A 57,671-nucleotide genomic window follows, 5' to 3' on the forward strand; every position below is an offset into this window, starting at 1 on the left:
ACTTTCCTTCTTCCAGCATTTTTTTGACCTGATTTATTGATTCTTTGTTAGAAGATGATGCGACAAGAGCGTCTACACGATTGTTCCACATATAGCTATTTTTATTATTCTGATAATAGTCATTAAGACCTACAGAATCCGTTTTAGCTGCATTCCATATTTCAGTTTCCATTAAATCGAACAACAACAAGCCATCTCGATATTCAGCTAAAATATGCGCAAAATCTTCATTTTCATTTTCTAAATTTTCTTCCTGATATTGAAGCAAATTGGCATCTAGAAATTCTTGGTATTTTTCTTCAACCAACTTATCCATAGCCTTCTTGGCAGTAGCTCTTCTCTGACTTTTTAGCAAATACATCCCAAAATCATTATAAGAGAGCTTTTTAGTGTCGATTACAACCAAATCTTTATCACCTTCAAAATCTTCTGGCAAAACCCATCTACCCGAAAAATACTCATCATTCAAAATTGACTGGAAGTATAGCAATGCTGGTTGTTGATAAGTCACTCGGTATTTTTTCATGAGATTGTTCACCAACGAAGTATTAATCAATTGTGAACGGGTATCTTTTTTAACTTTGGCTTCTAATTCAGGTTTCATCTCCTCAAAAGACTCGACGCTTTTTTTGTCAAACAACTTAATGATGTGCCAACCAAATTCAGTTTTAAAAGGTTTGGAAACATCACCAACATTCTCAAGATCAAAAGCCTGCTCTTCAAATGCTGTTGAACTTAATTGCCCGCCACTAAAAGGTGCTAGCTTACCGCCATTTTTTGCCGAACTTTTATCGTCTGAAAACTGTTTTGCTAAAGACTCAAATGATTCACCTTGTTGTAACTTATTATATATATCGTTAATTCGGGTTTCAGCTACATTAGGATCCTCCTGATTATCACTAACCATAATATGGGCAACCGTGCGCTCACCTCTGGACTGACGAACGTCATTGACGATGACGATATGGTATCCAAATCGGGTTTTAAACGGCATAGAAATTTCTCCAACTGGCGTATTATAAGCTGCTGTTTCAAATGGATAAACCATTTTAAAACCAGTAAAATATCCCAAATTTTCAGCATAAATTGTTTTACCGTTATGAATGTCTTTCTGAACATTTCCAAAACCTTCTTTGGCAACGCGATCTCGGAATTTCAAAAGCTGATTGTAGGCGGCTAAAGTGTCTTCAGGTGAAGCATTTTCGTCTAGTCTTATTAATATGTGATCTGCATTAACCTCTTTTGATATGCGTTCATAAGCTTCAGCGACAAGCTCATCAGTTACCTCAGAATCGGTAAGATAATTCTTGGCCAATTGTTTTTTATAATTACTTAATTCCCTAATATAGGAAGGCTTTTCATCAAGGCCTTGCTCTTTAGCTTCCTTTAGCTTCAACTTATAATTAACAAAGAGCTTTAAATATTCATCTACGTTTTTTTGAGATTCATCTTGGACTAAATCCAAATTCTTATTAAAGATCCTAACAAATTCGGAGGCATAAACGGGCTCATCTACTACTGTAAACAATACATCTGATTCGGTTGTCTGCGCTTTTGCAACAAACAAACCAAATACCATTAGGATAGTATAAATATATTTAGTCATAAGTGTATATTGATTTTTTCAATTCATGCAAAAATAGGAATAATAGCCTATAATACAAGATGTAAAAACAAACGGTTTATAAAGTTTTTTAGTATTGGATTATCACTGTAAAATAAAATTCAAAAATAACGTATCTTTAGATTTCCTTAATAGTATCTATTATGATTTACACGACAGAAATAATAGTGAATGTTCCTCTAAAGGAATTCATAGAAAAATTAGACAATCCAGAAAATATGAAGCATTGGCAACGCGGTTTAATTGACTATGATCACATTTCCGGTGTTCCAGGTGAAATTGGCTCCAAAATGAAACTTGTTTATAAAATGGGTAAACGGGAAATGGAATTAATTGAAACAATCACCTTTCAAGATTTGCCACACGCTTTTCACGTTACATACGACACTAAAGGCATGCACAACCTTCAGGAAAATTTCTTTGAAGAACTGGATGAGAATAGAACAAAATGGACATCAAAAAGTGAATTTTTACCCACAAGCTTTATGCTTCGAATGATGACACTTTTAATGCCAGGAGCTTTTAAAAAACAATCGAAAAAATATTTAGAAGATTTCAAAAATTTTGCTGAAAAAGGCATCTCGGTTGCTCCAAAAAAATAAACCACAAAAAATCGAAAATTTATAGTTTTAACTTTCCAAAAAGCGTTGTTAGTTCATTATGTTTTAGTAATTTTAGTATATGACAGAAATAGATATTGAAAAGGAAAATGCTGCAATTGCCCAAGCTTATAAAGAATTGCTTCGCGTCAGTTACAGAACGCTTTCGGCTCAAGACAAGAAGCAAATCCGTAAGGCATTTGACGTCGCTGTCGATGCCCATAAAGATCAGCGCAGAAAATCTGGTGAAGCCTATATATTTCACCCTATTGCGGTTGCCAAAATAGTGGCACAGGAAATCGGTTTGGATGCCACTTCCATTACTGCAGCCTTACTTCATGATGTTGTAGAGGACAATGACAATTATACTCTCAAAGACATCGAGAGAATGTTTGGTGAGACTGTTGCTCGAATTGTCGATGGATTAACTAAAATTTCATCCCTTAAAAAAGACATGGACGTATCCATGCAGGCAGAGAATTTTAGAAAAATGCTTCTAACGCTTAATGATGATGTCCGGGTTATCATCATCAAGATAGCCGACAGATTGCATAACATGCAAACTATGGATTCCATGCGTGCAGACAAACAAGTCAAAATTGCATCCGAAACTCTTTATATTTATGCACCTTTAGCTCATAGAATTGGACTCTATAATATTAAAACCGAACTTGAAGATTTAGGCTTGAAATATACAGAGCCTGATGTTTACTATGACATACTAAACAAAATTAAGGAGAGTAAGGAAGAACAAGATAATTACATTAAGGAGTTTAGCAAAGTTATTTCCACATCACTGGACAAAGAACATTTGGATTATGAAATCAAAGGCCGTCCAAAATCCATTTTCTCCATTCGACGAAAAATGCTCAATCAAGGTGTTTCGTTTGATGAAGTCTATGACAAATTTGCCGTGCGAATCATTTACAAGAGTGACCCTGAAAACGAAAAGTTTCTAGCCTGGAAAATTTATTCCATCGTAACTGACCATTTTAGACCCAACCCTACGCGATTACGAGACTGGATTTCATCGCCCAAGTCAACGGGTTATGAAGCCTTGCATATAACCGTAGTTGGCCCTAAAGGGCGTTGGGTTGAAGTGCAAATTCGAAGTGAACGGATGAATGAAATTGCCGAAAAAGGTTACGCCGCTCATTATAAATACAAAGAAGGTGGCGAGGATGACGATAGCATAGACACGTGGGTTGCCAAACTTCAGGAGACATTGGAAAACCCAGAAATTGATGCTGTAGACTTTGTAGAGCAATTCAAGTTGAATCTCTATTCCAAAGAAATTTTTGTATTTACACCTAAAGGTGATTTGAAGTCCTTGCCTAAAGGTGCTACACCATTGGATTTCGCCTTTAGCATTCACACGGAAGTAGGCATGAGAACTCGTGGTGCTAAAGTAAATGGCAAATTGGTGCCCTTAAGTCATGTTCTAAAAAGTGGCGATCGTGTTGATATTTTAACTGCTGAAAACGCCAAGCCCAATTCAAACTGGTTAGATTATGCAACAACCGCTAGAGCCAGAAGTAAGATTAAATCAGCCTTAAAAGAAGATAAAAAAGAAATTGCCGAAGAAGGCAAGGAAGTCTTACGCAGAAAATTAAAACAGCTTAAAATTAATTTAGACGAAAAATCGGTTAATGAAATGGTCAATCATTTCAAATTAAAAACCAGTCTCGATTTGTTTTATCGTGTTGGCGTTGGCTCTATTGACAACACGATGCTCAAGGAATATGCTTCATCTAGAAGCAACGCTTTGATGAGCTACATCAAGAATAAAATCTCAAGAAAACCTTCTATTCCAAAAGAAGAAATAGATAAAGATGAAATCACCTCCAAATATGACATGCTCGTATTTGGTAAGGAAGAAGAGAAACTAGACTACAAATTTGCCAATTGCTGCAACCCAATTCCTGGCGATCCTGTTTTTGGTTTTTTAACCATTAATGATGGCATCAAAGTTCATAAGAAAAATTGTCCGAATGCAGTCAGCTTGCAATCTAATTATGCCTATCGTATCATGCAAGCCAAGTGGATAGATTCCTCACAACAGGAATTTGCGGCTCAAATAAAACTTTCAGGAATCGACAACCTAGGATTGGTAAACAACATCACCAAGGTCATTTCATCCAATATGCATGTTAACATGAAAAGCATCAGTTTTGAAAGTGATGACGGTATTTTCTCTGGAAAAATTAATGTGGTTGTTAAAAACAACAACATGCTTAAAAAGCTTATGGACAACTTAAAAAAAATTAATGGTATCGATAAAGTGTCCAGAGTTTAAAAATAAGTGTAAATTTGCAGCGAAATTATGAGTGTTAAAACCGATACAAAAAACCAGGAGATAGTAAAGAACGTGTTCACGGCCTTTTTAACCGAAAAAGGGCATCGTAAAACACCCGAACGCTATGCCATTCTTCAAGAAATTTACAACAGTAGTGAGCATTTCGATATTGAATCTCTATACCTCAACATGAAGAACAAAAAATATCGGGTAAGTCGTGCTACGTTGTATAACACTATTGAATTACTTTTGGAATGTGGTTTGGTACGCAAGCATCAGTTTGGACAAAATCAGGCGCATTATGAAAAGTCGTATTTTGATAAACAGCATGACCATGTTATTTTGACAGACACTGGTGAAGTTATTGAATTTTGCGACCCACGTATTCAATCTATCAAAAAAACCATAGAAGAGGTCTTTGATATCGAAATTAAAAATCACTCACTCTACTTTTACGGCAACCGAAAATCAACTAAATAACCAATTTCACAGATGGCAGTAGACTTACTACTAGGATTACAATGGGGCGATGAAGGCAAAGGAAAAATTGTCGATGTACTCACCTCCAAATACAACATTATTGCACGTTTTCAAGGCGGACCCAATGCGGGACACACACTTGTTTTTAATGGCATGAAACACGTGCTCCACACTATTCCTTCAGGTATTTTTCATGAGGATGCTATCAATTTAGTGGGTAATGGTGTCGTAATAGACCCTGTGATTTTTAAAAAGGAATTGGATAAGTTGACTGAACAACAGGTTGATTATAAAAAATCACTTTACATTTCCAGAAAGGCTCATATTATTTTACCAACCCACCGTTTGTTGGATGCTGCCAGCGAAACTGCTAAAGGCAAAGCCAAAATAGGCTCTACGCTTAAAGGTATTGGCCCGACGTATATGGATAAAACCGGTAGAAATGGCCTTCGTGTTGGCGATTTGGAATTAGCTGACTGGAAAGATAAATATCGTGCTCTAGCGAATAAGCACGAGGCTATGATCAACTTCTACAATGTTGAAATTCAATATGACTTGAAGGAATTGGAAAACGAATTCTTTGAAGCTGTAAAAGTTTTAAAATCCTTAAAATTAATAGATTCTGAAGAATATATTTTCCAAGCACAAAAAGATGGAAAAACCATTTTAGCCGAAGGTGCCCAAGGGTCTTTGTTAGATATCGATTTTGGAACCTATCCATTTGTCACTTCAAGTAACACAACAGCTGCTGGTGCTTGCACGGGATTAGGGGTTGCGCCAAACAAAATTGGTGATGTTTTTGGGATTTTTAAGGCCTACACCACACGCGTAGGTTCTGGCCCGTTTCCAACAGAATTGTTTGACGATAATGGCAAAACCATGGCCAAAGTAGGTCATGAATTTGGTGCCACAACCGGAAGACCACGTCGTTGTGGCTGGCTGGATTTGGTTGCTTTAAAATATGCTTGTCAAGTCAATGGTGTCACCCAACTCATGATGATGAAAGCCGATGTGTTATCTGGATTTAAAACCCTAAAAGTATGCACGGCTTACAAATACAAAGGTGAGACCATCACGCATTTACCATATAATATAGAACCCGAAAACGTAGAGCCAATCTACACGGAATTTAAAGGCTGGGCAGCCGATTTAACTGAAATGTCTGAAGCATCGCAATTACCAGATGCGTTAAACGCTTACATTGCCTTTTTGGAAAAAGAATTGGAAACACCTATTACAATAGTATCCGTGGGACCAGATAGAAAACAGACAATTTTTAGGTAATTGTTTTGAAACAACTATTCAACCGTTTAATTGCATTTAATATAGATGGTATATTTATAGTTATTTTGACCTATTTACTTTATTGCGCATTTTATAATTTAAACAATAAAATTATCTTAAAAGAAGGAGTCAATTTAATAGTGTTGGGCTATTGTCAACTTTCAAGTTATTTTCTTTATTTTTTTCTTTTAGAATCTATGTTTAAAACTACAATAGGAAAAAAAATGTTTAAGATTAAGGTAATTTACTCAAATAGCCCTCAAGGTTTATGGTGGAGAACTTTAATCAGAACAATTATAAGAATAACACCATTAACTTTCATTCCATTTTTCCTTAATTCTGATAGATTATTTTGGCATGAATTGTTATCCAATACAAGAACTTCATTAGAGTGAATTAACTAGATCATTAATTCAAATATCAAAGTTATTGAAACAAAACATATCTAGGTGGTTTCAAACCATTTAGTCGCATATAAACCAACATTTGTGCTCTATGATGGGTAATATGGTCTGTAAGCAATAATAAAATCTGTCTTTTGGTTCTGCTCTGTCCAAAATAGTCTAACCGCTCGCCTAGCCTATCAACATCAAAATTTTTGATAAAATCGATGGTCTTATTGAACGTTTCGTCAATCTTGTCAATCATTTCTTTTTTTGTCTTGTCAGCAACTTGTAACTCGGTATCGGTATTCCAGTCTCTAGCTTTACGCCCACCCATTAGGGATTGACTGTGCCAATCCATAGCCCAAGAAATATGCATCAAATGCTCTGCAAAATTCATGGATTTTGGTGTCGCTTTAAATGTGTATTGGTCTTCCGGCATGGTTTCAGCCACGAGAATCAAATAACTTTTAGAACTTTCTAGACGCTCCAAAAACTCTTTAATAAAGATATCTTCTTGTGCGAAAATTGGTGTTGGAAATATTGAAACTATAAATATGCTTACTAGAAGAAGTTTAAGTTGAATTGTTTTCATTTTAAGTTTATTAATCTGCCTCAGGAATTTCGTAATTGTTATTATGCCACGAGATTAGTCCAAACAAAGTCTGGTCATCTGTTCCGTGCAATCTAAACATTCCATTATTTTGTTCAATAAATTCGGCAATTATTCTATCGTTAATTTTCTTTTTATAAAAAAGGTTAATTGTGTCTTTTATCAAAGTATAAGGTGTTAAAAAAAATCCGCGTCTTGACCACCAACCAGCTAATACATTAATTAGAAACGATTTGATTTTTTTATTTCTACCACACTTCGAGCATAGGATTCTGTTTTCGGTTGTGTCAATGCAAAAAAGGATTACCGAAACAATTGTATTAAATTCTTGTCCGATTAATTTATTTTCTTTTAATCCGCAATATGGACATTTTAAATTTTCTATCTTTCGAATTAGAGTTTGCTTTTCAAAATCAGTTAAAGCATTGGTCTCTGCATTTACCCAAGTAATTAGTCTTTTGTCTAAATTCCGCTTTTCAATTTCCTCTTTTAATATTCTGAGTACTTCTTTCCGTAATCCTTTTGATTCATTCCTAGCAATAGTCTCAATTTTTGAATCTGAAAACCATTTATAGTTTTCTCTAATTTCTTCGATACTATACATTCAGATAACGTTCGGTTTATATTACAGCCAAGAATTGGCTAAACATAAATATGTTTATTTCTCTAAAATAAGTTAAAAATAACAATTTAAAAACACCTGATTAAACACAGCAATTGATCATTTCTATTAAAAAATTCCTAATGCCACACGCCACACCAATATTATCATTATTTTTGAGCCAAAATCTATTGTTTGAAAGCAAACCAAAACATATATACCATTATCTTGGCAATCCTATTACTGCCTTTGGGCTTGCAAGCTCAAGACCAAAAGCGTATTGAAATTGTCTATGGTGGTTTCTTGGAGTTTAAAGAAGGTGAAGCACCAGGCCTTAAGGTTATGACACGTGATGATTCAGGTCAAGTACATGTGATTCATGAGGGCGTCGATATGTGGTGCGACCAAGCCAACTTGTATAGCAACGAAAACTTTGTGGAAGCTTACGGAAACGTCCGTATGAAACAAGGTGACACCATCAACATGAACGCGAAATACGTGGAGTACAGTGGCAAGACCAAACTGGCCTTTGCCAGTGGTGATGTGGTATTGACCGAGCCTAACTCCACCCTAACCACAGATACCTTGTTTTTTGATCGAGTTAAACAGCAGTCTTTTTACAAAAGTGGCGGTCGTGTGGTTCGGGATTCATCTGGGACCATTACAAGCAACATTGGTCGTTACTACATGAACAGCAAAAAATACCAGTTTGTCAATAAGGTGGTATTGGTTAATCCTGATTATACCATCAATACCGACCAGTTGGATTTCTACTCGGAAACGGGACATGCCTATCTTTTTGGACCATCGACCATTGTGACTTCCGAAAGTAAAACCTATTGCGAGCGTGGTTTTTATGACACCGAACAGAAAACAGGTTATGGCATGAAAAACACCAAAATAGAATATGATTTCAGGGTATTTGAAGGTGATAGCATGTATTTTGACAATAACCGAAACTTTGCTTCGGCTACCAATAATATTAAAGTAACCGATACCACCAATAAAAGTGTTATTAAAGGACATTATGCCGAAATATATAAGGCGAAAGATTCCGTATTCATAACTAAGCGCGCTTTGGCTATAACGGTCCAAGAAAACGATTCCATCTACATGCATGCAGACACACTCATGGTAACAGGTAAACCTGAAAAGCGCATTACTAGGGCTTTTAGGAATGCCAAGTTCTATAAGTCTGACATGAGTGGCAAAGCCGATTCAGTACATGTGAATCATGCCACTGGGCTTACTGAACTAATTAATCTCTCGCGATTATCTTCCCAAGATGCCTTTGCCAAACGACGGGATCCCGTAATTTGGAATTTAGAGAATCAAATGACTGGTGACACCATTCACATAAAGTCTAACCCCGAAACTGAAAAACTGGATTCGCTATTGGTATTTGAAAATGCCTTTATTGTCAGTAAAGATACCTTAAGCGACAACGGGTTCAATCAAATAAAAGGTAAAACCTTGGTTGGTCTTTTTGACGACCAAAACAATCTTAAACAAGTAGATATTGACAAAAATGCGGAGTCTATATTTTATGCCAGAAATGAAAACAATGAACTCTTTGGCATAGACAAAGCCCGTTCAGGCAGTATTTCGGTGTTTTTTGAAGAAGGAGCCATTTCACAGTTCATTCGCTACAAACAACCCGATGCCGTTACTACACCAGAATCCCAGTTTCCGGAAAATGCCAGATTACTACGTGGTTTTGTATGGCGTGATGATGAACGGCCCAAAAGTGTGGAAGACCTATTTAACGACGACCCTCCTTTAGAACTTCCTGTTATAAAAGGTTTGGAAGAATATGTTCCACAAGAAGAGTTCTTTGATGACGCCTTAATGAAACGTATTGAAAAAGCCGAAGAAGAGAAAGAGAAAGACACAAAAACGAAAAAACCTACTGAACTAGACAAGAAAACCCAAGCCATGCGTGATAGGGAACGCAACAAGGTTTCCAGAAATATTCCCAAAGAAGTCTTGGAAAAAAGAGCAGAAAAAGCAGAAGATGATAGACCAACGCTTGAAAAGGATAATGACTAGTTGTGAAAGCTGATTTTTTCAAATACCAAGCGCAAACCTCAACCCATCCATTGGCTATGGAAATCTCCCACGCCGAAGGCTCCTATATTTATGACACAAAAGGCAAGGCCTATTTGGATTTTGTGGCAGGCGTTTCGGCCTGTACATTGGGACATAAACATCCCAAAGTGGTTACAGCCATAAAAGAACAACTGGATAAATACTTGCATGTTATGGTTTATGGTGAGTATGTGCAGCAACCTGCTGTGGCACTTACCAAATTATTGGCCAAACATTTACCAGACAACCTCGAGCAAACCTATTTAACCAATTCTGGCACTGAAGCCATTGAAGGTGCTATTAAATTGGCAAAACGTGCTACGGGTCGTAGTGAAATCATTTCTGCTAAACACGCTTATCACGGGAATACCATGGGGGCCATGAGCGTTATGGGCTTTGAAGAACGCAAGCAAGCTTTTAGACCCCTGATTCCTGATGTACGGTTTATGGAGTTCAATAATATTCAAGACATAAATACCATCAGCAATAAAACGGCCTGTGTCATACTAGAAACCATTCAAGGTGGTGCTGGGTTTATTGAACCAAAAAATAACTATTTGGAATTAATCAGAAAACGCTGTGATGCCGTTGGTGCCTTATTAATTTTAGATGAAATACAACCGGGTGTTGGTCGTACGGGAACCTTATTTGCATTTGAACACTATAAGTGTGTACCCGATATTTTGGTAACAGGCAAAGGCTTGGGTGGCGGTATGCCCATTGGTGCTTTTACCGCTTCTGGTGAGTTAATGAGTTTATTGGCCGACAATCCAAAACTGGGTCACATCACAACCTTTGGTGGTCATCCTGTAATTGCTGCTGCTGCATTGGCAACACTATCCGAAGTGATTGAAAGTGATTTAATGATTCAAACTTTAGAAAAGGAAAAACTCATCAGAGAACACTTGAGACATCCTTTAATTACTGAAATTCGTGGCAAGGGTTTGATGCTGGCCGCTATGACACCTTCAGCTGATATTACAAACGAAGTTATTTTAAAAGCACAAGACGAGGGACTCATTCTGTTTTGGTTGCTGTTTGAACCCAAAGCCATCCGCATAACACCACCTTTGACAATTTCAAATGACGAATTGATTACAGGGTGTAAAATCATCACCTCCATTTTAGATAGTCTTCAAAACTAAATTCAAGCACCTGAAAATCAGCAACAAACTATTAATCCAGTGATTACTGTTGATTACTTTGTTAAAAACATTTGGATTTTTAACTGCAATTAGCCATATAGAACATTACATTTATTCAAGGAAAATCATATAAACGTGCCTATGGAGTTACGTCCCAACGACAACAACAATTTGCCACTTACCCGATTCGAATCCATGTTAAAAACAAACCACGTTTTGTTTTTTGATTCAGAAGAATTTGAAAATATCATTCACCACTACCTCAACCAAGGAAAAATAGCACTCGCTAAAAAAGCCATTAAATTAGGGCTATCACAACATCCAACATCCGTTAATTTAAAATTGTTTAAGGTAGAAATCTATGTGTTTGAAAATGATTTGGATAAGGCAGACATGCTAATCAATGAATTGCATGTTATAGACCCACATAATGAAGAGATTTACATTCAAAAAGCCAACATCCTATCCAAAAGAGATGACCACGAAAAGGCCATTGAAGTATTGAAACAATCTCTTGATCTTACCGATGATGTTGTAGACATCTACTCCTTGATTGGTATGGAATATTTGTTTTTGGATAAGTTTGAAGAAGCCAAAACCTATTTTATGAAGTGCCTTGAAGCTGATTTACATGATTATGCTGCATTGCACAATATGATTTATTGTTTTGACTTTTTGGGACAGCATGAAGATGCCATTTCGTACTTAAATACGTTTTTGGACAGTAATCCATATTGTGAAGTTGCTTGGCATCAGTTGGGCAAGCAGTATTACGAGCTTAAGGACTACAAAAAAGCGTTGGCGGCCTATGATTTTGCTATTATTTCCGAAGACACCTTTATTGGGGCCTATTTAGAAAAAGGCAAAGTGTTGGAAAAATTGAAGCGCTTTGAAGATGCCATTGAAAATTACAGTATCACACTAAAACTGGAAGACCCTACCTCATTTGCTCTACTACGAATAGGTTCTTGTCATGAAAAGCTTAAAAACATGGAATTGGCAGTCCAATATTATAAGAAAACCGTTCAGGAAGATCCACTTTTGGATAAAGGTTGGATAGCCATTACCAAGTTTTACATGAAGAAAAGGAATTACAAAAAATCCTTGTACTACATAAACAAAGCCTTGAACATTGATACCGAAAATGTTGTTTATTGGAAACTCTATGCTCAAATAAATGAGCGTCTATCCTATTGGGAAGAAGCTGAAAACGGCTATAAAAAAGCTTTGGAATTGGGCAACTATGAATTGAGCACCTGGCTAACAAGAGGTGACATTCTTTTGAAAATTGGAGAACACGAAGCAGCTGTTTATAATTTTTTACAAGCAGCTGAATTTTACCCCGAAAATGCCGAAATAGAATTTAGGTTGGCTGGTTTATATTATACCTTGCACGAAACAGAAAAGGGTTCCTACCACTTAAAAAACGGAATGCGTTTTAATGCAGAATTTGCCCTGATTATTGAGGAATTGTTTCCTCAAGTATACGAAAAGAGCCAAGTTAAAACGCTCTTAAAAGCAAAGTTGTAAGTATTCTTGTAACTTAAATTGACTACCTTTGGATTTTATTAAAAATCCAAAATGCAAAGACGTTTTTCAGATTATTTTTTGATTTCGCTGAAGGGATTGGCTATGGGTGCAGCTGATGCTGTTCCTGGTGTTTCTGGCGGAACTATTGCCTTTATTTCTGGTATTTATGAAGAGCTAATTTCTACCATAAGCGGTATAAATCTAAACTTGTTAAAAAAACTCCGAAAAGAAGGTTTTAAATCGTTCTGGCAAGCTTTAAATGGTAATTTTCTAATTGCTTTACTGCTGGGCATCATTGTAAGCTTCGTATCATTCATGAGGCTGGCAAAATACCTTATTGAATACCATCCTGTTTTAATATGGTCATTTTTCTTTGGGCTCATTATAGCCAGTATCTATTTTGTTGGAAAACAGATTACCAAATGGTCACCAGCTACTATAGCAGCCTTAATTATTGGTACCATTGTAGCTTATTATATTACTCTTATACCTTCATCAGCGAGTAACGAATCGCCATTGTTTTTGTTCATAGCTGGAGCTATTGCTATTTGCGCCATGATTCTGCCTGGTATATCCGGTTCATTTATTCTGGTCATATTAGGGGCCTACAAAACCTTGAGCGATGCCCTTCATGATTTTGATTTTAGGCGTATCGCCATTTTTGCTGCTGGTGCCCTAGTAGGTTTGTTAAGTTTTAGCCATTTATTAAAATGGTTGTTCAAACATTACCACAACCTAACCTTGGCCTTACTAACAGGCTTTATTTTTGGATCATTGAACAAAGTCTGGCCCTGGAAACTGACTGAAACCGTCATGGAAAAGTCCAGTGGTAAAATCATGCCTTTTTCTGACATATCCGAACTGGGCAATTTGACGCTATACCAACAGCAAATAGCCGATTTTGAGTCTTATAAAGTTGTTAGTGAAAAAAGCATTTTAGCAGTTCGCTATTCAGAGCTGAACAATCAAATCGATTCGCAATGGCTCATGGCAATAGCACTCATGTTAGTTGGGTTTCTAACAATTTTCATCTTGGAGCGACTTGGTAAAAAATCACAGTAAATGCAAAGTACACGCACATTCACCGATAAAGTCTTTCTAGTCCTTAAAGGATTGGGAATGGGTGCTGCCAATAAAGTACCTGGAGTATCAGGTGGTGTCGTTGCCTTTGTTGCTGGTTTTTATGAAGAATTTATTTATTCCCTTCAAAAGGTCAATCGTAAAGCATTTAAACTACTTATTAATGGTCGATTCAAGAGCTTTTTCCAATACATCAATGGCCGTTTTTTAAGCCTGCTTTTTTTGGGGATGATAATTAGCTACTTCAGTGTCTCCAAACTATTGGATTATCTTATTATTCACTATGAATTGTATGTTTGGAGTGTCTTTTTTGGAATGATCATAGGCTCCATTTATTACATCAGCAAAGATTTTAAAGACTGGAACTACAAAACATATCTATCTTTAGCAATAGGCATTATACTTGGTGTGAGTATTAGTTTTTTAGATCCAGCCAAGGAAAATGACAATCTGTGGTTTGTTTTTTTCTGTGGAATGATTAGTGTCTCTGGTATGACCTTACCAGGGTTTTCGGGATCATTTATTTTAATTTTATTGGGTAATTATGTATTGCTTTTAGTTGATTCTGTAAACGCCCTTTATGATACCTTTATTGAGATCATTAAAGGAGATTTTGGTTTTGTGGACAATTCTGAACGCCTGCGTATGCTGAAAGTTCTCGCCGTATTTACATTAGGCTCCATTGCTGGATTGGTAACGTTTTCCCATGTTTTAAACTACATTTTAAAACACTATAAAAGCATTACAATTGCGTCCATTATCGGCTTTATTGTTGGGTCTCTGGGTGTTGTATGGCCATGGAAAAAAACTATTTTTAAGCTCAACCAAAATGGCACATTTGCTCTGGACTCTTCTGGAGAAAAAATAATAGAAAACTACCAACGTTATATGCCCGAATGGAATTCTGAAACAGGATTCGCCATAGGGTTTGTTATTATGGGAATATTAATTGTTCTGGCACTTGAAATTTACGGACAAAAAACCAGGAAACGTTATGCGTAAATTCGGTTTGATTGGTAAGAATATCTCCTACTCTTTTTCTAAAAGCTTCTTTGAAAGAAAATTTGAAAAAGAGGGTGTTGTCGATGCTTCCTACACCAATTTTGATATTGAAGATTTAGACACATTCCCCAGTATTATTACAAACAATCCCGAATTGCTAGGTTTAAACGTAACCATACCCTATAAAGAACAAATCATCCCCTATTTGGATACCTTGAACAAAAAAGCCAAAAAAATTGGTGCCATCAATACCATTAAAATTACTAAAAATGGTAAGCTTAAAGGTTATAATACCGATTATTACGGTTTTAAAAAAGCTTTAAAACCTCTTTTGAAGTTTAAGCACAAGCGTGCATTAATTTTAGGCACAGGTGGTGCCAGTAAAGCCATTGCCTTTGCTTTAAAGTCAATGGATATTGACTATCAGTTTGTTTCCAGAAAACCATCAAAAAAAGGACAATTAACTTACAATGCCCTCACAGAAGATATTATTAGTACCCACCAAATAATTATAAACTGTACCCCTTTGGGTACCTATCCAAATGTTGATCAATTTCCAGACATTCCCTACAATGGTATCGGGAAAAATCATATAGCGTTCGATCTCATTTACAATCCCGAACAAACCCTTTTTTTAAAAAAAGCGCTAGCCCAAAAAGCCACAATCATTAACGGTTCCAAAATGCTAAAGCACCAGGCTAAAAAAGCTTGGAGTATTTGGAACAAATAGACAATATCATTAAAAATCGTTCAAGCCTTTGTAAATATTGCAGTTGTTGTTATCTTTAACACTTCAGTAGTATTACGAACCTAAACATTTAGTAAAATGTCAGAGCATGATAACCTGCAACAAGCAGACGGAAAAGAAGAAAAAAAAGTAATTAGCGAACCTGTAAACGACATAGAGCAAGAATCAACTGATACTCCAGAAGAAGTTCCAGAAGAACCTGTTCTTGAAAACACTCCAAGTTCCGATTCCGATAAACGTTCAGAAAAGTCGGAAGATTCAGATGTTGATGACGATGAATCTGTTCTAAGTGAAATAGACGAATCTAATGCGGAAGATGCTGAAGATGAAGGCAATAAAGACAGGCATGATATTGAGCATAAGGATTACGATAAAATGTCTCTTGATGAATTGGTCAGCGAGCTCGAAAAACTTGTTAAGAGTGAAAAAGTTCAAGCTATTAGGTCTCATGTAGAAAATTTACGATCCGAATTCAAATCAAAGTTCAATTCATTGCTCGATGAGAAAAAAGAAGAGTTCTTGAACGATGGTGGGAACGAAATAGATTTTTACTATTCCAGTCCAGTTCAAAAGAAATTCAAAGAAACTTATGCTGAATATCGTGACAAGCTAAATGCACATTATAAGAACATTGAGAAAAACCTAAAAGAAAACTTAGCCAATAGGCTGGAAATAATTGAAGAAATTAAAGGTCTTTTTAATGTTGAAGAAAATATAAACACGACCTATAAGCATTTTAAAGAGTTACAAGAACGTTGGAAAAATGCCGGACCTATTCCAAGGGATAAATACAACAATGCCTGGAATAGTTACCACCATCATGTTGAAATGTTCTACGACTTTTTACACTTGAATAGAGACCTTCGTGATTTAGATTTCAAGCATAATTTAGAACAGAAGTTAAAAATTATCGAGCGTGCCGAAGAACTGGCAGAAGATGACAATCATAATAGAGCTTTCAGAGAGTTACAAGCGCTTCACAAAATGTGGAAAGAAGAGCTTGGCCCAGTAGGAAAAGAACACCGTGAAGAAATTTGGGATCGCTTTAAAGCAGCCACCAAAAAAATTAACGATAAGCGTCAGGCTTACTTTGTTGAATTGGATAAAATTTATGAAAAAAATCTAGAGATTAAACACGAAATAATCTCAAAAATTCAAGCAATTGCTGATAAAGGGGCTAATTCGCACAACGCTTGGCAAAATGCTATCAAGGAAGTGGAAGCGCTTCGCAATGATTTTTTTGGAGCCGGAAAAGTTCCCATCAAAGTAAACGAAGCTACGTGGGCCAGTTTTAAGGATTCTGTTAGAACCTTCAACAGAAATAAGAATGCCTTTTACAAGAATCTCAAAAAATCGCAATATGATAACCTTCAAAAGAAATTGGATTTAATCAAAATTGCTGAAGACAATAAGGACAGTGAAGATTTTGAAACTACCACACCATTGATGAAAAAAATCCAAAGTGATTGGAAAAAAATTGGACACGTCCCTAGAAAAAATAGTGATAAAATATGGAAGCAATTCAAAACTGCCTGCAACCATTACTTTGACAGACTTCATGCCCTAAAAGACGCTGAAAACGCAGAAGGTAATGAAGCATATGTTCAAAAAGTTAAACTCTTGGACGAATTAAAAAATTTAGAACTTTCTGGAAAAAAAGATACTGATTTAGAGCAGGTGAAAGGATATGTTGAAAAATGGAAAGACATTGGTAATGTGCCTCCAAATAAGCGATATGTTGAAGGAAAATTAAACAAAGTTTTAGATTCAATCTTCAAAAAGTTAGATATCAACCATGAAGAGGCTGAACTCATTAAATTTGAAACCAAATTAGACTCCCTAAACAATGCCAAAGACCCAAGACATTTGGACAACGAGCGATCGTTTATCAGAAAGAAAATCAATGATGTCAAAGCAGAAATAAACCAATTGGAAAACAATTTACAGTTTTTTAGTAATGTAGATGACGACAATCCTTTGGTACAGGAAGTCCACCAAAATATTGAAAAGCAAAAGCAATCATTAGATCTTTGGAAAACCAAATTGAGAAAAATTAAGGATTTATATTAGATAATATAACGACTTTAAAAAAACCAAATCCCGCTTAAGGTTTAACTTAAGCGGGATTTTAGTTCTAACTAAACTAACTAAAGGGTTGCTTTTCCCAACTATTACAACCACCTTTACCAAAATGACATTCGAGATTGCTCTCTTGTGATTATGCTATTAACCTACTTATGAAGTTGTCATTTGGTAGTATATACGTTCAGATTTTATATTTGGATGTTTTGAACTAGAAATTATATCTTTTTTTTTGCCAATTCTCAAAAGTTAGTTTTTGAAAATCATAGATTTTCCTATTACCTATTTTGGCAATTGCTTAGCTTCTTCCCAAAACACGTCCATTTCCTGAAGCGTCATATCCTTTAAATTTTTGTTCAAGGCTTTAGCTCTTGATTCTAAATATTGAAAACGTTTTGAGAATTTTTTATTGGTTCGCTCCAATGCGTTCTCTGGGTTAATTTTTAAAAATCTGGCGTAGTTGACCATTGAAAACATGACATCTCCAAACTCATTCTCAATAGCATTACTATCTCCAATTTTAATCTCTTCCTGCAGTTCTTTTAATTCCTCTTCTACTTTTTCCCAAACTTGATTAGGTTCTTCCCAATCAAACCCCACACCAGCTACTTTATCCTGGATTCTATTAGCCTTAACTAGTGCTGGTAAACTTTTAGGAACTCCTTCAAGCACGCTGGCTTTCCCTTCCTTTAATTTTAAATTCTCCCAGTTACGCTTTACATCTTCTTCATTCTCAACAGTGACGTCACCGTAAATATGTGGATGTCTATTAATTAGTTTATCACAAATCGTATTACAGACATCGGCGATATCAAAATCATTAGTTTCACTACCTATTTTGGAATAAAAAACGATATGCAACAATACATCGCCCAGTTCTTTTTTAATCTCATCGAGATCATTATCTAAAATAGCATCCCCAAGCTCATAAGTTTCTTCAATGGTAAGATGACGCAAGGTTTCCATAGTTTGCTTTTTATCCCATGGACATTGTTCCCGAAGTTCATCCATAATAGTCAATAATCTATCAAAGGCTTTCAATTGGTCTACTCTAGAATTCATATTTGAAGTTTTGTTAAAAATACGATTAATATTTTCAGTAAGGTGTATAAAAAAATCCAGTTTAAAACTGGATTTTATGAATTATAATGGGTGTTATTCTTCTTCCTCGGCTGCTAACACATCTTCTTCTAAATGCAATAGGTCGTGTTTTTGGAGCAAATTGTACCATTGAATAATTTTTTTGATGTCACTGGCATAAACGCGATCTTCATCATAATCTGGCAAAACTTCAAAGAAATATTCTTCTAATTTATCCTTGCTGTCTTTATGGCTGATTGGCGTTTCCTGCCCATTTTCTTTATCTTTAATAAGTGCCAAAACCTCTCTTAACGGTTTCTCTTCGGTCAAGGTATAAATAGCTATTTCGCTCAATATACTCACATTGTGATGTATCCCAACAGACACTCGTTTTTTATCAATCAATGATTCTGCTATAAAACCAGTACGTGTTTGTGCAATCATTTGAAACAAACCTGGTTTTCCTGTTATTGATAAAACTTTATCTAAACTCATATTATTTTTTTAAGTGCGCAAATATCTTTTGTTTGCTATTGTAAAACAAATATTATCGTTTCTTTTTTAAGTTAGGAAAACGCATTTTGTAATCCACATTAATTTTCCCTTTGGAGATATTGGACAACTTCCCTTTGATTAACCGTTTTTTCAAACTAGATAGTTTATCGGTAAACAAAATACCTTCAATATGGTCATATTCATGTTGGATGACTCGCGCAACCAGTCCATCAAAGGTTTCTTTATGTTTTTCAAAATTTTCGTCAAAATATTCAATTGTAATGGTTGGTTTTCTAAAAACATCCTCTCTAACATCTGGAATACTCAAACACCCTTCATTAAAGGCCCATTCATCTCCAGTTTCCTCAACAATTTTAGCATTAATGAATGTACGCTTAAAATTCTTTAAAAACTCCTGTTCTTCTTTATCCAAATCAGCATCTTCAGCAAAAGCAGCTGTGTCAACTAAAAACAAGCGAATATCCAATCCTATTTGAGGCGCAGCCAAACCAACACCATACGCATTGTACATGGTTTCATACATATTGTCTAAAAGCTCATGTAGTTTTGGATAATCTTTGGTTATTTCTTTTCCCCTTTTCTTTAGAACAGGGTCGCCATAAGCGACTATTGGTAATACCATTATTATAACTTTCTTTTATTGGTCGCAAAAATACAATTCTTATAACTTAAATGCATAAAAAAACTCCTTTAAATAAAGGAGTCTCTTCTAATTATGGATATAAAAATTTGTTGAATATTAACAAACTATACGTTTATCGGCTACTAAAAACAAACCTTCTTGACCATTAAGTTTCAAGTTTATTTTTTCGTTTAAGATATCTTTCTTTTTAGCGGCCACTTTATCAACGGCCTTATTAGAAACGTTTTCTTTAGTGATACGTTCAGTCTTTTTCTCCAAAGTAACTACTTGAGAATCAGATTGTGCTTGTAGTCCTGAAAAACTTAAAGCGGCAAACATACATATAAATAAAAATTGTTTCATTGTCTTGTTCTTTATTATTTTAGACAGGACAAATATATGTTCGCCAACAAGCTAAACCCCAAAAAAATTGATGAAACAAAACGAAAACTCGATGATATGATGAAACCGTGCATTTCATCGATAAACGTACTGTTTTTAAACCTTTACAGCGTGCATTTCATCGATAGTCGAAATTTTAACACCTAAAAGTCACCTTGAATTTAGATAATTTTGAAGGATCAAAGTGGCACTAATTTCATCAATAAGCGCTTTGTTTTGGCGTTTCTTTTTTGACAATCCACTATCAATCATTGTTTGAAAAGCCATTTTAGAAGTAAAACGCTCATCAACACGCTCAATAGGAATATTAGGAATTGCCTTTTCAAGCGCTTCCAAAAATTTAATAATTAGTATTTCGCTTTCAGAAGGTTGATTGTTCATTTGTTTAGGCTCGCCAACTAAAAAAAGATCTACATTTTCTTTAGTTATGTAATCTTTCAAAAAACTGATAAGGTCTTTAGTAAGTACGGTTGTTAAACCCGAAGCAATTATTTGTAATTCATCGGTTATAGCAATGCCTGTTCTAACTTTACCATAATCTATTGCCAACAATCTTCCCATAGACTGCAAAATTACGACTAATAACATTCAAAAAAAACTCCCTTGCAAAATTGCAAAGGAGTCTACATGTGATAGTTGGATAATTTTTCATCAATTGACTTAGCCCAAATCAATGGTTTTATCCTAACTATCAACCAACCAAATCGTATGTAACTGAAATTTAATCAGTACCTACTGCTCATAGAGACACACTAATGGCAATTAAGTCACAGGTTTTTATATCTTAACTTACTAATGTCAAATAGTAGAAGTATATTTGCATTTTGATTAAAATTTCAAATTATTTTCATGAAACAACTACAGCAAATTATTGAAAAGGCTTGGGATGACCGCTCCCTACTTACCGACAAAATAACTATCGACAGTATTAGAAATGTTCTAGACTTATTGGATGCTGGAACATTGAGAGTTGCTGAACCAACGGAATCTGGCTGGCAAGTTAATGAGTGGGTAAAAAAGGCTGTTGTTTTATATTTCCCAATCCAAAAAATGGAAACATTTGAGGTTGGTATTTTTGAGTATCATGATAAAATTCCCCTTAAAACAGGCTATCAAGAAAAAGGTATACGCGTTGTACCACATGCCGTTGCTCGTCATGGCGCCTACATTTCCAGTGGTGTGATCATGATGCCTAGCTATGTCAATATAGGTGCTTACGTTGATCAAGGCACCATGGTAGATACTTGGGCCACAGTAGGAAGTTGTGCTCAAATAGGTAAAAATGTACATCTTTCAGGTGGTGTTGGTATCGGTGGTGTGTTGGAACCTTTACAAGCTGCTCCAGTTGTTATTGAGGATAATGCTTTTATTGGCTCTAGATGTATTGTGGTAGAAGGTGTTCGCGTTGAAAAGGAAGCCGTTTTAGGTGCCAACGTTGTTTTAACAGCCTCAACAAAAATAATTGATGTTACCGGAGATGAACCAAAAGAAATGAAAGGAGTTGTTCCTGCCAGATCAGTTGTTATTCCTGGCAGCTACACCAAAACTTTTGCTGCTGGTAATTACAATGTCCCATGTGCCTTAATTATTGGCAAACGAAAAGAAAGTACCAACAAAAAAACATCACTTAATGACGCTTTACGTGAATACGATGTAGCTGTTTAAATGAAAATTCTTGTCATACAACAAAAAATGATTGGCGATGTGCTAACAAGTAGTATTCTATTTGAAGCATTAAGACAAAAGTATCCAAACGCTCATTTGGATTATTTAATCAATACCCATACTCATCCTGTTGTAGAGAACAATCCGTTTATTGACAATTTTATTTTCTTTACCCAAATTGAAGAAAACAGCAAACGCAAGCTCTTTCAATTTGCGAAATACATTGGAACCAAAAACTATGATATGGTCATAGATGTCTATTCCAAAATATCCAGTAACATTATCACGTTATATTCAAAAGCTAAAACCAAAATATCCTATTACAAGCCTTATTCAGCTTTTATTTACAATCATAATATAAAAAGATTATCATCTACTGAATTGGATTGCGGCCTAGCCATTGTTAACAGAATGCAGCTGCTGGAACCACTCAATATTGAATTCAAGGCTATTAAACCACAAATTTATTTAACCGATAAAGAACTGGCTAATAGCAAATTGTTTTTAGAAAGTCATAATATATCACTTAAAAAACCTTTATATATGATAAGCGTTTTAGGAAGTGGTGCAACAAAAACATATCCTTTTGAATATATGGCTCAAGTAATAGACCAAGTTGCTGAAACAACCAAAGGACAAATCTTATTCAATTATATTCCCAATCAAGAAAAAGATGCCAAAGCCATATATGATTTATGCAAACCTAAAACCCAAAACTTAATCCACTTTCAGGTATTTGGAAAATCATTACGAGAATTTTTGGCCATTACGTCCCATTGTAATGCTATCATTGGAAATGAAGGTGGTGCTATTAATATGGCTAAAGCACTAAATGTAAAAACCTTTGCAATTTTTTCTCCATGGATTGATAAAGCCACATGGAATATTTTTGAAGAACTAGGCAAGAATGAATCGGTTCATTTAAAAGATTTCAAAGCCGAACTTTATTCAAAGAAATCCGAAAAAGAGCTCAAACCAAAAGCCAATGAACTTTACATAGCTTTTAAACCACATTTCTTCAGAGAAAAGCTAAATTTATTTTTAGAACAAACCTTATAGTATTATGCCTAAACTATCAGCAGTGGTTATTACTTACAATGAGGCACCAAATATAGATGCTCTTATTGAAAATTTAGCCTTTGCCGATGAAATTGTTGTCATAGATAGTTTCAGTTCTGATGACACTTTGCAGAAGCTTCAGAATTTTAAGCATATTAAAACGTATCAGAATACTTTTAAAAATTTCCCAAATCAAAAAAACTTTGCATTAAGTAAAGCCACATATGATTGGGTGCTCTTTCTTGATGCTGATGAGCGATTAACTAATGAGTTAAGGGATGAAATTTTAAAAGAAATATCAAAACCTAATAATCCAATAGTAGCATACTATGGTTTATTTCAATATTTCTTTGGTAAAAAACCTATAAAATTTAGTGGTTTTCAAAGTGCCAAATCATTTAGGTTATTCAAAAAATCTGTTTGTAAATATGATGAATCCAGACCTGTACATGAACACTTGATTGTTAAAGGGAAAACGGAAGTTCTTTCAAATAAAATCTTGCATTACAGCTTTAGGAGTTACGACCATTATAAAGAAAAAATGACTCAATATGCCATCCTAAAGGCAAATAAACTTCATAAACAAGGAAAAACCGCAAACCCTCTAATTAAATACATCAAAATCTATTACCGCTTTTTCAATCACTACATCATGCGATTGGGTATTTTAGATGGCAAAGTAGGGTATCAAATATCTAAATTGAATGCGTATGAAGTTAAAAAACGTTATGATGAATTGAAGCGTCTCAATAAAATGTCACTTTCTAAAAAGTAACTTCTTTTTTAATTCTTTTTTTCTTTTTATTTTATTCTGAAAAGTGTTAATGCATTCCCATAATTTAGAATAAACTTCATCAAAAGGCACACTATATAATTTGGCATATTCATCACTCATTACCTTAATTAATTCATCCTGTTTAGTTAAACGCGATAGGTTTTTCATCCTGTCATTAAAATCCATGGAGCCAAAACGCATGCGATTCAAATCAACCAAAAAGAACTTGTAATCGCCATTGTTCAATTGAATTAATGTATTTCCCGGAGAATGATCCAAAAAATTAATCCCTTTTTCGTGTAATGTATAGGTAAACTGTACAAAAGCCCGAAGAATGTCTTCATGATTTGGGAAATTCAAATCAGTAGTCAACTCTCTAAAAGTCAAGTCATAAGGCAAGTGTTCACTTATATAATAACTGTTTTTAAACAGAAATGGTGTAACAAACTCATAATAAGCAATAGGTTCTGGTGTTCCAATCTGCAGTTCAATTAACTTATTTGCGTATTCAAAAGAACGATGGGCTTTACTTTTTCTAAAAAACCTATAGGCTATTTGATTAATAACATTTGGTATCTTAAAAGACTTAACATTAATAGTCTTACCATTGAATTCAAATAACTTTAAAGAATTGCGGTCTTGATTACCAAAATCTTGACCTGAATTGTCAAAATTTTCGATAATTCCATCTAAAAAATTTGATTCAGACTTATAATCTTTAGATAGTTTTCTGTTTCTATTCATTAAAATATTTACAACTCACCTTCTTGTTTGACAATAGAGTATTCAACAATTATTTGGTTTACAATTGCAAGTGTTAATTAGTTAAATACAAATATAAATGATTACTATTGTCATACCAATTGTTATTTTTGTTTAATGATTATAGAGCTTGAAAAATCCCTAAAAAATCTAGAAAAAGGTCACGTAATCCTTTACCCTAGTGATACTATTTGGGGTATTGGTTGCGATGCCACAAATCCGAAAGCTGTCTCCAAAATCTATACTTTAAAAAAACGCATTGAAAGCAAAGCGCTCATTTGTTTGGTCAGTGATTTCAAAATGCTTGAAAACTATGTTGAATACATTCCTGAAGAGGCTGTAGAAATTATTCGAGAAGCAAAAAAACCTACAACTATTATCTATAACAAACCTCTTAACTTTGCTCAAAATTTATTAGCTGAAGATGGCTCTATAGCTATCAGAATAGCTCATTCTGGATTTGCTCATGATTTGATTAGTAAATTCAACAAACCTTTGGTATCTACTTCGGCCAATATCAGTGGTGAACCATCACCAAAAAGCTTCAAAGAAATATCTGAAGGAATTTTAAAAGGTGTAGACTATATCGTAAATTTGCCCGACATAAAAACAGACACACGACCATCTTCCATTATTAAGTTGAATAGAGATGGTACTGTTCAAGTCATTAGAGAATAATTTAGAAATTTCAAGCATCGAAATCCTTAAATAGCTGGATTTTTGTTCCAAATGAATTATAAAGAAGCTTTACAACATCCCATATTTCAAATCGTATCGCAATCTGCTAAAGAATTACAAGTTGAAAGCTACGCTATAGGTGGATTTGTAAGAGATCATATGTTAAACAGAGGCACCGCAAAAGATATAGACATTGTCGCCATAGGCAGTGGTATCGCATTGGCAAAACAAGTAGCTAAAAATCTTCCGACAAATCCCAAAGTACAGGTGTTTAAAACATACGGAACAGCCATGTTGCGATTTGATGATATCGAGATTGAATTTGTGGGTGCCAGAAAAGAAAGTTATCACGAGCATAGTCGCAATCCAATTGTTGAGGATGGCTGTTTGCAGGATGACCAAAATAGACGGGATTTCACGATTAATGCTATGGCTTTAAATCTGGCAGAATCAAAATTTGGTGATTTATTGGATCCTTTCAATGGCATGGAAGACCTAGAAAATAAAATTATCCGAACACCTCTAAACCCAGACATCACTTATAGCGATGATCCATTAAGAATGATGAGAGCCATTCGTTTTGCAACCCAGTTAGGGTTTCAAATTGAAGACAAATCGCTTAAAGCAATTACCAGAAATTGTGAGCGCATAAAAATCATCACCAATGAGCGTATTGTCGTAGAACTCAATAAAATTCTTGAAAGCGAGAAACCTTCCATTGGCTTTATCCTATTGGAAAAGACTGGTTTATTACAAATTATCATGCCTGAATTAACAGCATTAAAGGGTATTGACGAAATTGAAGGGCAACGTCATAAAGACAATTTTTATCACACACTGGAAGTAGTGGATAACATTTGTGAAAACACCGATAATCTATGGCTTCGTTGGGCAGCACTTTTGCATGATATTGGCAAGGCACCAACGAAACGGTTTCATAAAAAAATTGGCTGGACCTTTCATGCTCATGAATTTGAAGGCTCTAAAATGGTTTACCGCTTATTCAAGCGTTTAAAAATGCCACTAAACGACAAGATGAAGTTTGTTCAAAAGATGGTACTTATGAGCTCGCGTCCCATAGCTTTGGTTAACGACGAGGTAACAGATTCTGCTGTACGTCGCTTGGTCTTCGATGCTGGTGACTATGTAGATGATTTAATGACTCTTTGCGAAGCCGATATCACAACTAAAAATCCTAAAAAATTCAAAAAATATCACAATAACTTTCAGATTGTTCGTCAAAAAATTGTTGAAGTTGAAGAACGGGACCATGTCCGCAATTTTCAGCCACCTATTACGGGTGAAGAAATTATGAAGACCTTTAACTTAAACCCATCTCGGGAAATTGGTATTATAAAAGAAGCTATAAAAGAAGCCATTTTAGAAGGTGATATTCCCAATGATTATGACGCAGCTTATGACCTCATGATTACTGAAGGTGAAAAATTAGGTTTAAAAAAAGTTGATTAGATGGTAAATGTTGTTCGAACAAATTCGGAAAATCAAGACTTCAAACAATTGGTTAAACAGTTGGATGCTTATTTAAAAGTAACTGATGGTGATGAGCACGACTTTTACAATCAATTCAATAATATTGATGTGCTGAAACATACTATTGTTGCGTATATAAACAATATACCTGTTGGATGTGGTGCCTTCAAAAAATATGATGACTCAACAGTCGAAGTTAAACGTATGTACACCAATCCTGAATTTAGGAATTTGGGTATTGCTGCTCAAATTCTATCAGAATTGGAAAACTGGGCAAAAGAATTAAACTTCAACACAACAATTCTGGAAACAGGCAAACGCCAAATTGAAGCGGTTCATTTTTATAAAAAGAATAATTATCAGATCATTCCTAATTTTGGTCAATATGCCAATATGGATAATAGCATGTGTTTTAAAAAAATATTAAGTAATGAAAAAAGATAATAAACGTGTTATTTATTGGTTGCTTATTGGTTGCATCCTCATCTTTATTATGGTCGTTGTTGGTGGAATAACCAGATTAACACACTCTGGATTATCTATTTCCAACTACAAACTTATTTCCGGCACTATTCCACCAATGAATGAGGTTGAATGGCAAGAAGCATTTGATTTATATAAACAGTATCCAGAATATCAAAAACTAAATAATCATTTTGATTTAGAAGACTTCAAGGATATCTATTTTTGGGAATGGCTACATCGTGTGATTGGTAGATTCATTGGATTGGTTTTCTTCATTCCGTTTATGTATTTTCTCATTAAAAAGCAATTGACCAAACCGACCATAAAAAAGTCCTTGATTTTAATGGTGCTGGGCAGCTTTCAAGGGTTTTTAGGGTGGTATATGGTAAAAAGTGGTTTGGTTGACAGACCTGACGTAAGCCACTTTAGACTTGCGGCACATTTAACAACTGCTTTTATCACTTTTGCATACACCTTTTGGGTAGCACTGGACCTTATCTTTCCATCAAAAAAAGAGGTTAATATTAAATTGCGAAATCTCATACGAATGGGAATGGTAGTCCTACTGATTCAAATTATTTACGGTGCCTTTGTCGCAGGGCTTGATGCTGGATTTATTCATAATTTTTGGCCATTTATGAGTGAAGGCAAACTCATACATGAAACAGTTTATATTGAACAATCACCTATAATTAAAAACTTTTTTGAAGGTAAAAGCGGTGTGCAATTTGTACATAGAACTCTGGCTTATGCGGTCGTTATTTTTATTCTTGTTATTTGGTTTAAGGCAAAAAAAACAACCCTTACAGCTTATCAAATTAAAGGTATCAATGCCCTATTTCTGTTAGTTGGACTTCAATTTCTATTGGGTGTATTGACATTGATTTATGCCGTGCCAGTTTGGTTAGGAATAGCGCATCAGGTAGGTGCATTTTTTCTGTTAAGTGCCATGACATTTACCTTGCACCGATTCAGTAAATAACTTAAATTTAATTACATTTGCAACATAATTTAGCATATGATTTACCGCTTTAGAATTATACTTGACAATGACACTGAAGATGACGTTTTCAGGGATCTAGAAATCCGTGAAACAGACACTTTGGAAGATCTACATAATGCCATTACACAATCCTTTGGTTTTGATGGCAATGAAATGGCTTCGTTTTATGTTTCGGATGATGAATGGAACCAAGGTGAAGAAATTTCCTTATTTGACATGAGCGATGGACTTAATCCTGTAAAACTCATGGGTAAAACCATTTTGAGTGATACGGTGCATGAAGCTCAAACCAAATTAATCTATGTCTATGATTTTTTGAGTATGTGGACATTCTATGTGGAGTTGGCTGAAATTGTCGAAGAAGCTGAAGGAACAGACTACCCAAACCTGATGTTTGTACATGGCCAAATACCTGACCAAGCGCCAGAAAAATCCTTTGAGGCAGATGATTTTGATGATTATAATGAATTTGAAGATGACCTCGACATTGACGATTATGATAGTTTGGATTTTGATGAAAATTGGAATTAAATAAACAAACAAAAAAGCATTCAATTTGAATGCTTTTTTTATTTATTCATGTAACAATTTCTGCAATAACTCGTCATACTTACAATACCAACCCATACTGATCGTTTCAGTATACAAACATATATATATTGGATACTATTCTAACCATTAATAATCTGACCAAAAAATTTGGCTATTTAACGGCTGTCAAAGATTTATCGTTCACAATCAATAAGGGCAATGTCTATGGTATTTTAGGACCTAATGGCAGTGGAAAGTCTACAACATTAGGCATAGTTCTCAATGTTGTCAATAAGACTAGTGGCGACTTTCATTGGTTTGATGGGAACACAACCACACACGATGCACTTAAGAAAGTTGGCGCAATCATAGAACGGCCTAATTTCTATCCCTATATGTCTGCCTACCAAAATTTAAAATTAGTTTGTAAAATCAAAGGTGTTGATTATTCAAAAATTGATGAAAAACTAGAAATAGTAGGTCTAATGGAACGCAAGGATAGTAAGTTTCAAACATATTCGTTGGGTATGAAACAACGTTTAGCCATAGCTTCTGCCCTTTTGAATGACCCAGAAATATTAATTTTAGATGAGCCAACAAACGGATTAGATCCTCAAGGTATTCATCAAATTAGGTCTCTAATCAAACAAATTGCCAGCCAAGGCACCACGATTTTATTAGCTTCACACTTATTAGATGAAGTTGAGAAAGTGTGTACACACGTTGTTGTATTGCGCAAAGGTGAAAAATTGTATTCTGGCCGAGTTGACGAAATGATTTCGAGTCATGGTTATTTAGAATTGAAAGCTGAAAACACAGATGGTTTAGTACAATTTTTGGAAGCCAAAAAGATGTTCGGGAAGATTAAAATTGAGGACGAACTCATTACGGCTTTTTTAGACGAACCTATGGATGCTAAAGATGTCAACAAGCTGATGTTTGAAAATGGCATTGTATTGACACACCTCGTCAAACGTAAAGAAAGTTTGGAAGAACAATTCTTACAACTTACCGACAACAACTAATCAATCAAAAAATTCATTTATGTTACGACTTCTAAACCTAGAGTTACAAAAGTTATTATTAAACCGAACCAGTAAAATACTCATTTTCGTATCGTTTATTTTACCATTTACAGTATTGGTTTTATCGTCTATAAAAATTAATTTCTTTGGTTTTTTCACATTGGAATTGGGCGAACTTGGTATTTTCAATTTCCCCATTATTTGGCATATTACGACATTCTTTGCCTCCTATTTTAAGTTTTTCTTCGCAATTGTTGTCGTGAGTATGATAGGCAATGAATACAGCAATAAAACCATAAAACAAAATCTGATTGACGGGGTAAGCAAAAAGGAATTCATTCTGTCGAAATTTTATACCATAGTCTTTTTCTCTCTTTTAGCGACAATTTTAATTGCAGTAGCTTCATTTTTTATTGGTCTGTACTATTCCAGTTACACTGAAGTAAATATTATTTTTAGAGAAACTAGTTTTTTATTGGCTTATTTTGTCAAATTAGTTGGATTCTTTAGTTTGTGTTTATTCTTTGGCATGCTATTAAGACGATCAGCATTTGCACTGGCGTTTTTATTTGTACTTTACATTGTTGAATGGTTAATATTTTGGGGTGCCTATGAATCCTTTGGCGATACAGAAACAGCTTTTAAAGTTAAGCGTTTTTTACCGCTGGAATCCATGTATAAACTTATCGATCAGCCCTTTCAACGAATCATGATTACCAAGTTCCCTGAAAAAACAGACTTAATTTATGATTATGCCGTTCATTGGTATGAAATTGCAATCGTTTTAGGTTGGACTGCTTTATTCATCTTTTTATCGTTTAGATTATTAAAAAAGCGAGATTTGTGATATATTTGGTAGCTATTGCTATCTAAATGAAAAAACTACTTTTTTATACAATTTTACTGTGTATTTCTACTGTCTTTGGTCAAAGACAGGCAGCTAACTGGTATTTTGGGGAAAATGCTGGTATTCATTTTGATTCTGACGGAAATGTCTCATCATTAAATGGTGGCCGATTATTCACAAAGGAAGGCTGTTCTTCAATATCTGACGATGATGGTAATCTATTATTCTACACAGATGGTTCAACAGTTTATACAAGAGAGCATAATGTGATGGTCAACGGTACTGGATTACTCGGTAATGACTCCAGTACTCAATCAGGTATTGTAGTACCAAAACCTAATAGCTCTACCATTTATTACATTTTTACAGTAGGATCTAATGCCACACAGACAGGGCTAAAATATTCAGTGGTCGATATGACTAGGGATAGTGGTCGTGGTGAAGTAGTCACTAGAAATGCCAATTTGCTTAACCAATGTTCTGAAAAAGTTGCAGCGGTATTGAAAGATTGTGAGACTGGCAATATATGGGTTATTGGATTTTCAAATCTTACAGGAAATTCAACAAGTCTTTTTGATACGTTTCACGCATTTGAGGTTTCTGCCGCAGGTGTGAGCAATACAGCTGTCATTTCAGAATTTAGAGGCCTCAATATAACCGATGCTAGAGGCTATTTAAAAATTTCTCCAGATGGCAGTAAAGTGGCATGTGCCAGTGTAGACAATGGATTAGATTTGTATGATTTTGATGTTACCACAGGTATATTGAGCAATAGACTTCGTATAACCTTGCCTGGTCCAAACAATCAACCCTATGGAGCAGAGTTTTCTCCAAATAGTCAAGTATTATATGTTTCAGGATATAACGATGCAGATGCTTTCGACAATAATCCAGCTAGCCATAGTTCTACCTTGGTTCAATATAATCTAAACAGTGCCAATATTAATAATTCAGCTATTGTAATAGACGACAGGAATCTTTATAGAAGTGCATTGCAGTTAGGCCCTAATGGAAAAATTTATCGCTCGATGGCTGCTACGTATGAAACAGGACTTCCTTTTTTAAGTGTCATAAATAATCCAAACGAAGTTGGTACTGATTGTGATTATGTTAACAATGCCATTTCATTGGGCAATAATAAATCGACTCAAGGGCTACCTCCATTCATTGCATCATTTTTTACAGAAAAAATCGATATTATCAGGAATGGTCAAGAATCAACCTATTTACCATTATGCCTAGGCGACACATATACTCTAACAGCCGATTTAATCTCTGGCGCCACATATACATGGTACAAAGATGGTCGGGTTATTGCTACTGAAACTGGGGCTCAACTTGAAGTAACCGAAGCAGGTACTTATGAACTCATTATTGATTTAAATACTGGTGACTGCGAACGTTTAGAGGGTGAAGCTATAGTAGACTATTTTGAAATCCCTGTTGCCAATCCTGTGACTGATTTTATTGTTTGTGATGATGATAATGATGGCGTTTGGAATTTTGATTTAACTACCAAAGACATTGAAGTTATGGGTTCTCAAGATCCTACTGATTTTAGTGTACATTATTTTGAGTCTCAATTGAATGCCGATAATAATGAAAATGAAGTTATTGGTTTTTTTGCCAATACCATGGCACAAACTACAATTTATGCACGTATCCATAATGTGAATAATCCTAACTGTTATGACATTACAGAATTTGAGGTTCAAGTTTTTAGTTCTCCTATTGCTAACACAATACAAACTCAAGAAATTTGCGACGATAATAGTGATGGAGACAATGCTAATGGTCAAACATCAATTAATTTAGAAGATTTTGATGATTTGGTCTTGGCAAGCCAAAACCCTTTAGATTTTTCAGTAACTTATCACAATTCTCAAATGGATGCAGAAGATGGTACTGGTGCTTTACCTCTTAACTATTACAATTCCATGCCATTCCAAGAAGAGATTTTTGTGAGAATTGAAAATAATCTTTACGAAGAATGTTTCGACACGACTTCATTTTTGATAAACGTAAATCCAATTCCAGAATCTTTTAATTCAGAGTTAATACAATGTGATGAAGATGGAAATGTGGATGGCTTCACTTCTTTTAACCTTGATGAGGCTTTTGATGATTTAACTGGCAGTTCTGATACTGTTTTTATTGAATTTTATCCGTCCATATTGGATGCTCAAGCAAGTACCGGAATGTTAGATGCTGTAGGTTACAACAACACGTCCAATCCTGAAACTATTTATGCCAAAGTAATTCAGAATAGTACAAACTGTTACAGTATCGTTACTTTAACTTTAGAAGTTAGTACTACACAAATTAACGACTATATAGTAGAACCCGTATGCGATGAATTGGGATCAGAAGACGGTATCAATACATTTGACTTAGATGCTATAACCTTAAATATCCAAGCAGATAACGGGTTAATATTTCCAATTACCTATTACACATCATATAACGATGCGCTTTTAGAACAAAATGAATTGGCTTCTCCTTTTGAAAATACCATACCTTATAACCAAACAATTTTTTCACGGGTTGAAAATGACAATGCCTGCTATGGAATTGGAGAAGTTATATTAACAATCAATCCACTACCACAATTAGAAGAGGACGAAACCATTCTTTATTGTCTGAATGAATTTCCTATCACTTCGCAAATTGATGCTGGTATTATAGATGCTGACCCTAACGACTTTACATATAGTTGGTCATCGGGACAAGACACTTATGAGATAGAAATCAATCAAACTGGTGTTTATACAGTTACAGCTACAAATGAATTTGGTTGTTCTAAAACACGTAATATCACAGTAGAACCCTCAAATGTCGCTACTTTTGAATCCTTTGATATTGTCGATGCATCACCTAACAATTCTATTACAGTATTTGTTTCTGGTGAAGGAGAATATGATTATGCCTTATTTGATGAAAATGGTCTTTTTGCTTACTGGCAAACTGAAAATATCTTTACCAATATTCCTCCAGGCATTTACACCGTTCATGTTCGAGATCTAAAAAATGATTGTGGAATAGTACAAGAAATAGTATCAGTAATTGGTTTTCCTAAATTTTTTACCCCTAATGGGGATGGCAGCAATGATACTTGGAATGTAAAAGGTGTTTCCGGAATGTTCCAACCCAATTCAAAAATTTTAATTTTTGACAGATATGGCAAATTATTAAAAGAAATAAGCCCTTCAGGTGAAGGATGGGACGGAACCTTCAATGGTGAGCTTTTACCTGTGAGTGACTATTGGTTTTCTGTTCAGTTACAAGACGGTAGACTATTTAAAAGCCACTTTACTTTAAAACGTTAATACTTTGAAATCCAGTAAACTATATACTTTACTGCTTTTAGCTATTTGTTTTTATGGCTTAAATTCACAAGCCCAACAACCAACAGATTGTGTAAACGCCATAACGGTTTGTGGTGATTCTGAAATTAATTTGGATGTCAACGGTATTGGATTCCAAGAATTATCTGGGTTAAACAATTGTAGTAGTCAAGAAAATAACAGTCTTTGGCTAAAAGTGACTCTGGTAACAGATGGAACACTTGGGTTTATTCTAACTCCAGAAAGCACTAGCATTGTTGAAGACTATGATTTTTTTGTTTTTGGCCCTAATAGAGATTGTGGTAATTTAGGTCAAGCAATTAGATGTTCAACTACAAACCCACAAGCCGCTAATCAAGGCAATAATCTAACTGGTATGAACGGAAGTCAAACTGATACGTCCGAAGGACCAGGAGCAATTGGAAATAGCTTTGTTCGCTGGCTTGATGTATCTGCAGGAGATACTTACTATATAGTTATTGATAGACCTATTGGTAATAGTCCTTTTAATTTAGAATGGATTGGATCAGCTGAATTTGCCAGTCCGCCAACCAATGAATCAAGTTCTGATTTAGAATTAAATCTTTCTGAATGTGATGCTGTATTTCCTTTTGATGATTTTACAACAACTTTTGATTTAAGTGTTAATACCAATTTAATAGCCGGTACTCAAACTAATGTTAGCGTCACTTATTTTGAAAGCGAAACAGATGCCAGCATTGGCAGCAATCCAATAATTGGTCTCTACACAAACACATCTAACCCTCAAGAAGTCTATGCAAAAATTACAGATGATTTAACAGGTTGTTTTGAAATCGTTCCTTTCAGGTTATTTGTAGGAACAGGAGCCAATTATCCAACACCAACAGACTATCGCCTATGCGACAATGATGCCGATGGAGATTCTAGCAATGGTCAAGTTGTTTTTGATCTATTGATTAAAAATGCCGAAATACTAGATGGGCAAAATGAAAATGATTTGTTAATAACTTATCATGAATCAATGAATGATGCTGAATTCGACATAAATCCTTTGCCTAACCTGTATTATAACGATATTCCTTATAATCAAGAGATTTTTGTTAGAATTGAAAATTCTGAAAATGTAAATTGTTTTAGTGTTAGGAGCTTCAACCTTATAGTTTTGGATGCTCCAGAAAGTTTTAACGCGGAACAAATTCAATGTAGTGATAATAATTCAGCGCCATTTAATTTAACCAATTCAAATGACGAACTCACAGGTAATCAAAGTGACCTAATCACAAAATTTTTCCTAAACTTTAACGATGCATTAAATGGCACGAATGCCATAGTTAACGAGACAAATTTTATAAATACAAGCAATCCACAAATCGTATATGTCCAGGTCACTAATAGCACCACTGAATGTTCTAGTATAGCCGAACTGACACTGCGAATTAGTACCACCAGTGTTAACGACTCTCAAATTCTAGTTTGTGATGATGATGGCAACGAAGACGGTCTTCACAGTTTTGATTTAACAGAATCTGAACCAGATATCCTAAATGGTGTGCCTGGCACAGCTACAATTGGATATTATGAAAATTTGGACGATGCCATATTAGAAAATAATCCTATTGCAACAAACTATATTAACGAGGTACCATATTCTCAAACCGTATATGCCAGAGTTGAAAACGATAATAATTGTTATGGGATTGCAGAAATTGAGCTAATAGTTAATGAGTTACCAGATATTGAATCTGAAGAGTTACAATATTATTGTCTAAACAGTTTTCCAGAAAGCATCACATTAGATTCTGGAATAATGGATAACGCAAACTATGCATTTTTATGGTCAACAGGTGAAATAACAGAATCAATTCAAGTCAATGAAACTGGAAGTTTTACAGTAGAAATATTAAATATAGCTACTGGATGTATGAAAACACGAACTATAGTAGTTGAGCCTTCTAACATAGCTACCATAGAATCAATTGAAGTAAATGATGCTTCAGACAACAATATTGTCACTGTTTTAACAAATGGAGAAGGTGTATATGAATATGCTTTGTTTGATGAATTTGGTAGTTACACGCCTTATCAAACCAATAACGTATTCAGTAATGTTTTAGGAGGTGTATATACCGTTCACGTTAGAGACATTAAAAATGGTTGTGGAATAACTACTTTAGATGTATTTGTAATAGGATTTCCTAAAGTTTTTACTCCAAATGGTGACGGGCTTAATGATACTTGGAATATTAAAGGAGTAACACCATTTTTTCAAGCTAATTCCAAAATTTTAATTTTTGACCGTTACGGTAAGTTTATTAAGGAATTATCCCCTTTGGGAGATGGTTGGGATGGGACTTTTAATGGACAAGATTTACCCGTAAGCGATTATTGGTTTGAAATAACTTTGCAAGATGGTCGTTCAATTAAAGATCATTTCACATTAAAACGATAAAATATTGAAAACAGAATTCAAATATAGTATCCTTTTCATCTTATTAACGGCTTCCACTTGGTGTTTAGCCCAAAACGAAGCTGCAAATTGGGTTTTTGGCCAACGAGCTGCTTTGGATTTTAACTTTGGGTATCCGATACCCGAACAAGGAAGTCAAATTGATACGCAAGAAGGCTGTTCGTCCATTTCGGATAGACTAGGTAATTTGTTATTCTATAGTGATGGAAGTACCGTTTGGAATCGAAACCATAGTATCATGCTTAATGGTGAAGGATTATTTGGTGATAAATCCAGTACACAATCGGCAATGATAATCCCTAAACCTAATGACGATAATATCTATTATATTTTCACAGTTGATGATCGCGCGAGAGCAAATGGGTTAAGATATTCTGAAATAAATATGACATTTGATGGTGGCTTGGGTGGCGTAACATCAAACAAAAATATACTTTTAGAAACACCTACCACAGAAAAAATAACTGCTATTGAAAGTGCCGACGGAAGAAGCATTTGGGTCATTAGTCACAAGTGGAATAGCAATGAATTCATTTCGTATTTAGTATCTGACACAGGTGTTAATACAACTCCCGTTATAAGCGCAGTGGGATCTGTACATCAACGTACAAATAATAACAATAATAATTCCATCGGATATTTGAAAGCTTCTCCTAACCGTGAAAAAATTGCTAGTGTGATGTCTTATCAAAATAATGAAACACAAGTATTTGATTTTGATGCGGCAACAGGAATTTTATCTAATCCAATCACCTTATCTAATTATTCCTCGGAAGATATAGGCCCTTATGGTTGTGAATTCTCACCAGACAGTAATTTATTATATGTTACAGAAATTGACAGAGCTAATGTTATCTCTAAAGTGCATCAGTACGACTTAACACAACCCAATGAAGCTGCTATTTTAAATTCTGCTGTTGTTATTGCTGTTCAAAATGACGAAGAACTTGGTGGTCTTCAGCAAGCATTGGATGGTAGAATTTATATTGCTGTACAAGGTGGTGAAACACTTGCTGTGATATCAAACCCCAATGAAATTGGAACCGCCGCTAACTACGATTTTAATGGGGTCTATTTAGATGGCAATAGTAGTCACTATGGGCTACCTCCATTCATTCAGTCCTATTTTTTTGCTACTAACGTTTTTAGATATACCTGTTTTGGTGATACCACGGAATTTTCAATCAATACTTCAACAGTTATAGATGGTATCAGTTGGGATTTTGGTGACCCTGCATCGGGAATCAATAATACCTCAACTGACATTAATCCAACTCATGTTTTTTCAAGTGTTGGTGAATATTTAGTCACTATTACTATAGATACTGAAGGTGAAACCCAAGTAGTATATCGAACTGTCACTATTTCCGAACAACCTGAACCACTCAATCTAGATCCTTTAGTTGGCTGTGAAGACAGTAATGGTTTAGCAACATTCGATTTATTAAGTGCCATTCCTGAAGATATTACATCAAATCCAAATGTTTCCGTTTCATTTTATGAAACATTGGATGATGCCGAAAATAGAGTTAATGCCATAATAGCTGTTTCTGATTTTGAAAACTCAAATGGCAGCCAAACAATATACGTCAGATTACAAAATATTTTAAGTGCCGATTGTTACAGCATCAGTGAGTTAGAGTTGATTACTGCTCCAATACCAAATATTGAAGCATTCGACACGGCTTTTTTCTGTGAAAACAACCCAGGAGATTACGTAACAATAGATGTTGGTCCATTGGAAGGCAGTCTTTCAGATTATAATTTTTTATGGTTAGAAACTTCTGAAACAACATCAGAAATAATGGTTCAAAGTCAAGGTGATTATACAGTTAGAATAACACCAATAGCTACCATTTCAAACCAAAATCCTGATGGCTGTTACGCTGAACGCATTATTTCAGTTAGTTCATCCAGTGTTGCAACTATTACCGATGTGGCCGTTAATTATGGCAATTCAATCACCGTTTTTGCAAACGGAATAGGTAATTATGAATATGCTGTTGATGATGTTTCTGGCCCTTATCAGGATAGCTCACAGTTTTCAGATTTAGAACCAGGTGTTCATACGGTTTATGTTCGTGATAAAAATAACTGTGGTATTGTTGACAGTCAATTTTCAATCATTGGTTTCCCAAAAGTATTCACACCAAATGGTGATGGAGACAATGATATTTGGCAAGTAAAGGGTTTAACAGCTCAATTTCAACCCAATGCCAAAATCTATATTTTCAATCGTTACGGAAAACTCATGAAGGAGTTATTACCCACAAGTGAAGGTTGGGACGGCACATTTAATGGAAACCTTTTACCTACAGGAGGGTATTGGTTTTCTGTAACACTTCAAGATGGCACTATATATAAAGATCACTTTACTTTAAAGCGTTAATTGCTAAATTGTTGTAAATTTAAACTGTTGCAACGTTTGATATGTATCGGTTTATATTATTTCCATTATTAATTTTCATTTTTTCTGATAAAATATTTTGTCAGGAAATAGAACTTTTTCAACATTTTAATGGTCGTTTTGACTATACGGCAATTGGAAATACTTTAAATCAGTTTGAAAATAATATTGACCAATCGTTTTGTGAGTTGCTTCCTGAATCTGAAGCCGAACTAACCTTAAATTCGGATGACACTATAGTCGCAGCATTCCTATATTGGGCAGGATCAGGAAGTGGCGACACGCAAGTAAAACTAAATGAAGAATTTATTGCAGCTGACGACACCTATACCGTAGACTACGACGACCCAAATTATGGTTTACTTACGTATTTTGCCTGCTATACTGACATTACACAATACATACAGACAACCGGAAACGGTATCTACACATTTTCTGATTTAGACATTTCTGAACCTTTGGCAACATTTCCTGGTTATTGCGGAAATAGAACTAATTTTGGAGGTTGGGCCATTTACATTATTTATGAAAATGATAACCTGCCACTTAATCAAATCAATCTATTTCAAGGATTGGAAATTATTAATAGAAACGTCCAGGAAAAAATAATCACTTTAGAAAACATCAATGTTCTCGATAACGATGGTGCTAAAATTGGGTTTTTAGCATGGGAAGGTGATTCGTTGCTAAATTTTGGCGAATCGCTTTCAATTAATAATAATATTATCTCCAATCCACCATTAAATCCTGCCAACAATGCCTTCAATGGCACTAATTCCTTTACAAACAGTACTGAATTCTATAATTGCGATTTGGACTTTTATAATATTGAGAATAATATCAACATTGGAGATACGTCAGTTGAAATAAAACTGACTACAGGTCAGACCATTGGTGGGACTATTTTTGCCGACCTTATCATATTAAATAATGTTATAACCGTATTAAACAGTCAACTACCTGATGCGACTGTTCAAATTGATAACATAGAAAAATTTTGTGCGTCTAGAGACCTAGAAATTGATTACACGGTCTACAATAACAATGCAACTGATATTTTACCAGCCAATACGCCAATTGCGTTTTATGCAGATTCTCAACTCATTGCTCAAAGCCAAACGATGAATGATATCCCTATAGGTGGAAGTGAAAGTAGTAGCATATTGATAACTATTCCTGATAGTTTGCCATTGAATTTTATTTTAAACGTAATGGTAGATGACGACGGTAGTAGTAATGGAATTGTATTAGAACTTAATGAAACCAACAATAACACCAACACTGCCATTGAACTCATCCCATTTCCTGAAATACAGCCGCTTGATCCACTTATAGGCTGTGATATTGGTTTCAATACAGCAATTTTTGATCTAACTATTAAAGAAGAGAATCTATCAGTAGAATCGCCAAATGATATTAATTATTTCACCTCATTGGAGGACTTACAAGCTAATTCTAATGCCATTTTAATACCTGACAATTATCAAAATAATACATTACCCGAATTTATTTATATAAGAGTTGAGACAGATTTATGTTATGAAATCTATGTATTTGAACTTTTAGTTGATAATTGCCCACCTTATGTGCCGCAGGTTTTTACACCTAATAATGATGGTTATAACGACTGGTTTAATATACAAGGGTTGTATGACATTTTTGAAAGACACCGATTGCTCATCTACAACCGTTGGGGAACACTCATATTTGAAGGAAACAATGATACTAAATGGGATGGCAGAGCCAATAGAGGTTTAACTAATCAAGGAATTTTATTACCAGTTGGCACATATTATTATGTGCTCTATCTAAATGACGGCAATTACAAACCTTTAACTGGTTTTGTGTATATGACATATTAAAAATATTGCATTTCATCGATATTATTTGCATTTTATCGTTTTTTTGTTTAGGTTTACCACCGTAAAAGCCAACAGATCGAAACGTGAAAAATCACATTAATCCCTACTCCCTCAACAAACTACTGTTTTGTTCTATTTTATTAAATCTGTTTTTCGGGTTTAATCACCACGTTTTCGGGCAACAAATCTCTATTGATAATACCGTTTCAGTTCAAGACCTGATTCAAAATCGACTGATTCAAGGCTGTGTAGAAGTGTCCAATATTACTTCTAACAGCAATGGTTCTGTAAATGGCATTGGTAGTTTCGGGTATTTTGAACGCGCCAGTTCCAATTTTCCATTTGAAAATGGTATTCTATTATCCTCCGGAAATGCAAATTCTGCTGGCAACACCACTAATGCCAATACCCTAAACGATGGCGAAACGAACTGGGGGACGGATGCTGATTTAGAAAATGCTTTGGGAATTTCCAACACATTAAACGCCACATCTATCGAGTTTGATTTTGTTTCTGTAACCAATCAAGTACAATTCAATTATATTTTAGCCTCAGAAGAATATTTTGCCAATTATCCTTGTGAATACTCCGATGGATTTGCATTTTTAATCAAAGAAGCTGGTACGACTAATCCTTATGAAAATGTGGCATTAATTCCTGGAACCTCTACGCCTGTTAACACCAATACCATTCATGAGGAAATAGTTGGTTTTTGTGAAGCCTCCAATGAATCTTACTTTGAAGGTTATAATTTAGGTGATACCAATTTTAATGGAAGAACGACAGTTTTAACAGCTACAGCTGCCATTCAACCCAATGTACAATATCATATTAAGTTAGTCATTGCTGATCAAACAGATGAAAACTTTGACTCTGCCGTTTTTATTGAAGGTAATAGTTTTAATGCAACAGTCGATTTAGGTCCAGACATCACAACATGTGCTGAAGATGTTGCCTTATCGGCCGACACAGAAAACAATTTGGCCACTTACAACTGGTTTCTAAATGGCAATCTAATTTTCGGTGAAACGAGTCCAAATCTGTTAGTTACTTCCAGTGGATCATACACGGTTCAAATATCCATCCCCATTAACAATACAACTTGTGAAATTGAAGACACTATTGAAGTGACGTTAAATTCCGAACAATCTGCTGAAAATATCAGCGATTATGAAGTTTGTGACGACTCAAGTAATGATGGTATTGCAATCTTTGACTTGACAATTAAAAATGATGAAGTACTGAATGCCGTGCCCAGTTCCAATTACAACATCAGTTATCATTACTCGCAAAGTGAAGCAGAGAACAATAACAATCCTATTACAACCAGTATACAGAATACAAGCAATCCACAAACCATTTTTGTAAGAATTGAAGATATTGATAACGGTTGTTTGGCTTTTACCACTTTTAATCTCATCGTAAATCCGATACCAACTATTACCGAACCCACACAATTAGATGTTTGCGATGATGCTACTTCAGATGGTTTTACATCCATAGATTTAACCATTAAAAACGATGAAATAACCAATAGTAATCCAGACTTATTGGTATCCTATCATTATTCTCAAGAAGATGCCGATGCAGGAATAAATGCAGTACCCACTCCTTATGTTAACACCAACCAAACTGAACAACTGTTTATTAGAGTCGTTAATGCTATTACAGGGTGTATGACTACAACATCTTTGGTTGTTAATGTACTAGATACACCCTTCATTAACAATGAAACCCAAGTAATTGATACTTGCGAACAAGACGGAGACGGTTTTGAAACGTTTGACTTATCAACTATTATTGATGATGTATTGCAAGGAACAACAGGTGTTTCTACCTCATTTCACACTAGTTATGAGGATGCACAAACAGGTGACAACCCGATAAGCGATATTGAAAATTATGAAAATACCATTCCTAATGTTCAAACTATTTACATAAGAGTCATTGATGACAATACAGGGTGTGTTTCCATTTCTAATATTGAATTACACACTAATATTCTAGAATCAGGCACCAACATCAGAAACTTTTATCGATGTGACGACGCATCCAATGATGGCATAGAAACATTCAATCTTGAAAATATTGCTGAAAATATTGTCAATGGTCTAGAAAATGTCCAGATTAATTTCTTTGAAACAGAAATAGATAGAGACAATAACACAAACCCAATTGATCAAACAATTCCTTATGAAGTCTCGGACAGTCCGCATCAATTATTTTTGACCGTTTTCAGTAACGATTGTACGTATTTTTCTGATGTCAGTTTAATTATTCACCCAGCAGTTATTATACCAACACTAGACCCTGTTACTTATTGTGATAATGATGATGATGGCTTTACCGCTATTGAATTAGCGACTTTTGATTCTTATGTGAGTTCTGGAATAACCAATCCAAACATATCTTATTTCTTAACACAGGAAGATGCCGATAATAACGAAAACCTATTACCACCATTTTACAACAATATCAGCAACCCTCAAACAATATTCGTTCGTATTGTAAGCAACGATACCAATTGTAGTGATGTGGCTCCTTTAGAAATTGAAGTCTTAATAGCACCTAGCATTTCAGAAGCAAGCGATATTATTGTTTGTGACGATAACCAAGATGGTTTTTCGGTGGTTAATCTAGAAGCCAAAATCTCTGAAATTGTTACAGATACCAATGGGCTTAACATCAGTTTTCACACCTCACAATCTGACGCCGAAAACAATATCAATGCCGTTAGTAGTCCTTCTGCATATAATACGCAAACACAAACTATATACACCCGTATTGAAAACCAAGATACTGGTTGTTTCTCTTTAGAAATATTTGAAGTATACATCAACACCACACCTATCTTTCCTGATATTTCCAATTTTAGAAATTGTGAAAGCGATGGAGATCAAATAGCTGATTTTTATTTTATTGAAAAAGACACTGAAATATTAAACGGTCAGACCGGTAAACAGGTTCTTTATTTTGAAACGGAAACGGATGCTATAAACCGTACCAATGAAATTGATAAAAATAACGCATATCAAAACACTTCTAATCCGCAAATCATATATGTTAGAGTTGAAAACCTAACGGATGAAACCTGTTTTGGTGTTTCTAATTTCAATATTGAAGTCGGTTCGTTACCAGTTTATAATCCACCTTTAGATGTTTATTTATGTGATAATATATCTAATGATGGTCAGGAGGAATTTGATCTTCAGCAAGTCGTTTTTGATATGTCTCAAGGGAGTACAGACAATTTAACAATCACTTTTTATGACAGCCTGGAAAATGCTGAAAATGAGCAAAATGAATTACCATTAAACTATAGTAACCAAACCAATCCACAACAAATTTATGCACGTATTGAGAACGGCACCTATTGTCATGGTATTGCTGAATTTGGATTAAATGTTATTCAAGTACCGTTAGTGAATCTAGCATCAGCTATGGAGCAATGCGACACAGATTACGATGGTTCTGTGACATTCGATTTAACAGTCTCCGAAATAGAAGTTTTGGATATCCGACAAGACGATATTGTGGTCATTTATCATGAATCCTTGGAGGATGTTGAATCTGGGATTAACCCGATTTCAAATCCAAGCAATTATAGCAACATTGCCAATCCACAAACCGTTTATATCAAAATAACCAATACGGTTTCCAATTGTTATGTGACCATTCCTTTGGATTTAATTGTAAACCTACCACCTACAATCAATGATATTGACAATTACCCAATTTGTGATAACGATACCAACAGTTTTAATTTAAACGAAACATTAGATGCGCTTATTGGAAATCAAGAGTATGTAGCAGTATCATTTTACAGTAACCAAACCAATGCCAATAATGCTCAAAATGCATTATCTGAAAATTATACATACACCAGTAACAACGATACCATTTTCATTAGAGCCGTTAATACGCAAACGGGTTGTGTTGCCATTGACAGTTTCAATTTAATAGTCAATCCAAGACCTAATGCGGTGACACCTCCAGATTTAGAAGCTTGTGATGATGATTACGATGGTATGATGGTTTTTGATTTATCGGTTCAAACTTCCATAGTTTTGGGCAGTCAAAACCCAAACCTATTCACAGTTTCCTATTTTGAACTGGAAGAAGAAGCTATGGATAGTGTAAATGCCATAGCAGACTTAAACTATTTCGCTTTTAATGAGCAAACTTTATATGTGCGTGTTGAAAATAATCAAACAGGTTGTTTCAATATTACCCAATTTGAAACCATTATTTTCAGAAAACCCGATGTTAACATCCCAGACCAAACGGTTTGCTTGGATAACTTACCATTAGTCGTTTCTGCCGAAACAGGTTTTAACACCGACACCTATCAGTGGTCAACAAATGCTACTGCTTCAGAAATTGAAATAACCGAAATAGGTACTTACTCTGTTACTGTAACTTCCGTTGATGGCTGTACAACAACCAGTACATTCAATGTTATCGAATCAGAACAAGCTACTATCGAATTTACAGAGACTGTTGACTTTTCCAACCCAAACAATATTACCGTAACCATAAGTGGTATTGGTAATTATATGTACATTCTCGATAATGGTATACCACAGGAATCCAATGTGTTTTATAACGTAACGCTTGGACCTCACACCATTGAAGTTTACGATTTAAATGGCTGCGCATCGGCAATAAAAGAAATTGTGATTATTGACACGCCTCTTTTCTTCACACCAAACCAAGACGGTCAAAATGATTATTGGCATATTACTGGTGTCAATCAATTAGCAGGTACCATAGTGCATATTTATGATCGTTATGGTAAACTGCTTAAAACCCTACCACATACTTCCGTTGGTTGGGATGGCACTTATAATGGCAGCCCCATGCCATCAAACGATTATTGGTTTGTAGCTAAAGTAGTTAAAGGCGATATCAAATTTGAAGTCAAAGGGCATTTTGCGCTTAAGCGCTAATGCATTAACAAGTAATTAAGGTTTAAACATAGGATATTACTTATCTTTGTATTCCAATTGCATGGAATGAAAAACTACTTGTTTTTATTGGCTTTGTTCGCTTCTTTCGTCTCGTGGTCCCAAAATGTCCAAGTAGACGCCAACACCTATTCCCCACAACAACTTATTGAGGATATTTTGGTTGACAGTAACTGTATTACCAATGTCAATGTGACTAATGTGGTTGGTGGTGATTTCGGAGATTCCGATTTAAGTTATGGTTATTTTGATGCTACAGGCAGTAGTTTCCCGTTTCAAAGTGGTGTGGTATTATCTACAGGCAGATTAAATAATGTCCAAGGCCCCAATACGTCCTTAAGTGATGATGATGCACCCAATTGGAATGGTGACAACGACTTGGAAACAGTTCTGGATGAAAGTAGCACCCTAAATGCAACCATTATTGAGTTCAATTTTGAAGCTGTTGCTAACCAAATCAGCTTTCGATATATTTTTGCTTCCGAAGAATATCAGGAAGGTAATAATAATACTTGTCAATATTCAGACCTATTCGGTTTTCTCATTCGCCCTGATGGAACAACACAATACGAAAATATTGCCGTAGTTCCTGGCACCGAAACGCCAATAAAAGTAACAACTGTGCATTCAGGGATTCCAGGAGGCGGTGGATGCGATCCTATTAATGAAGGTTATTTTGGTGGATGGAACGACACATCGGCACCAATAAATTTTAATGGCCAAACGGCTATTTTAACAGCTGTTGCTGATGTCATTCCTAATACAACCTATCACGTCAAACTGGTGATCGCAGACCATATTAACTATCGTTACGATTCGGCTGTCTTTTTGGAAGCTGGCAGCTTTCAATTGAGTGCAGATTTAGGCCCTGATAGGCTTATTGCCAACTACAATGCCTTATGTACGGATGAGACCTTAATCCTTGACGCATTCCAGACTAATGCTGATAGTTATACCTGGTTTCAAAATGGTATAGAGCTCACTTCTGAAACCAGCGCAACTTATGAAGTAACGCAATCTGGAACCTATGACGTGGAAGTAACCGTCAACGGAACCTGTATAGCCTATGGTGGCATCACTGTTGAATATTCGTCAGATCCTATTGTTTTCGATACCACATTGATTGCCTGCGATATCGATTTGGATGGCTTTACAACTTATAATTTATGGGATGCCAGTTTAGTTATTACGGGTAGCGACCAAAATCTAACTGTTGTCGATTTTTATGAAACACAAACTGGTGCTGAAGGTTCAGATATTGGACTTATTGAGGATCCATCCAATTACCTAAATACTAGCATTGGCCAAACCGTTTATGCCAGAGTTGTTAATCGCAATGGTTGTATTTCTGTTGCTCAAGTCATACTCGATATTGCCAATAATCCTGTTTCATTAGATGCATTTCCTGCATGTGATGACAACAATGATGGCATTACAATCTTTAGTATTGCCGATTTGGAAAGCCATGTTTTAAACAATCCTGATGTGCCCAATACGGCTAACATCACATTTTATGCTTCGGAAGCAGATTTAATCAATCAAGACAACCCTTTTACTTCAGAATATGAAAATATAAGCAATCCCTATGTCGATGAATTGTTTATTCAAATACGAGACAATGGTAATTGTTTTGCATACACCACGTTACCTTTAGCCGTATTTGATAGTCCCGAAATTCTTGATGACGAAACACTAATTTATTGCTTAAATGAGTATCCAGAAACCATTGTTGTGGAATCTGGCGTAATTGGTCACGGCACCCTGACTTATGAATGGTTTTTAAATGGTACTATTTTATTTTTAAACTCTGAAAGTATCCAAATCAATGAAATTGGCATATACACAGTCATTGCTACCAATACTAATGGCTGTTCAATAAGTCGGGAAATAACCGTAAATCCCTCTAATATCGCTACTATAGAAAGTATTGCAGTCAATGACGGGGTTGAAAACAATACCATCGCGATTACGGTTTCTGGTGAAGGTGATTATGAATATGCTTTAGACTATGGTGTGTATCAAGATGAACCTTTTTTCTCAAATGTTTTGGCTGACACACATTTACTCTTGATTCGTGATAAAAACGGTTGTGGTGTCATCACCGAAGAAGTCGCCGTTTTTGGCTTTCCGAAATTTTTCACTCCTAATGGTGACGGTATAAATGATACATGGAACCCAAAAGGAATCAGTGCCAAAACTAGGGCTATCAGAATCAAAATATTTGATAGGTACGGTAAACTCATTAAAGAGATTGGCACATCAGAAAATAGCTGGGATGGTACCTTTAACGGAAAACTGTTAAAGACTGATGATTATTGGTATCTGGCCACTTTACCGAACGGCAGGACATTCACTGGTCATTTTACACTTAAAAGGTAAAAGGCCAGAAGGTTTTTAAACTCATAAAGAATAAGTAATTTAGGGCTTTAGAACAAGCTGAAATTTTGCTATGAAATTCAAAATAGAATCCGAATTCCAACCCACAGGTGATCAGCCAGAGGCTATTAGTCAGTTAGTTGAAGGTATCCGTCAAGACGAGAAATACCAAACGCTATTAGGTGTTACGGGTTCTGGTAAAACGTTTACCGTTGCCAATGTTGTTCAGGAAGTTCAAAAACCAACTTTGGTGCTGGCTCACAACAAAACTTTAGCAGCCCAGTTGTATTCCGAATTCAAACAGTTTTTTCCAAACAACGCGGTGGAATATTTTGTTTCCTATTATGACTACTATCAACCTGAAGCCTATATTCCAGTTTCAGGCGTTTATATTGAGAAGGACCTCTCCATTAATGAAGAAATAGAAAAAATGCGATTAAGCACCACCTCTTCCCTATTGTCAGGTCGACGGGATGTTTTGGTAGTGGCTTCAGTATCCTGTTTATATGGTATCGGTAATCCCGTTGAATTTCAGAAAAATGTCATCACATTAAAGCGCGACCAAGTAATTTCGCGTACCAAACTGCTGCATCAATTAGTTCAAAGTTTGTATTCTAGAACGGAAGCAGATTTTAATCATGGTAACTTCAGAATCAAAGGTGACACCGTAGATATTTTCCCGAGTTATGATGATCATGCTTTTCGCATTCATTTTTTTGGTGATGAAATTGAAGATATTGAAGCATTCAACATTCAAACAAACGAAGTCATTGAAAAATACGACCGCTTGAATATTTATCCAGCAAATATGTTTGTGACTTCACCAGAAGTTTTGCAAAATGCCATTCGGGATATTCAAGACGACTTGGTGAAACAATATGATTATTTTAAGGATATTGGCAAGCATTTGGAAGCTAAACGCCTTAAGGAACGGACAGAATTTGATTTGGAAATGATACGGGAGTTAGGCTATTGTTCAGGTATAGAAAATTACTCGCGTTATTTAGATGGTAGACAACCAGGAACGAGACCGTTCTGTCTGTTGGATTATTTCCCAGATGATTATTTAATGGTGGTAGACGAAAGCCACGTAACTATTTCCCAGGTACATGCTATGTATGGTGGTGATAGAAGCCGTAAAGAAAATTTAGTCGAATATGGTTTTAGGCTTCCTGCTGCCATGGATAACCGACCGTTGAAGTTTGAAGAGTTTGAAGCATTGCAAAATCAAGTGATTTATGTTAGTGCCACACCAGCCGACTATGAACTTCAAAAAACAGGTGGTGTTTATGTGGAACAAGTTATTCGTCCTACAGGACTTCTTGATCCAGAAATAGAAGTAAGACCTAGTTTGAATCAAATTGATGATCTCATTGAGGAAATTCAGCAGCGTGTTGAAAAGGATGAACGTACTTTAGTTACTACGCTGACGAAGCGTATGGCAGAAGAATTAACCAAATATTTATCACGAATTCAAATTAGAGTACGCTATATCCATAGCGATGTAGACACCTTAGAACGTGTGGAGATTATGCAAGATTTGCGTAAAGGTCTTTTTGATGTATTGGTTGGTGTTAATTTATTGAGAGAAGGATTGGATTTACCCGAAGTGTCTTTGGTGGCCATTCTGGATGCGGATAAGGAAGGGTTCTTACGTTCTGCTAGATCATTGACCCAGACCGTTGGAAGAGCTGCCAGAAATCTGAATGGTAAAGCCATCATGTATGCTGATAAAATAACCAACAGCATGCAAAAGACGATCGATGAAACCAATTATAGACGGGAAAAGCAAATTCAATATAATACTGAAAACAATATCAAGCCAAAAGCCTTAAATAAAAGTCTGGACAATGCCTTGGCTAAAAATTCAGTGAGCACATATAGCTATGAACTAGAAGCCGCCAAGGCTGCAGAACCAGAAAGTGACTATTTAACCAAAAGTCAGTTAGAGAAAAAAATTCGTGAAAAGCGTAAAATGATGGAAACTGCCGCTAAAGCACTAGATTTCCTGGAAGCAGCAAAATTTAGGGATGAAATAAAAGTCTATCAAGACAAATTGGAAAAGCTTAAAATTTAATTGTATTGGACCCTAAAAATGTCAATCAACACATCTGGTGGCACGATTTTATTAGGAAAACTCTCCATTAAGTAAAGAACCTTATTAATGGATTCATGACTTAATCCCATGCGTAAACCAAAATTATGCAACTTGATTTTATCCTTTGGACTATTCTCTTGGTCGATATTCATTAATAACACCAATCGATGGAATTGAACAATGCGTTCACTATGCGATTCTAAATGAATATAATTAATAGGGTGTTCAATTAAATAATCAAAATCCTCTCTTGATATATCCAATTGCTTTGCTATCGCCAAAAGAAAGTTATATTCAATAGGTTTTAGGTGACTTTCATTTTTTGCAAACGAAATCATTTCAGATAGGAGGCTCAATTTTTCAACCCTGTTTATCATTGTGAGGAATGGATTATTAATTAGTGATATAAAGATACTGATAAAGACTCTTTAATAATCCGCTATAAATTGTAACTTATCGAAAAATCGGGTGCTTTTAATCGATATTTTCCTACATTTACTCAAAGATAAAAGTGTATTTATCTGAAATTAAGCCATTTATGTGATTTTTGTGTTTCGTCGATAAATTCAGATTTCAGGTTTTAGACACGGATTTTAAACACCCAATCAAACCAAATACATAATAATGACAAACAACGATATTTTTAAAAAACTGCGTGTAGCTCTAAAACTCCGCGATGATGAAATCGTGAAAATTTTAGAATTGGTAGATTTTAGAATTTCCAAAAGTGAATTAGGGGCTTTTTTCAGAAATGAGGATCACCCAAAATATAAAGAATGTGGCGATCAGATTTTACGTAATTTCCTTAACGGATTGGTTATACATTTAAGAGGGCCCATGCCTCCTAAAAAGAAATCTGCAAAAAGGTACCATAAGCCTGAACAAAAAAAGAGCAACAAATAAATGTTGCTCTTTTAATATTTATAATATTATTTCCTGTTTTAAGAAAGGACTTGCTGTACTTTATCAGCTGCTTCCTGAAATTCAGTGGCACTCATAACATCTAATCCAGAGTTATCTATTAACTCTTTCGCTATATCGGCATTGGTACCCTGCAAGCGTACAATAATTGGCACATTTATCGTTCCCATATTCTTATAGGCATCAATAACACCCTGTGCTACACGATCACAACGCACAATACCTCCAAAGATATTGATTAAGATAGCCTTAACATTAGGATCCTTTAAAATGATCTTAAAGGCAGCTTCTACTCTGGCAGCATCAGCAGTTCCTCCAACATCTAAAAAGTTGGCTGGTTCACCACCTGCTTGCTTGATTAAATCCATAGTAGCCATAGCCAATCCAGCTCCATTAACCATACAACCAACATTACCATCTAAATCTACATAGTTTAAGCCAACTTCTTTAGCTTCAACCTCAATCGGGTTTTCTTCACGTAAGTCTCTTAAATCGGTGTAATCTTTATGTCTGTAAAGCGCATTGTCGTCAATGGTTACTTTAGCATCAACAGCCATAATTTTGTTATCACTAGTTTTTAAAACTGGGTTGATTTCAAATAGAGATGAATCTGATTTTACATAAGCGGTGTAAAGCGCCGTAACAAACTTGGTCATTTCCTTAAATGCGGTTCCACTCAAACCTAGGTTAAAAGCAACTCGTCTCGCTTGAAAAGGCATCAAACCAACAGCAGGATCAATTTCTTCTGTAAATATCAAATGAGGCGTTTCTTCTGCAACGGTTTCAATATCCATACCGCCTTCTGTAGAATACATGATCATGTTACGCCCGGTGCCTCTATTCAACAATACTGACATATAGAACTCACTCGTTTCACTTTCACCAGGATAGTAAACATCTTCAGCAATTAAAACCTGATGAACACGTTTACCTTCAGCAGAAGTTTGAGGTGTCACTAAATTCATCCCAATGATTTGTCCAGCAATTTCTTCTACTTCTTTTAAGTTTTTGGCCAACTTAACACCACCTCCTTTACCACGTCCGCCAGCATGAACCTGTGCTTTTATAACATGCCAACCTGTGCCTGTTTCATCGGTTAATTGTTTGGCCGCAGCAACAGCTTCTTGAGGACTTTGCGCAACAATTCCGCGTTGAATACGCACACCAAAACTATTTAATATTTCTTTTCCTTGATATTCGTGTAAGTTCATCTTGTAATCAAAATTTAAAGTGGCACAAAAGTAATCATACTAATACTTTTTACCAATAAATTTTAGCGGAAGTATTTATTTGCTTTTTAATTGGCCGAAATTTGATATAAATACCCTTATATTCTATAGCCTGAAATGAAATACTTTTTAGTTTTGCAAAATCTAAAAATTTAATAAAATGCATTCAAACACCTTATTAGAAATTGCATCGGAATATGGAAGTCCGGTTTATGTTTATGACTCTGAAAAAATGGCCTCCCAATATAAACGTTTAACAAATGCTTTTAATAAGGTGAAACAGGTGAAGATTAACTACGCCGTGAAGGCGTTATCCAATATTTCTGTTCTTAAACTTATGAACTCATTGGGTTCAGGATTGGATACGGTTTCTATCCAAGAGGTAAAACTAGGGTTGGTTGCTGGTTTTTCACCTGAAAACATTATTTACACCCCTAATGGTGTATCGCTTGAGGAAATAGAACTTGCTGCCAATTTAGGAGTTCAAATTAATATTGATAACCTATCTATATTAGAACAATTTGGTACAAAATATCCAAAAACACCTGTTTGCATTCGCATTAACCCACACGTTATGGCTGGCGGAAACACGAATATTTCCGTTGGGCACATTGATAGTAAATTTGGCATTTCCATCCATCAAATACCTCATATTTTAAGGATTGTTGAAAATACCCATATGACCATTAATGGAATTCATATGCACACGGGAAGTGATATTTTGGATATTGATGTGTTTTTATATGCCAGTGAAATCCTTTTTGAAACAGCCAAAAACTTTAAAAATCTTGAATTTATAGATTTTGGGTCAGGATTTAAAGTGCCGTATAAAGAAGGTGATATTGAGACCAATATTGAAGAGTTTGGCAAAAAATTGAGCAAGCGTTTTACTGCGTTTTGTGAAGAATATGGTAAAGAACTCACCTTGGCTTTTGAACCTGGAAAATTTCTAGTGAGTGAAGCTGGTTATTTTTTAACTAAAGTTAACGTGGTCAAACAAACAACCTCAACAGTTTTCGCTCAAGTGGATTCGGGTTTTAACCACCTCATCCGACCTATGCTATACGGTTCACAACATGAAATTATTAATATTTCAAATCCCGATGGACGCGAGCGCTTTTATTCGGTTGTAGGGTATATTTGTGAAACAGATACTTTCGCTAACAATAGACGAATTAGTGAAATTACAGAAGGTGATATTTTGGCATTTAAAAATGCTGGAGCCTATTGTTATTCTATGGCGTCTAACTATAATTCCCGATACAGACCTGCCGAGGTTTTATGGCTGAAGGGCAAGCCACATTTGATACGCAAGCGTGAAACTTTTGATGATATCATTAAAAACCAAATAGAAATAACATTATAAGAACATTTGTCCATTGGACGAATTAAAGAATATAGATTTGCTCATGTTCTGAAATTACTGTAATTTTTGTGACCATAAATTTCGGTATCCATGAGCAAAAAATTCTTTGTAGATCCTGATATAAAAGTTGCAGAGACATTGCCTGCTGATTTTTATAGAAGCCAAAACGTTTTCGAGGACATTAAGGAAAAGGTTTTTGTCAAAACTTGGCAATTCATTGGTGACGAAAATTTAGTCCCATTCAATCAAACAGTTCATCCATTTATTCTTCTGGATAATTACATTACCGAACCCTTGGTGTTATCTCGAGATGAGGAAGACAGTATCAAATGCTTCAGCAATGTCTGTACCCACCGAGGCAACATTGTTGTTAACAATCCTGGGAAGATGAAACAGCTGCGGTGCATGTATCATGGTCGCCGTTTTGGATTGGATGGAACCTTTAAATCCATGCCCGAGTTTGAAGAAGCCGAAAACTTCCCGAGACCTTGTGATAGTTTACGTGAGTTTTTGGTGAGAACATTGGGACCTTTTGTATTTGTGGGCTTAAACCCATCTTTTGATTTGGATGATGTATTGAGCGTTATGATAGAACGTATTGGTTTTTTACCATTGCATCAGTTTAAATGGGATACTGGTTCTAGTAAAGATTATTTGGTTAATTGTCATTGGGCGTTATATTGTGATAATTATTTGGAAGGATTTCATATTCCTTTTGTTCATGACGACCTAAATAGTGTTCTGGACTATGGTAATTATACTACTGAAATCTACACCCATTGTAATTTACAAATAGGCTATGCTAATGAAGGTGAAGAGGTTTTTGACCTACCACAATATCATAAAGATTATGGCGAAAACATTGCCGCTTATTATTATTGGATTTTCCCGAATATGATGTTTAATTTTTATCCTTGGGGCTTGTCTATTAATGTGGTTAAACCTATTAGCCTGAACAAAACCAAAGTATCCTTTATTACTTACGTTTATGACGAAACGAAACTGAATAAAGGTGCTGGTGCACTTTTGGATAAAGTAGAACGCGAAGACGAGTTTGTAGTTGAAGGCGTCCACAAAGGTGTTCAATCGCGCTATTATAACACAGGTCGTTTTTCGCCAACTCGTGAAAAAGGGGTTCATCATTTTCATGGTTTGCTTGCTAAATATTTAAAATAGTATGGAAAAACTTCAATGGCATTCGTTTGAAAAGAAGATTTACATAAAATCTACCGTTGAAAAACTTTATGAATTATGGGCTTCCGAAAAGGGTATCACCTCTTGGTTCTTAAGTCAAGCAAAGTTTAAGGATAAAAACGGAAACTTAAAAGATAAAACAGAATTCGTTCAAAATAGAGATACTTATACTTGGCATTGGCATAATTGGGATGGTGAAGCCAATGGAACCATATTGCAGGCCAATGGCAAAGATTATTTGGAATTTACTTTCGAAGGTTCTAAAGTCTCTATAAAATTGGAAGAAAAAAATGGAGTTGTCATTGTTATTTTAAAACAGTTTGAAATTCCAGAAGATGACGAAAGTAAATTGCGTATTCATTTTGGGTGTAGCAACGGATGGACTTTTTGGCTCACAAACTTAAAGGCATTCGTTGAACATGGCATTTTGCTCAATGAAACTGAAATTAATTTAAAGGAAAATGAACTTTCAGGCTATGTGTTTGTAAATATGTAACCTAACCTTTTTTTTACTATCTTTAAAATCTCCTCAAGTCTTTTTAATAGCATATAAAAGACTCGTATATATGAAATCAACCAAAATTTTTGCGCCCTGGGCTGCAATAAATTTGACTTCAAATCACTATTCTAAACCTACAGCTTATTTCCTATCCATAAGATTTGCCATCTGTACAACAGATAATGCATACATCTCCTACTTTTCTAATTTACTAAAAACACTTTTAACCAACCAAAAACCATATGAACCTTAAACTTTCATTCTTTGTTACGCTAATCTTAAGTCTTGTGGCAATAGTATCTTGGGAATGTTATTGGCGCTATCAAGGGCTTGAACCTAATATTGACGACAATAAAAACCTTTGGGCCAATCAGCGTGCTAAACTGGAGAATTTTCAAGCAAACACAGCCATTTTTATAGGCTCATCTAGAATCCTATATGACATTCAATTAGATGTTTGGGAAACTGATACAAATACTAAACCTATCATGTTAGCCGTTCAAGGGGCTTCACCTATACCTGTTTTTAAAGACATAGTTGAAAAAACCAATTACAATGGCTTGTTGGTAGTTGGTGTCACACCAGGGTTGTTTTTTTCAACCCTTTTTCCTGAAGCCTCGCCCATAAAACGACCGCAGTCACTCGTCGATTATTATTACAATAGAACATACGCTCAAAGGCTTAATCATAAACTATCCGTGCCACTTCAAAAACATTTAGCCTTCTACAGGGATGGTGATGAAAGTTGGGATAGTGATGTTGACCTTAAAACATTATTGAACAAAATTCAATTAAAGGAACGATCTGAACCCTTTTATCCACCATTCAATAATTTTGAAGAAATCACTTTAGAGCGACATATGAAAATGCCTGAACGCATGATAACGGATACGGCCTATGCCAACACCGTCAAGGAAGTCTGGAAAACACTTTTAGGTGGTGATTTTCCACCTCCTGAAAGGGAAGCAACAACAAATGCTTTTGTGGAGCTGGCAAAAAAATTCAAGGATAAAGGGGGTCAATTGGTTTTAGTTAGATGTCCTTCCTCCGGCCTTTTTAAAGAGGCGGAAAGCAAAGGTTTTTCAAGAGATCTATTTTGGGATGAATTGGTCAAAAAAGCAGATGTCAAAAGTTATCATTACATGGATTATGAACAATTTGGCAACCTAAATCTGCCAGAATGGTCTCATCTCTCAACTGAAGATGCCAGATTTTTCACAGCCGAACTTATCAAAATCATGAAAGAAGACGGTATTTCGTTTAACTCTAAAACCAACTAATTATGCTGTTTAATTCATTAAGTTTTATGGTGTTTTTGGTAATCGTTTTAGCACTCTATTACTCAAAACTATTTAGTTGGAACAATAAAAAGCGAATGCTTTTATTGGCTAGTTATATATTTTATGGACTTTGGAATCCACCATTGGTCATTTTGCTTTGGATTTCAACTGTGGTTGATTGGACTGCTGGTAAAAAATTGGCAATAGAAGAAAATCAACGAAAGCGAAAAATGTGGTTACTGTTAAGCATGATTGTAAACCTTGGATTTCTAGCTTTCTTTAAATACGGGAATTTCCTTTTGGAAAACTTTACGAGTTGTTTGTATGCCATTGGTGTTGAATTTCAAGCACAACCTATGGATATTATTCTACCTATGGGAATCTCATTTTATACATTCCAAACCATGTCATATACCATAGATATGTATAATCGAAAAATTGAGCCTGCCAGAACATTTTTGGATTTCGCACTTTATGTCACCTTCTTCCCACAACTGGTAGCAGGTCCAATTGTTAGAGCCAAAGATTTGATAACCCAATTTTATGAGGAGAAAAAAGCAAGTGCCAATCAATTTTTTTGGGGAACCTTTCTATTAACAATAGGATTGTTTCAAAAAATAGTTTTGGCCGATACGCTCCTTGCTGAAACTTCTGATACAGTATTTGGGTCCAAAGATGTTTTACACAGTTTGGATGCCTGGACGGGAACTTTGGCTTTTTCTGGACAGATATTCTTTGATTTTGCAGGGTATTCAACTTGCGCTATTGGTATAGCACTTATGCTAGGTATTATTTTACCTGATAATTTTAAGTATCCCTATGCTGCTATTGGTTTTTCTGATTTATGGAAGCGATGGCACATTTCACTTTCTACCTGGCTCAGAGATTACCTTTATATTCCATTGGGAGGCAACCGAAATGGAATAATCAGAATGTATGTGGCTTTGATGCTAACCATGCTTTTGGGCGGATTATGGCATGGTGCTGCATGGACTTTCGTCATTTGGGGAGCCCTTCACGGCATATACTTGGTAGTTGAAAGATTATTAAAAAGTAAGATTAAAATCAAAATAACAGCCTACAACGGAATCTTCCTAGCTCTCTTGACCTATATGCTGGTAAATGTGACATGGGTATTTTTTAGAGCTAGGGAATTTGTGACTGCCAAAAATATGATTGCATCTATGTTCTTTATGAATACCG

General features: G+C 35.3%; 46 protein-coding genes (2 of these 46 cut by a window edge). 35 read left to right on the top strand and 11 right to left on the bottom strand.

What is annotated here, in order from left to right:
* Positions 1 to 1,606, bottom strand: the 5' portion of a protein-coding gene (locus C1T31_RS07215) for a peptidylprolyl isomerase (RefSeq protein ID WP_207764267.1). The gene continues 338 nt to the left of window position 1, outside the view; the window shows 1,606 of its 1,944 coding nt (coding positions 1-1,606); its start codon is at positions 1,604 to 1,606; the stop codon falls past the left edge of the window.
* Positions 1,607 to 1,767: 161 nt separating this feature from the next.
* On the opposite strand from C1T31_RS07215, the gene C1T31_RS07220 reads away from it, so the two are divergent.
* The 5 genes from C1T31_RS07220 (at position 1,768) to C1T31_RS14240 (ending at position 6,678) form a co-directional block, all read left to right on the top strand.
* Complete coding sequence (locus C1T31_RS07220) at positions 1,768 to 2,226, top strand: SRPBCC family protein (RefSeq protein WP_103051824.1); 459 nt, start codon at positions 1,768 to 1,770, stop codon at positions 2,224 to 2,226.
* 79 nt (positions 2,227 to 2,305) lie between these two features.
* Positions 2,306 to 4,519 carry a RelA/SpoT family protein gene (locus C1T31_RS07225; RefSeq protein WP_103051825.1) on the top strand — a complete coding sequence of 738 codons (2,214 nt, stop codon included), beginning with the start codon at positions 2,306 to 2,308 and terminating at the stop codon, positions 4,517 to 4,519.
* Between the two features lie 27 nt (positions 4,520 to 4,546).
* The gene (locus C1T31_RS07230) at positions 4,547 to 4,999 is read left to right on the top strand and encodes a Fur family transcriptional regulator (RefSeq protein ID WP_103051826.1); all 453 of its coding nucleotides are present in this window, start codon (positions 4,547 to 4,549) and stop codon (positions 4,997 to 4,999) included.
* A 12-nt stretch (positions 5,000 to 5,011) separates the two neighbouring features.
* Positions 5,012 to 6,283, top strand: coding sequence for an adenylosuccinate synthase (locus C1T31_RS07235; RefSeq protein WP_103051827.1), 1,272 nt, complete (start codon positions 5,012 to 5,014; stop codon positions 6,281 to 6,283).
* Between the two features lie 5 nt (positions 6,284 to 6,288).
* The gene (locus tag C1T31_RS14240; protein WP_165780085.1) at positions 6,289 to 6,678 is read left to right on the top strand and encodes an RDD family protein; all 390 of its coding nucleotides are present in this window, start codon (positions 6,289 to 6,291) and stop codon (positions 6,676 to 6,678) included.
* Between the two features lie 31 nt (positions 6,679 to 6,709).
* Here the strand turns inward: C1T31_RS14240 and C1T31_RS07245 are convergent, their stop codons facing one another.
* Complete coding sequence (locus tag C1T31_RS07245; protein ID WP_103051829.1) at positions 6,710 to 7,261, bottom strand: DinB family protein; 552 nt, start codon at positions 7,259 to 7,261, stop codon at positions 6,710 to 6,712.
* A gap of 10 nt (positions 7,262 to 7,271) precedes the next feature.
* Positions 7,272 to 7,883, bottom strand: a complete 612-nt coding sequence (locus C1T31_RS07250) for a hypothetical protein (protein ID WP_103051830.1) — start codon at positions 7,881 to 7,883, stop codon at positions 7,272 to 7,274.
* 225 nt (positions 7,884 to 8,108) lie between these two features.
* Between C1T31_RS07250 and C1T31_RS07255 the strand changes: the two genes are divergently transcribed.
* The 7 genes from C1T31_RS07255 (at position 8,109) to C1T31_RS07285 (ending at position 17,543) form a co-directional block, all read left to right on the top strand.
* The gene (locus C1T31_RS07255) at positions 8,109 to 9,929 is read left to right on the top strand and encodes an OstA-like protein (RefSeq protein WP_394338506.1); all 1,821 of its coding nucleotides are present in this window, start codon (positions 8,109 to 8,111) and stop codon (positions 9,927 to 9,929) included.
* Between the two features lie 2 nt (positions 9,930 to 9,931).
* Complete coding sequence (locus C1T31_RS07260) at positions 9,932 to 11,113, top strand: aspartate aminotransferase family protein (RefSeq protein WP_103051832.1); 1,182 nt, start codon at positions 9,932 to 9,934, stop codon at positions 11,111 to 11,113.
* Positions 11,114 to 11,254: 141 nt separating this feature from the next.
* Positions 11,255 to 12,643 (top strand): tetratricopeptide repeat protein, encoded by a 1,389-nt coding sequence (locus C1T31_RS07265; protein ID WP_103051833.1) that lies wholly within the window; start codon positions 11,255 to 11,257, stop codon positions 12,641 to 12,643.
* A gap of 51 nt (positions 12,644 to 12,694) precedes the next feature.
* Positions 12,695 to 13,705 (top strand): DUF368 domain-containing protein, encoded by a 1,011-nt coding sequence (locus C1T31_RS07270; RefSeq protein ID WP_103051834.1) that lies wholly within the window; start codon positions 12,695 to 12,697, stop codon positions 13,703 to 13,705.
* A complete protein-coding gene (locus C1T31_RS07275) occupies positions 13,706 to 14,725 on the top strand; it encodes a DUF368 domain-containing protein (protein ID WP_103051835.1) in 1,020 nt (339 codons plus the stop codon). It begins immediately after the preceding gene.
* A complete protein-coding gene (locus tag C1T31_RS07280; RefSeq protein ID WP_103051836.1) occupies positions 14,718 to 15,455 on the top strand; it encodes a shikimate dehydrogenase family protein in 738 nt (245 codons plus the stop codon). Before C1T31_RS07275 ends, C1T31_RS07280 begins: the two co-directional genes overlap by 8 nt.
* Before the next feature lie 96 nt (positions 15,456 to 15,551).
* Positions 15,552 to 17,543 (top strand): DUF349 domain-containing protein, encoded by a 1,992-nt coding sequence (locus C1T31_RS07285; protein ID WP_103051837.1) that lies wholly within the window; start codon positions 15,552 to 15,554, stop codon positions 17,541 to 17,543.
* A 294-nt stretch (positions 17,544 to 17,837) separates the two neighbouring features.
* Here C1T31_RS07285 and mazG read toward each other — a convergent pair whose 3' ends face one another.
* The 5 genes from mazG to ruvX all read right to left on the bottom strand — a co-directional run bounded on the left by mazG (position 17,838) and on the right by ruvX (position 20,736).
* The gene (gene mazG / locus C1T31_RS07290; protein ID WP_103051838.1) at positions 17,838 to 18,617 is read right to left on the bottom strand and encodes a nucleoside triphosphate pyrophosphohydrolase; all 780 of its coding nucleotides are present in this window, start codon (positions 18,615 to 18,617) and stop codon (positions 17,838 to 17,840) included.
* Between the two features lie 93 nt (positions 18,618 to 18,710).
* Complete coding sequence (locus C1T31_RS07295) at positions 18,711 to 19,130, bottom strand: DUF5606 family protein (RefSeq protein ID WP_103051839.1); 420 nt, start codon at positions 19,128 to 19,130, stop codon at positions 18,711 to 18,713.
* 52 nt (positions 19,131 to 19,182) lie between these two features.
* Positions 19,183 to 19,773, bottom strand: coding sequence for a peptide deformylase (def, locus tag C1T31_RS07300; RefSeq protein WP_103051840.1), 591 nt, complete (start codon positions 19,771 to 19,773; stop codon positions 19,183 to 19,185).
* 117 nt (positions 19,774 to 19,890) lie between these two features.
* Positions 19,891 to 20,136, bottom strand: coding sequence for a hypothetical protein (locus C1T31_RS07305; protein WP_103051841.1), 246 nt, complete (start codon positions 20,134 to 20,136; stop codon positions 19,891 to 19,893).
* Positions 20,137 to 20,325: 189 nt separating this feature from the next.
* Positions 20,326 to 20,736, bottom strand: a complete 411-nt coding sequence (gene ruvX, locus C1T31_RS07310) for a Holliday junction resolvase RuvX (RefSeq protein WP_103051842.1) — start codon at positions 20,734 to 20,736, stop codon at positions 20,326 to 20,328.
* 288 nt (positions 20,737 to 21,024) lie between these two features.
* Here ruvX and C1T31_RS07315 point away from each other — a divergent pair, with 288 nt between their 5' ends.
* The 3 genes from C1T31_RS07315 to C1T31_RS07325 are packed head-to-tail and all read left to right on the top strand — an operon-like array spanning position 21,025 to position 23,674.
* The gene (locus C1T31_RS07315) at positions 21,025 to 21,840 is read left to right on the top strand and encodes a 2,3,4,5-tetrahydropyridine-2,6-dicarboxylate N-succinyltransferase (RefSeq protein ID WP_103051843.1); all 816 of its coding nucleotides are present in this window, start codon (positions 21,025 to 21,027) and stop codon (positions 21,838 to 21,840) included.
* Complete coding sequence (locus C1T31_RS07320; RefSeq protein WP_103051844.1) at positions 21,841 to 22,899, top strand: glycosyltransferase family 9 protein; 1,059 nt, start codon at positions 21,841 to 21,843, stop codon at positions 22,897 to 22,899. It begins immediately after the preceding gene.
* Between the two features lie 4 nt (positions 22,900 to 22,903).
* On the top strand, positions 22,904 to 23,674 hold the full coding sequence (locus C1T31_RS07325; protein ID WP_103051845.1) for a glycosyltransferase family 2 protein: 771 nt from the start codon (positions 22,904 to 22,906) through the stop codon (positions 23,672 to 23,674).
* Here the strand turns inward: C1T31_RS07325 and C1T31_RS07330 are convergent.
* Positions 23,657 to 24,418: a lipopolysaccharide kinase InaA family protein gene (locus C1T31_RS07330; RefSeq protein WP_103051846.1), complete on the bottom strand. Its 762-nt coding sequence runs from the start codon at positions 24,416 to 24,418 to the stop codon at positions 23,657 to 23,659. The genes C1T31_RS07325 and C1T31_RS07330 overlap by 18 nt on opposite strands.
* 135 nt (positions 24,419 to 24,553) lie before the next feature.
* Between C1T31_RS07330 and C1T31_RS07335 the strand changes: the two genes are divergently transcribed.
* The 14 genes from C1T31_RS07335 (at position 24,554) to uvrB (ending at position 49,958) form a co-directional block, all read left to right on the top strand.
* Entirely contained in the window at positions 24,554 to 25,114 is a 561-nt protein-coding gene (locus tag C1T31_RS07335) for an L-threonylcarbamoyladenylate synthase (RefSeq protein ID WP_103051847.1), read from the top strand.
* 51 nt (positions 25,115 to 25,165) lie between these two features.
* Entirely contained in the window at positions 25,166 to 26,584 is a 1,419-nt protein-coding gene (locus C1T31_RS07340) for a CCA tRNA nucleotidyltransferase (protein ID WP_103051848.1), read from the top strand.
* Complete coding sequence (locus C1T31_RS07345) at positions 26,585 to 27,049, top strand: GNAT family N-acetyltransferase (RefSeq protein WP_103051849.1); 465 nt, start codon at positions 26,585 to 26,587, stop codon at positions 27,047 to 27,049.
* Entirely contained in the window at positions 27,036 to 28,052 is a 1,017-nt protein-coding gene (locus tag C1T31_RS07350) for a COX15/CtaA family protein (protein WP_103051850.1), read from the top strand. Before C1T31_RS07345 ends, C1T31_RS07350 begins: the two co-directional genes overlap by 14 nt.
* Before the next feature lie 36 nt (positions 28,053 to 28,088).
* Positions 28,089 to 28,604 carry an IS1096 element passenger TnpR family protein gene (locus tag C1T31_RS07355; protein WP_103051851.1) on the top strand — a complete coding sequence of 172 codons (516 nt, stop codon included), beginning with the start codon at positions 28,089 to 28,091 and terminating at the stop codon, positions 28,602 to 28,604.
* Positions 28,605 to 28,732: 128 nt separating this feature from the next.
* Positions 28,733 to 29,629, top strand: a complete 897-nt coding sequence (locus C1T31_RS07360) for an ABC transporter ATP-binding protein (RefSeq protein WP_103051852.1) — start codon at positions 28,733 to 28,735, stop codon at positions 29,627 to 29,629.
* 19 nt (positions 29,630 to 29,648) lie between these two features.
* The gene (locus C1T31_RS07365; RefSeq protein WP_103051853.1) at positions 29,649 to 30,476 is read left to right on the top strand and encodes an ABC transporter permease; all 828 of its coding nucleotides are present in this window, start codon (positions 29,649 to 29,651) and stop codon (positions 30,474 to 30,476) included.
* 26 nt (positions 30,477 to 30,502) lie between these two features.
* A complete protein-coding gene (locus C1T31_RS07370) occupies positions 30,503 to 33,802 on the top strand; it encodes a T9SS type B sorting domain-containing protein (protein WP_103051854.1) in 3,300 nt (1,099 codons plus the stop codon).
* A gap of 4 nt (positions 33,803 to 33,806) precedes the next feature.
* Positions 33,807 to 36,251, top strand: a complete 2,445-nt coding sequence (locus C1T31_RS07375; protein ID WP_103051855.1) for a T9SS type B sorting domain-containing protein — start codon at positions 33,807 to 33,809, stop codon at positions 36,249 to 36,251.
* Positions 36,252 to 36,255: 4 nt separating this feature from the next.
* The gene (locus tag C1T31_RS07380; RefSeq protein ID WP_103051856.1) at positions 36,256 to 38,658 is read left to right on the top strand and encodes a T9SS type B sorting domain-containing protein; all 2,403 of its coding nucleotides are present in this window, start codon (positions 36,256 to 36,258) and stop codon (positions 38,656 to 38,658) included.
* A gap of 41 nt (positions 38,659 to 38,699) precedes the next feature.
* Complete coding sequence (locus tag C1T31_RS07385; protein WP_165780086.1) at positions 38,700 to 40,538, top strand: gliding motility-associated C-terminal domain-containing protein; 1,839 nt, start codon at positions 38,700 to 38,702, stop codon at positions 40,536 to 40,538.
* 83 nt (positions 40,539 to 40,621) lie between these two features.
* Complete coding sequence (locus C1T31_RS07390; RefSeq protein ID WP_243398905.1) at positions 40,622 to 45,487, top strand: T9SS type B sorting domain-containing protein; 4,866 nt, start codon at positions 40,622 to 40,624, stop codon at positions 45,485 to 45,487.
* 66 nt (positions 45,488 to 45,553) lie between these two features.
* Positions 45,554 to 47,884, top strand: coding sequence for a T9SS type B sorting domain-containing protein (locus C1T31_RS07395; protein WP_103051857.1), 2,331 nt, complete (start codon positions 45,554 to 45,556; stop codon positions 47,882 to 47,884).
* Between the two features lie 70 nt (positions 47,885 to 47,954).
* Entirely contained in the window at positions 47,955 to 49,958 is a 2,004-nt protein-coding gene (gene uvrB / locus C1T31_RS07400) for an excinuclease ABC subunit UvrB (protein WP_103051858.1), read from the top strand.
* On the opposite strand, the gene C1T31_RS07405 is transcribed toward uvrB, so the two are convergent.
* On the bottom strand, positions 49,955 to 50,356 hold the full coding sequence (locus tag C1T31_RS07405; RefSeq protein ID WP_103051859.1) for a hypothetical protein: 402 nt from the start codon (positions 50,354 to 50,356) through the stop codon (positions 49,955 to 49,957). The genes uvrB and C1T31_RS07405 overlap by 4 nt on opposite strands.
* 247 nt (positions 50,357 to 50,603) lie before the next feature.
* Between C1T31_RS07405 and C1T31_RS07410 the strand changes: the two genes are divergently transcribed.
* Positions 50,604 to 50,882, top strand: coding sequence for a DUF1456 family protein (locus C1T31_RS07410; RefSeq protein WP_103051860.1), 279 nt, complete (start codon positions 50,604 to 50,606; stop codon positions 50,880 to 50,882).
* A gap of 38 nt (positions 50,883 to 50,920) precedes the next feature.
* Here C1T31_RS07410 and sucC read toward each other — a convergent pair whose 3' ends face one another.
* A complete protein-coding gene (sucC, locus tag C1T31_RS07415) occupies positions 50,921 to 52,111 on the bottom strand; it encodes an ADP-forming succinate--CoA ligase subunit beta (RefSeq protein WP_103051861.1) in 1,191 nt (396 codons plus the stop codon).
* A 178-nt stretch (positions 52,112 to 52,289) separates the two neighbouring features.
* Here sucC and lysA point away from each other — a divergent pair, with 178 nt between their 5' ends.
* The 5 genes from lysA to C1T31_RS07445 form a co-directional block, all read left to right on the top strand.
* Positions 52,290 to 53,495: a diaminopimelate decarboxylase gene (gene lysA / locus C1T31_RS07420; protein WP_103051862.1), complete on the top strand. Its 1,206-nt coding sequence runs from the start codon at positions 52,290 to 52,292 to the stop codon at positions 53,493 to 53,495.
* A gap of 90 nt (positions 53,496 to 53,585) precedes the next feature.
* Complete coding sequence (locus C1T31_RS07425) at positions 53,586 to 54,671, top strand: aromatic ring-hydroxylating oxygenase subunit alpha (RefSeq protein ID WP_103051863.1); 1,086 nt, start codon at positions 53,586 to 53,588, stop codon at positions 54,669 to 54,671.
* A gap of 1 nt (position 54,672) precedes the next feature.
* Positions 54,673 to 55,185 (top strand): SRPBCC family protein, encoded by a 513-nt coding sequence (locus tag C1T31_RS07430; protein ID WP_103051864.1) that lies wholly within the window; start codon positions 54,673 to 54,675, stop codon positions 55,183 to 55,185.
* 245 nt (positions 55,186 to 55,430) lie between these two features.
* Positions 55,431 to 56,468: a hypothetical protein gene (locus tag C1T31_RS07440; protein WP_103051866.1), complete on the top strand. Its 1,038-nt coding sequence runs from the start codon at positions 55,431 to 55,433 to the stop codon at positions 56,466 to 56,468.
* Positions 56,469 to 56,470: 2 nt separating this feature from the next.
* Positions 56,471 to 57,671: the 5' portion of an MBOAT family O-acyltransferase gene (locus tag C1T31_RS07445; RefSeq protein ID WP_103051867.1), read on the top strand. Its footprint extends 215 nt past the window's final position; the window shows 1,201 of its 1,416 coding nt (coding positions 1-1,201); the start codon lies at positions 56,471 to 56,473; its stop codon lies off the right edge, out of view.

Source organism: Hanstruepera neustonica, assembly GCF_002895005.1.
Taxonomy (GTDB): Bacteria; Bacteroidota; Bacteroidia; order Flavobacteriales; family Flavobacteriaceae; genus Hanstruepera; species Hanstruepera neustonica.

Bases quoted from the DNA above. Each gene is read 5' to 3' on its own strand.
- C1T31_RS07395 (WP_103051857.1), top strand. From the start codon at position 45,554: ATGAAAAACTACTTGTTTTTATTGGCTTTGTTCGCTTCTTTCGTCTCG.
- C1T31_RS07405 (WP_103051859.1), bottom strand. From the start codon at position 50,356: ATGATAAACAGGGTTGAAAAATTGAGCCTCCTATCTGAAATGATTTCG.
- C1T31_RS07350 (WP_103051850.1), top strand. From the start codon at position 27,036: ATGAAAAAAGATAATAAACGTGTTATTTATTGGTTGCTTATTGGTTGC.
- lysA (WP_103051862.1), top strand. From the start codon at position 52,290: ATGCATTCAAACACCTTATTAGAAATTGCATCGGAATATGGAAGTCCG.
- C1T31_RS07305 (WP_103051841.1), bottom strand. From the start codon at position 20,136: ATGAAACAATTTTTATTTATATGTATGTTTGCCGCTTTAAGTTTTTCA.
- C1T31_RS07245 (WP_103051829.1), bottom strand. From the start codon at position 7,261: ATGAAAACAATTCAACTTAAACTTCTTCTAGTAAGCATATTTATAGTT.
- C1T31_RS07235 (WP_103051827.1), top strand. From the start codon at position 5,012: ATGGCAGTAGACTTACTACTAGGATTACAATGGGGCGATGAAGGCAAA.
- C1T31_RS07250 (WP_103051830.1), bottom strand. From the start codon at position 7,883: ATGTATAGTATCGAAGAAATTAGAGAAAACTATAAATGGTTTTCAGAT.
- uvrB (WP_103051858.1), top strand. From the start codon at position 47,955: ATGAAATTCAAAATAGAATCCGAATTCCAACCCACAGGTGATCAGCCA.
- def (WP_103051840.1), bottom strand. From the start codon at position 19,773: ATGGTATTACCAATAGTCGCTTATGGCGACCCTGTTCTAAAGAAAAGG.
- C1T31_RS07285 (WP_103051837.1), top strand. From the start codon at position 15,552: ATGTCAGAGCATGATAACCTGCAACAAGCAGACGGAAAAGAAGAAAAA.
- C1T31_RS07270 (WP_103051834.1), top strand. From the start codon at position 12,695: ATGCAAAGACGTTTTTCAGATTATTTTTTGATTTCGCTGAAGGGATTG.
- C1T31_RS07265 (WP_103051833.1), top strand. From the start codon at position 11,255: ATGGAGTTACGTCCCAACGACAACAACAATTTGCCACTTACCCGATTC.
- C1T31_RS07430 (WP_103051864.1), top strand. From the start codon at position 54,673: ATGGAAAAACTTCAATGGCATTCGTTTGAAAAGAAGATTTACATAAAA.
- C1T31_RS07230 (WP_103051826.1), top strand. From the start codon at position 4,547: ATGAGTGTTAAAACCGATACAAAAAACCAGGAGATAGTAAAGAACGTG.
- C1T31_RS07370 (WP_103051854.1), top strand. From the start codon at position 30,503: ATGAAAAAACTACTTTTTTATACAATTTTACTGTGTATTTCTACTGTC.
- sucC (WP_103051861.1), bottom strand. From the start codon at position 52,111: ATGAACTTACACGAATATCAAGGAAAAGAAATATTAAATAGTTTTGGT.
- C1T31_RS07355 (WP_103051851.1), top strand. From the start codon at position 28,089: ATGATTTACCGCTTTAGAATTATACTTGACAATGACACTGAAGATGAC.
- C1T31_RS07340 (WP_103051848.1), top strand. From the start codon at position 25,166: ATGAATTATAAAGAAGCTTTACAACATCCCATATTTCAAATCGTATCG.
- C1T31_RS07330 (WP_103051846.1), bottom strand. From the start codon at position 24,418: ATGAATAGAAACAGAAAACTATCTAAAGATTATAAGTCTGAATCAAAT.
- C1T31_RS07220 (WP_103051824.1), top strand. From the start codon at position 1,768: ATGATTTACACGACAGAAATAATAGTGAATGTTCCTCTAAAGGAATTC.
- C1T31_RS07365 (WP_103051853.1), top strand. From the start codon at position 29,649: ATGTTACGACTTCTAAACCTAGAGTTACAAAAGTTATTATTAAACCGA.
- ruvX (WP_103051842.1), bottom strand. From the start codon at position 20,736: ATGGGAAGATTGTTGGCAATAGATTATGGTAAAGTTAGAACAGGCATT.
- C1T31_RS07295 (WP_103051839.1), bottom strand. From the start codon at position 19,130: ATGAGTTTAGATAAAGTTTTATCAATAACAGGAAAACCAGGTTTGTTT.
- C1T31_RS07335 (WP_103051847.1), top strand. From the start codon at position 24,554: ATGATTATAGAGCTTGAAAAATCCCTAAAAAATCTAGAAAAAGGTCAC.
- C1T31_RS07425 (WP_103051863.1), top strand. From the start codon at position 53,586: ATGAGCAAAAAATTCTTTGTAGATCCTGATATAAAAGTTGCAGAGACA.
- C1T31_RS07320 (WP_103051844.1), top strand. From the start codon at position 21,841: ATGAAAATTCTTGTCATACAACAAAAAATGATTGGCGATGTGCTAACA.
- C1T31_RS07345 (WP_103051849.1), top strand. From the start codon at position 26,585: ATGGTAAATGTTGTTCGAACAAATTCGGAAAATCAAGACTTCAAACAA.
- C1T31_RS07315 (WP_103051843.1), top strand. From the start codon at position 21,025: ATGAAACAACTACAGCAAATTATTGAAAAGGCTTGGGATGACCGCTCC.
- C1T31_RS07325 (WP_103051845.1), top strand. From the start codon at position 22,904: ATGCCTAAACTATCAGCAGTGGTTATTACTTACAATGAGGCACCAAAT.
- C1T31_RS07275 (WP_103051835.1), top strand. From the start codon at position 13,706: ATGCAAAGTACACGCACATTCACCGATAAAGTCTTTCTAGTCCTTAAA.
- mazG (WP_103051838.1), bottom strand. From the start codon at position 18,617: ATGAATTCTAGAGTAGACCAATTGAAAGCCTTTGATAGATTATTGACT.
- C1T31_RS07225 (WP_103051825.1), top strand. From the start codon at position 2,306: ATGACAGAAATAGATATTGAAAAGGAAAATGCTGCAATTGCCCAAGCT.
- C1T31_RS07440 (WP_103051866.1), top strand. From the start codon at position 55,431: ATGAACCTTAAACTTTCATTCTTTGTTACGCTAATCTTAAGTCTTGTG.
- C1T31_RS07410 (WP_103051860.1), top strand. From the start codon at position 50,604: ATGACAAACAACGATATTTTTAAAAAACTGCGTGTAGCTCTAAAACTC.
- C1T31_RS07280 (WP_103051836.1), top strand. From the start codon at position 14,718: ATGCGTAAATTCGGTTTGATTGGTAAGAATATCTCCTACTCTTTTTCT.
- C1T31_RS07385 (WP_165780086.1), top strand. From the start codon at position 38,700: ATGTATCGGTTTATATTATTTCCATTATTAATTTTCATTTTTTCTGAT.